The 57,671-nt window shown below is 44.3% G+C and carries 51 protein-coding genes (2 of these 51 only partly in view); 27 read left to right on the top strand and 24 right to left on the bottom strand.

Annotated elements, in window-relative coordinates; genetic code table 11:
• Positions 1-858, bottom strand: partial view of a carbohydrate porin gene (locus OV592_RS13530; RefSeq protein WP_016400674.1) — the 5' portion only. Its footprint begins 474 nt before the window's first position; 858 of the gene's 1,332 nt are visible here — the first part of the coding sequence; its start codon is at positions 856-858; its stop codon lies off the left edge, out of view.
• An 842-nt stretch (positions 859-1,700) separates the two neighbouring features.
• On the opposite strand from OV592_RS13530, the gene OV592_RS13525 reads away from it, so the two are divergent.
• The 7 genes from OV592_RS13525 (at position 1,701) to OV592_RS13495 (ending at position 9,906) form a co-directional block, all read left to right on the top strand.
• A complete protein-coding gene (locus OV592_RS13525) occupies positions 1,701-3,521 on the top strand; it encodes a carbohydrate-binding protein (protein WP_406608949.1) in 1,821 nt (606 codons plus the stop codon).
• Positions 3,522-3,804: 283 nt separating this feature from the next.
• Complete coding sequence (locus OV592_RS13520; RefSeq protein ID WP_406608948.1) at positions 3,805-4,509, top strand: phytanoyl-CoA dioxygenase family protein; 705 nt, start codon at positions 3,805-3,807, stop codon at positions 4,507-4,509.
• Positions 4,510-4,621: 112 nt separating this feature from the next.
• Positions 4,622-5,629 (top strand): LacI family DNA-binding transcriptional regulator, encoded by a 1,008-nt coding sequence (locus OV592_RS13515; RefSeq protein ID WP_016400670.1) that lies wholly within the window; start codon positions 4,622-4,624, stop codon positions 5,627-5,629.
• Between the two features lie 59 nt (positions 5,630-5,688).
• Positions 5,689-6,930: an extracellular solute-binding protein gene (locus tag OV592_RS13510; protein WP_338621650.1), complete on the top strand. Its 1,242-nt coding sequence runs from the start codon at positions 5,689-5,691 to the stop codon at positions 6,928-6,930.
• Positions 6,931-6,999: 69 nt separating this feature from the next.
• Positions 7,000-8,016 carry a carbohydrate ABC transporter permease gene (locus OV592_RS13505; RefSeq protein WP_406608947.1) on the top strand — a complete coding sequence of 339 codons (1,017 nt, stop codon included), beginning with the start codon at positions 7,000-7,002 and terminating at the stop codon, positions 8,014-8,016.
• Positions 8,013-8,912 carry a carbohydrate ABC transporter permease gene (locus OV592_RS13500; protein WP_406608946.1) on the top strand — a complete coding sequence of 300 codons (900 nt, stop codon included), beginning with the start codon at positions 8,013-8,015 and terminating at the stop codon, positions 8,910-8,912. Before OV592_RS13505 ends, OV592_RS13500 begins: the two co-directional genes overlap by 4 nt.
• Positions 8,913-8,919: 7 nt before the next feature.
• A complete protein-coding gene (locus tag OV592_RS13495; protein ID WP_406608945.1) occupies positions 8,920-9,906 on the top strand; it encodes a Gfo/Idh/MocA family protein in 987 nt (328 codons plus the stop codon).
• A 45-nt stretch (positions 9,907-9,951) separates the two neighbouring features.
• On the opposite strand, the gene OV592_RS13490 is transcribed toward OV592_RS13495, so the two are convergent.
• A complete protein-coding gene (locus tag OV592_RS13490) occupies positions 9,952-10,458 on the bottom strand; it encodes a prepilin-type N-terminal cleavage/methylation domain-containing protein (protein ID WP_016400665.1) in 507 nt (168 codons plus the stop codon).
• A 397-nt stretch (positions 10,459-10,855) separates the two neighbouring features.
• Between OV592_RS13490 and tig the strand changes: the two genes are divergently transcribed.
• The 3 genes from tig to clpX all read left to right on the top strand — a co-directional run bounded on the left by tig (position 10,856) and on the right by clpX (position 14,264).
• Entirely contained in the window at positions 10,856-12,157 is a 1,302-nt protein-coding gene (gene tig, locus OV592_RS13485; protein WP_406608944.1) for a trigger factor, read from the top strand.
• Positions 12,158-12,246: 89 nt separating this feature from the next.
• The gene (gene clpP, locus OV592_RS13480) at positions 12,247-12,870 is read left to right on the top strand and encodes an ATP-dependent Clp endopeptidase proteolytic subunit ClpP (RefSeq protein WP_016400663.1); all 624 of its coding nucleotides are present in this window, start codon (positions 12,247-12,249) and stop codon (positions 12,868-12,870) included.
• A 113-nt stretch (positions 12,871-12,983) separates the two neighbouring features.
• Positions 12,984-14,264 carry an ATP-dependent protease ATP-binding subunit ClpX gene (gene clpX / locus OV592_RS13475; protein ID WP_016400662.1) on the top strand — a complete coding sequence of 427 codons (1,281 nt, stop codon included), beginning with the start codon at positions 12,984-12,986 and terminating at the stop codon, positions 14,262-14,264.
• 49 nt (positions 14,265-14,313) lie between these two features.
• Here the strand turns inward: clpX and OV592_RS13470 are convergent, their stop codons facing one another.
• From OV592_RS13470 to OV592_RS13440, 7 genes are read right to left on the bottom strand one after another with little or no spacing between them, the layout of a single operon-like run.
• Positions 14,314-14,919 carry a DUF938 domain-containing protein gene (locus OV592_RS13470; RefSeq protein ID WP_406608943.1) on the bottom strand — a complete coding sequence of 202 codons (606 nt, stop codon included), beginning with the start codon at positions 14,917-14,919 and terminating at the stop codon, positions 14,314-14,316.
• Complete coding sequence (locus OV592_RS13465) at positions 14,909-15,274, bottom strand: Na+/H+ antiporter subunit G (protein ID WP_220718332.1); 366 nt, start codon at positions 15,272-15,274, stop codon at positions 14,909-14,911. Before OV592_RS13465 ends, OV592_RS13470 begins: the two co-directional genes overlap by 11 nt.
• A gap of 9 nt (positions 15,275-15,283) precedes the next feature.
• Positions 15,284-15,553: a K+/H+ antiporter subunit F gene (locus OV592_RS13460; RefSeq protein ID WP_016400659.1), complete on the bottom strand. Its 270-nt coding sequence runs from the start codon at positions 15,551-15,553 to the stop codon at positions 15,284-15,286.
• A complete protein-coding gene (locus OV592_RS13455) occupies positions 15,547-16,050 on the bottom strand; it encodes a Na+/H+ antiporter subunit E (RefSeq protein WP_016400658.1) in 504 nt (167 codons plus the stop codon). Before OV592_RS13455 ends, OV592_RS13460 begins: the two co-directional genes overlap by 7 nt.
• Complete coding sequence (locus tag OV592_RS13450; protein ID WP_406608942.1) at positions 16,047-17,558, bottom strand: monovalent cation/H+ antiporter subunit D; 1,512 nt, start codon at positions 17,556-17,558, stop codon at positions 16,047-16,049. Before OV592_RS13450 ends, OV592_RS13455 begins: the two co-directional genes overlap by 4 nt.
• Positions 17,558-17,911: a Na+/H+ antiporter subunit C gene (locus tag OV592_RS13445; RefSeq protein ID WP_016400656.1), complete on the bottom strand. Its 354-nt coding sequence runs from the start codon at positions 17,909-17,911 to the stop codon at positions 17,558-17,560. Before OV592_RS13445 ends, OV592_RS13450 begins: the two co-directional genes overlap by 1 nt.
• Positions 17,911-20,706, bottom strand: a complete 2,796-nt coding sequence (locus OV592_RS13440) for a monovalent cation/H+ antiporter subunit A (RefSeq protein WP_406608941.1) — start codon at positions 20,704-20,706, stop codon at positions 17,911-17,913. The genes OV592_RS13445 and OV592_RS13440 overlap by 1 nt, the downstream gene beginning before the upstream one ends.
• Before the next feature lie 193 nt (positions 20,707-20,899).
• Here OV592_RS13440 and OV592_RS13435 point away from each other — a divergent pair, with 193 nt between their 5' ends.
• From OV592_RS13435 to OV592_RS13405, 7 genes are all read left to right on the top strand, one after another.
• Positions 20,900-21,316 (top strand): DUF5329 family protein, encoded by a 417-nt coding sequence (locus tag OV592_RS13435; protein WP_406608940.1) that lies wholly within the window; start codon positions 20,900-20,902, stop codon positions 21,314-21,316.
• Entirely contained in the window at positions 21,313-22,218 is a 906-nt protein-coding gene (locus tag OV592_RS13430; RefSeq protein ID WP_406608939.1) for a GyrI-like domain-containing protein, read from the top strand. The genes OV592_RS13435 and OV592_RS13430 overlap by 4 nt, the downstream gene beginning before the upstream one ends.
• Before the next feature lie 179 nt (positions 22,219-22,397).
• Complete coding sequence (locus OV592_RS13425) at positions 22,398-23,525, top strand: S-(hydroxymethyl)glutathione dehydrogenase/class III alcohol dehydrogenase (protein ID WP_406608938.1); 1,128 nt, start codon at positions 22,398-22,400, stop codon at positions 23,523-23,525.
• A 17-nt stretch (positions 23,526-23,542) separates the two neighbouring features.
• A complete protein-coding gene (gene fghA, locus OV592_RS13420) occupies positions 23,543-24,382 on the top strand; it encodes an S-formylglutathione hydrolase (RefSeq protein WP_406611435.1) in 840 nt (279 codons plus the stop codon).
• Positions 24,383-24,877: 495 nt separating this feature from the next.
• Positions 24,878-26,041, top strand: a complete 1,164-nt coding sequence (locus OV592_RS13415; RefSeq protein ID WP_406608937.1) for a glycoside hydrolase family 5 protein — start codon at positions 24,878-24,880, stop codon at positions 26,039-26,041.
• Between the two features lie 177 nt (positions 26,042-26,218).
• Complete coding sequence (locus OV592_RS13410; RefSeq protein WP_406608936.1) at positions 26,219-30,277, top strand: AsmA family protein; 4,059 nt, start codon at positions 26,219-26,221, stop codon at positions 30,275-30,277.
• A gap of 180 nt (positions 30,278-30,457) precedes the next feature.
• Positions 30,458-31,282, top strand: a complete 825-nt coding sequence (locus OV592_RS13405) for a substrate-binding periplasmic protein (protein WP_406608935.1) — start codon at positions 30,458-30,460, stop codon at positions 31,280-31,282.
• A 14-nt stretch (positions 31,283-31,296) separates the two neighbouring features.
• On the opposite strand, the gene OV592_RS13400 is transcribed toward OV592_RS13405, so the two are convergent.
• Positions 31,297-31,536: a hypothetical protein gene (locus tag OV592_RS13400; RefSeq protein ID WP_016400646.1), complete on the bottom strand. Its 240-nt coding sequence runs from the start codon at positions 31,534-31,536 to the stop codon at positions 31,297-31,299.
• A gap of 156 nt (positions 31,537-31,692) precedes the next feature.
• Here OV592_RS13400 and OV592_RS13395 point away from each other — a divergent pair, with 156 nt between their 5' ends.
• From OV592_RS13395 to OV592_RS13385, 3 genes are all read left to right on the top strand, one after another.
• Entirely contained in the window at positions 31,693-32,886 is a 1,194-nt protein-coding gene (locus OV592_RS13395; protein ID WP_406608934.1) for an MFS transporter, read from the top strand.
• Positions 32,887-32,906: 20 nt separating this feature from the next.
• Positions 32,907-33,446 carry a phosphoribosyltransferase gene (locus tag OV592_RS13390; RefSeq protein ID WP_406608933.1) on the top strand — a complete coding sequence of 180 codons (540 nt, stop codon included), beginning with the start codon at positions 32,907-32,909 and terminating at the stop codon, positions 33,444-33,446.
• Positions 33,447-33,586: 140 nt separating this feature from the next.
• Complete coding sequence (locus OV592_RS13385) at positions 33,587-33,982, top strand: ACT domain-containing protein (RefSeq protein WP_406608932.1); 396 nt, start codon at positions 33,587-33,589, stop codon at positions 33,980-33,982.
• A gap of 161 nt (positions 33,983-34,143) precedes the next feature.
• On the opposite strand, the gene OV592_RS13380 is transcribed toward OV592_RS13385, so the two are convergent.
• On the bottom strand, positions 34,144-34,497 hold the full coding sequence (locus tag OV592_RS13380; RefSeq protein WP_406608931.1) for a HopJ type III effector protein: 354 nt from the start codon (positions 34,495-34,497) through the stop codon (positions 34,144-34,146).
• An 81-nt stretch (positions 34,498-34,578) separates the two neighbouring features.
• Positions 34,579-35,499 (bottom strand): DMT family transporter, encoded by a 921-nt coding sequence (locus OV592_RS13375; RefSeq protein WP_406608930.1) that lies wholly within the window; start codon positions 35,497-35,499, stop codon positions 34,579-34,581.
• Positions 35,500-35,610: 111 nt separating this feature from the next.
• On the opposite strand from OV592_RS13375, the gene OV592_RS13370 reads away from it, so the two are divergent.
• The gene (locus OV592_RS13370) at positions 35,611-36,525 is read left to right on the top strand and encodes a LysR family transcriptional regulator (protein ID WP_406608929.1); all 915 of its coding nucleotides are present in this window, start codon (positions 35,611-35,613) and stop codon (positions 36,523-36,525) included.
• 46 nt (positions 36,526-36,571) lie between these two features.
• Here OV592_RS13370 and OV592_RS13365 read toward each other — a convergent pair whose 3' ends face one another.
• Together OV592_RS13365 and OV592_RS13360 are read right to left on the bottom strand one after the other, a co-directional pair.
• A complete protein-coding gene (locus OV592_RS13365; RefSeq protein WP_406608928.1) occupies positions 36,572-37,300 on the bottom strand; it encodes a hypothetical protein in 729 nt (242 codons plus the stop codon).
• 81 nt (positions 37,301-37,381) lie between these two features.
• Positions 37,382-37,879 carry a GNAT family N-acetyltransferase gene (locus OV592_RS13360; RefSeq protein WP_338621629.1) on the bottom strand — a complete coding sequence of 166 codons (498 nt, stop codon included), beginning with the start codon at positions 37,877-37,879 and terminating at the stop codon, positions 37,382-37,384.
• Between the two features lie 281 nt (positions 37,880-38,160).
• On the opposite strand from OV592_RS13360, the gene OV592_RS13355 reads away from it, so the two are divergent.
• Entirely contained in the window at positions 38,161-38,766 is a 606-nt protein-coding gene (locus tag OV592_RS13355) for a nitroreductase family protein (protein ID WP_406608927.1), read from the top strand.
• A 71-nt stretch (positions 38,767-38,837) separates the two neighbouring features.
• On the opposite strand, the gene OV592_RS13350 is transcribed toward OV592_RS13355, so the two are convergent.
• The 10 genes from OV592_RS13350 to OV592_RS13305 all read right to left on the bottom strand — a co-directional run bounded on the left by OV592_RS13350 (position 38,838) and on the right by OV592_RS13305 (position 52,526).
• Entirely contained in the window at positions 38,838-40,037 is a 1,200-nt protein-coding gene (locus OV592_RS13350; RefSeq protein ID WP_406608926.1) for a urate hydroxylase PuuD, read from the bottom strand.
• Entirely contained in the window at positions 40,018-41,337 is a 1,320-nt protein-coding gene (gene guaD, locus OV592_RS13345) for a guanine deaminase (RefSeq protein ID WP_406608925.1), read from the bottom strand. The genes OV592_RS13350 and guaD overlap by 20 nt, the downstream gene beginning before the upstream one ends.
• A 1-nt stretch (position 41,338) precedes the next feature.
• Positions 41,339-41,665, bottom strand: a complete 327-nt coding sequence (uraH, locus tag OV592_RS13340; protein WP_406608924.1) for a hydroxyisourate hydrolase — start codon at positions 41,663-41,665, stop codon at positions 41,339-41,341.
• A complete protein-coding gene (uraD, locus tag OV592_RS13335; protein WP_406608923.1) occupies positions 41,662-42,177 on the bottom strand; it encodes a 2-oxo-4-hydroxy-4-carboxy-5-ureidoimidazoline decarboxylase in 516 nt (171 codons plus the stop codon). Before uraD ends, uraH begins: the two co-directional genes overlap by 4 nt.
• Entirely contained in the window at positions 42,170-43,054 is an 885-nt protein-coding gene (xdhC, locus tag OV592_RS13330; protein WP_406608922.1) for a xanthine dehydrogenase accessory protein XdhC, read from the bottom strand. Before xdhC ends, uraD begins: the two co-directional genes overlap by 8 nt.
• Entirely contained in the window at positions 43,047-45,413 is a 2,367-nt protein-coding gene (xdhB, locus tag OV592_RS13325; protein ID WP_406608921.1) for a xanthine dehydrogenase molybdopterin binding subunit, read from the bottom strand. The genes xdhC and xdhB overlap by 8 nt, the downstream gene beginning before the upstream one ends.
• On the bottom strand, positions 45,406-46,821 hold the full coding sequence (gene xdhA / locus OV592_RS13320) for a xanthine dehydrogenase small subunit (RefSeq protein WP_406608920.1): 1,416 nt from the start codon (positions 46,819-46,821) through the stop codon (positions 45,406-45,408). Before xdhA ends, xdhB begins: the two co-directional genes overlap by 8 nt.
• A 67-nt stretch (positions 46,822-46,888) precedes the next feature.
• Positions 46,889-47,842: an isopenicillin N synthase family dioxygenase gene (locus OV592_RS13315; RefSeq protein WP_406608919.1), complete on the bottom strand. Its 954-nt coding sequence runs from the start codon at positions 47,840-47,842 to the stop codon at positions 46,889-46,891.
• A 71-nt stretch (positions 47,843-47,913) separates the two neighbouring features.
• Positions 47,914-48,993: a BMP family ABC transporter substrate-binding protein gene (locus tag OV592_RS13310; RefSeq protein WP_406608918.1), complete on the bottom strand. Its 1,080-nt coding sequence runs from the start codon at positions 48,991-48,993 to the stop codon at positions 47,914-47,916.
• Between the two features lie 290 nt (positions 48,994-49,283).
• Positions 49,284-52,526, bottom strand: coding sequence for an RICIN domain-containing protein (locus OV592_RS13305; RefSeq protein WP_406608917.1), 3,243 nt, complete (start codon positions 52,524-52,526; stop codon positions 49,284-49,286).
• A gap of 659 nt (positions 52,527-53,185) precedes the next feature.
• Here OV592_RS13305 and OV592_RS13300 point away from each other — a divergent pair.
• From OV592_RS13300 to OV592_RS13280, 5 genes are all read left to right on the top strand, one after another.
• On the top strand, positions 53,186-54,574 hold the full coding sequence (locus OV592_RS13300) for a nucleobase:cation symporter-2 family protein (RefSeq protein ID WP_406608916.1): 1,389 nt from the start codon (positions 53,186-53,188) through the stop codon (positions 54,572-54,574).
• A 192-nt stretch (positions 54,575-54,766) separates the two neighbouring features.
• Positions 54,767-55,270, top strand: coding sequence for a hypothetical protein (locus OV592_RS13295; protein WP_406608915.1), 504 nt, complete (start codon positions 54,767-54,769; stop codon positions 55,268-55,270).
• A gap of 95 nt (positions 55,271-55,365) precedes the next feature.
• Positions 55,366-55,716: a putative quinol monooxygenase gene (locus tag OV592_RS13290; protein WP_406608914.1), complete on the top strand. Its 351-nt coding sequence runs from the start codon at positions 55,366-55,368 to the stop codon at positions 55,714-55,716.
• Positions 55,717-56,316: 600 nt separating this feature from the next.
• Positions 56,317-57,030 carry a hypothetical protein gene (locus tag OV592_RS13285; RefSeq protein WP_406608913.1) on the top strand — a complete coding sequence of 238 codons (714 nt, stop codon included), beginning with the start codon at positions 56,317-56,319 and terminating at the stop codon, positions 57,028-57,030.
• A 131-nt stretch (positions 57,031-57,161) separates the two neighbouring features.
• Positions 57,162-57,671 carry the 5' portion of a hypothetical protein gene (locus OV592_RS13280; RefSeq protein WP_406608912.1) on the top strand. Its footprint extends 264 nt past the window's final position, so only the first 510 of its 774 coding nucleotides appear in the window; its start codon is at positions 57,162-57,164; the stop codon falls past the right edge of the window.

The following is a 57,671-nucleotide window of genomic DNA, read 5'->3' as shown; positions in this document are numbered from 1 at the left end:
ATAGCCGTTGTAGTTAGTGAATGACTTACCAAGCATGCTACTAGCACCTAGACCTGAACCGGCTTGAACAGAGATTTTTGAGAAACCATTGCCCAACCAGAAGAAGTCTTTTGGTGTGTATTGAACATGCGCTTCAATACCATTAGTGGCAAACTCAGAAACAGTAATATTGCCATTTCCGTCATCACTGCGAGACACGTTGTCAGCCATGTATTTACCCACTAACTCTACGCGCCAGTTGCCGTAATCAGCACGAGCGTGACCTAAGTGAAGTGGGGCGCTTTCGTCGCTGCCATAGCCGTTGTCATCGGGGCGGTTACTTGCTAAGTAAGCAAAATCCCACTTTCCGCCGCCTAGTTCCATTTGCTGAACACCTAAACCTGTGCCCGACCAATCTGTGTAGAAAAAGTCAGTCATGAAGATGTAGTTATCACGGCCGTAGTAGCGCTGACCACCCCACATTTTGCCAGTGTTTGTTAAGCCTTCAAACTCTACAAATCCCTCTAGTAAGCCAGTAGCTGAACCGTTAATCGAGTAGTTCTGCTGAGCTTCAAATGCATCTTCGCCAGTGTTGTGCTGACCTAAACGCGTTTTGATAGCAATTTTTTGACCGTTGTCTAGGGCCCACGTTTTGTTAAACGCTAGCTCGTAGAAGTCATCACTTTCAATGCCTAAGCGACCTAAGCTTTCTTTAGATGCAGGGTAAAGTGCTTGGTTGCCGCCAGTTGAGCCAGTAAATAGCGCGCCAGAGCGGAAGTATCCGTGGAATTCGAATCCTTCTTCAGCTGCAACAGTTGTGCTAACTGCGCTAGCTGCAAGTGCCATTGAACATGCAACAGATAGTGCTTTAATTTTCATTTTAATTTAACTCCCTAAATATATTTCCGTATGTCTTCATTGGACTTCCTTAAACATCGCTGTTTTACCAAAAGACGATTCGATTATAGGGATCTGAAACCGGTTTTATTTTGAACTTCGTCACAATGATACCGGTTTCAATGGTGTATGGATCACAGTTCTATTTCGATTTTTAAAATTCATAAGCAAAAGTAAATTTTTGTTAACGCTGCGGAGCGTTAGGGCAAAAATAAGCGATTTTGAATGGTAGCGTTAACATGTGATGTGGGGCAGTTTTTAGCTTGCTAATTAGATTATGCGTCACCTTTACAGTGTTCTAATGGATATTTTAATCATTATAATCAGTTGCTTACGGATAATTGTTTATTGTGGGGGGCTTATTCATTATTACGCTAATCCAGATTGCTTGTAACAATCACGAGCAAATGTGATTTTTAAAAGCGTGAATAACAAAATATTAACTTCGTGTTTGGTGCGAGCGCAAATGAATAGTAGAGCGATGATATTTTAGGCCTGGTGGCTAAGCGTTCGGCTTTAGAGGGTTGCTCGAAATGACCTTGTTTGTTTGCTACCTATGGCATTGCCGAGTGGTGCTTAATCTGTGTTTTTAATATAAGTATCTGTTTTATATTTATTAAATTTCCAATGACAATGTGAAATTAGCAACTGGCTTCTCACTTTCTGCCACAAAAGCTCGCTCCTTTATTTATAGTTCGATGATTTTACTTTTAAATAACATTCAAATGAAACCGGTTTCATTTGTGTGTTTGAGTTCACGGTTTTAATTAGTTCGAGTGGTAAAGTAAAAGCGTTATTACGAGAACTTTATGGAAGAGCGACATATGAAGAAAAGGACAACTACCTCGGCAATACTGGGTGTTTCTCTAGCGGCGTTGTTAGGTGGGTGCGGAGCAACCAGTAAGGTTGAGCCTAATCTAGATGTAACATCGTACAAGCGTCATCAGTTTTTGCCTCCGCAGGGTAAAACCTTAATGTTTATTGGCCAAGACATACAAACTATTAATGAGTTTGTTGCTGACACAGGAGTGCAGCCTGCTGCAGTTACCGCTTACGCCTCGGCCGACTTAACCGGTGTGCTTAATGCTTTTCCTGAGTCGCATGGGTCTTTGGATATTCCTGCTTATGCTGAGGATTACCCAAACGCTACATTGGCGATAGGCTTGTGGCTAAAAAACACCTATAAGAAGTTAGCAGAAGGGCACCCACGTAGCGTCAATAATGTAGACCGTTTAGTAAAACATCTAAAGGGTTTGAATAGGCCAATTATGCTCAGAATTGGCTATGAAGTAGATGGTTACTGGAATAACTACCACCCAGAAGAGTTTAAAGCTGCTTGGAAGGTTATCACTGCTGCTATTGCCAAGAATGACGCGCAAAATATTACTACTGTTTGGCAAATTGCTGGCTATTGTGCATCTATGGACAACTCGGTGTTTACCGAAACTCAGAACAGTTTTAAGGGCTTAGATTATGACGCCTGGTACCCAGGCGATGAGCATGTTGATTGGCTGGGGCTTTCATATTTTTCCCAACCTCGTGATTGCCTAAGTGATACAGCTAAAAATGCCGCTGGTGGTTTGCCGAGTGCTTTTGGCTCCTTGAGTGATGTTGACGAGCAAGGCAATAGTTTAGCTTTGGATAACATCATCGCTTACTTAAATGCAAAAGATAAGCCTATCTTTGTTGCTGAAGCTAGCCCCAAATACTATTGGATTGAACGTGGCGAGTACAAACCCGATGCAGATACCACGGTGAATAACTTACAAAAAGTTAGTGGCGAGCAAATTTGGCAAGATTGGTATGAACCGTTCTTTGATTTTCTGGAACGTCATCAGCAATCAATTCGCGCAGTGTCTTACATCAACATGCATTGGGAGTCATTTGCTGGCTGGAGTTGCGACATTACAAACACCCGCGCAGTTAAGCTTGGCTTAACCTGTAAAGATGGCATATGGGGTGATGCCAGAGTGCAAGTTAATCCATACATTGAGCAACAGTTCTTTAATCGCCTAGACAACGGTAAGTATATTTATCGCCAAGAAGACGGCAGCTTTGATCAATTGAGTGGTTGGACTGAAGCCAGTGTTGCAATAACGGCAGCTACAGCCGTTAAATCAGAAATAGCCAAAGTGGTTAAATCAAGCCCATTTCACGATAAACCTGCTGCAATTCCTGGTCGTATTCAAGCACAAGAGTACGATAAAGGAGGCGAGGGTGTAGCTTATAAAGATAGTTCGGGCATAAACCACGGTGCGAACGAATGGGGCATCCGCTTCCGTGAAGATGAACTTGTTGATATTGGCAAAGATCCCGAGACCGAAAGCTTCGTAGTTGGCTGGACAGCCAAAGGTGAGTGGTTGAATTACTCGGTTAGCGTGGCCGAAACAGGCACTTATACCGCTAACTTTAGGCTGGGGCATGGTGGGAAAAAAGCCGGCTCTTTCAAAGTGCTATTAAATGGCGAAACACTCATCGAACAAGTAAACATTCCGGCAACTAAGAGTTGGAAAACCTACCAAGTAGTGAGTCTTGAGGAAATAACGCTAACTCAAGGTGAGCACTTACTTACCATCGAATTTACTGCAAGTGGTGACTATAACACGCCAGGAAACATTGACTGGTTCGAATTTATTCAACAATAGGAGGTGCCTTAGTCGAATCTATTTCATTCCTCTTCCTTGGCTATATTAGCAATTGCATAGCCTTTGTTTGCCCGCATAGACTGCGGGCTTTTTTTGCCTTAATCAGCTTCAAATAAATGTTAATGCTAAGTTAATTATTACTGATCAAGATCTCATTTCTCTTTTAGATTACTTGTTTGTTTTCATAATCAATAATATTCTGAAACCAGTTTCAGGAACCGGTTTCATTTTGTGTTTTTTAATCGGATTCTGGGTTAAGGGAATAAGGTAAACTGGAGAAGAAATGGATCTTAAGGCACTTAGTGATCAGTTCTGGCGAGATGGCTACTTACTTATTGAAGACTTCTTTTCAATGCAGCTAATGGACCAAATGACCAATGCTATTAATGAGCACTATGGTGTAGATCCAGAATTTTGGCACACCAATGAATTTTTAGATCGTGCCAAAACCGAAGTGATTCCTTGGTTTCCGCAAAATGAAGGTTGCTTGTTGTTTAACGAGATTGATCAGCACCCTTACTTCAAAGCACTTTCAAAAGCCGTGTTAGGCGAAGACAGCCAAACACTTTACTGCATGGTGATGTTTTCTAAACAAGGTACGGTAGGGCAGGCTTGGCATCAAGACTGCGACCCCGATGACCCTAAGCGTTTCAATATTAATCGCCTCATCTACACCTCGGACATTCGCCAAGACATAGGTGGTGAAATAGTTGTGGTGCCTCGCTCTCATTTGCGTGGTGAAATTCCGATTGGAGACCCAGAGGGCGAGTTACCAGGGCAATTAGTGCTGCGCCCCAAAAAAGGCAGCCTAATTTTTTTGCATGGCCATACTTGGCATCGAGTACTTCCAATCCATGGTGGAAACCGTATATCGACTAATTATCGCGCAGTTCCTAAAGGCACGCCTTTAGATATTACTGACATTTGTGTCTACCGGAATATGCGTTACCACTTTGGCAGCAACAAAGTGGTAGAAGAGCGACAGTGATAGCGTTAACATTTTTCACGACAAAACCCATAGAAATTGGTTCTGCAATTGCTAGTGACTGAAAATAAAGGTCTTATTAGAGCTAGCTGTGAAACCGCTTACGGAGAGCGTTGTGAATAACAAGAAAGTTACCATTAAAGATGTAGCCGCGAGGGCGAAGGTATCTCGTGCGTCAGTATCACGGGTATTAAACGATTACCCAGGCGTGAAACCAGAGTTACGAGAGCGCGTCAATCAAGCCATGGATGAGTTGGGTTTTGCGCCCAACTATTTCTCTCAAGCCTTGGCAAAAGGGCGTTCGCAAAGTGTTGGTTTAATGGTGCGCTCTTTAGGCGGTTTCTTTTTTGGCAGCATCATGTGTGAGGTAGAAGAAGTTCTCACCAAAGCTGGTTATCAATGCATGGTAACTAGCGGGCATGGCACTTATGAGTCTGAGCGTGCAGCCATGGAATTCATGGTCTCGCGCCAATGTGACGCGATTATTGTGTATTCCGATTGTTTATCGGACGAAGAAATTATCAAGATTAACCAAGCAGGAAGCCCAGTAGTATTGATTTCCCGCTTTATTGAAGAATTGGACAGCCAGTGTATACGCTTCGACGACACCAGTGGAGCTTACCAGGCTACCAAGCACCTGATTGCTAACGGGCATAGTGATATTGCCACCATCACCGGACCTTTAAGCAATCAAGACGCGAGAGATAGATTAACCGGTTACCGTAAGGCTTTAGAGGAATTCGCAATTCCTTATCGTCCTGAGTTGGTATTGGAATCTAACTTTCAAGTCCCTGGCGGAAAGCTAGCAACTGAAAAGTTGTTAGCGGCTAAACATCACTTTAGCGCCGTCTTTTATGGTAACGACGAAATGGCGATTGGCGGAATTCAAGCGCTTAATCATGCCGGGCTGTCGGTACCTGAAGATGTCTCAGTGATTGGTTTTGAGGATGTGCCACTGAATGAATTCCTTAAACCCAAAATGAGCTCAATGAGGATACCTGTTGCAAGTATCGGCAACTTAGCTGCGAAACGCGCATTAAGTTTGATTGCACAGGAAGAACTGGATTTAGCCCTAGAGGTTGATGTTCAACTGATGGAACGCGAATCCGTTAAAACAATCTAGTTGTTCACTCCTACTGTGCAAATTAAGCAGTTTGAGTGACGCCCATAAGGATTTGAATAATGGAACTCAAAAAGCTTAGTTTAGCGCTAGTTATAGCAGGCACAGCCGTGGCGGCACAGGCAGAAACAACCATTCGTTACGATTGTTGGCCAAACCACGATAAAACCGCCGTAGAAAAGATTGACGATTTTTACAAAGCCAACCCAGGCATTAAAGTTGAGGTACTGTCTAACAACTGGGTTGATCACCACAACAAACTGACCACGGCTCTAGCTACCGGCGATGGTGCTGGCGACGTGGTATGTATCGATGTAGAAAAGATTGGCGCCATTGTTAACCAAGGCGGCTTTGCCAACATGAGCAAAGCTTTTAACGCTGATCAGGATGAAAACAAATTTGCTCCATTTGCTTGGGCACAAGGTAAAGGCGCTGATGGCGAGCAATATGCATTGCCGCTAAACGTTGGACCGGGTGTAATGTATTACCGCCGTGAGCACATGCAAGATAAAGGCTTCAACCCAGAGGCAGTAACTAAGGATTGGGATGCATTAATGGCTTGGGGCGAAGAGCTAAAAGCTAAAGGTGTTCCGTTAGTGGGTCATGCTGGCTCTATCGCTCAAGCAATCATCAATACTGAAGTAGAAGCGGGTAATAGTATTTACTTCGATAAAGATGATAACCCAATTGTAACTAACGAACGTTTTGTTAAAGCCTTTACTTACGCCAAAATGGCGCGTGAAAAAGGCCTTGATGCGCGTATTGGTGACTGGAGCTCTGAGTGGTTTGAAGGCTTGAAAAACGCCAATTTCGCGATTCAATTTTCGGGTGCTTGGTTAGCGGGTTTCCTAGAGTCTTGGATTGCGCCTGATACCGGAGGTAAGTGGGGCGTAAGTGGTTTACCTGCGGGTAACTATGGTTCTTGGGGTGGGACATTCCTTGCGATCCCTGAGCAAAGCAAGAATAAAGAAGAAGCCTACAAATTAGTTGAATACTTAACTAAAAACCGCGACATCGTGTTGTACGAATTTAAAACCAATGCTGCTTTCCCTGCATTAAAAAGTTCTTACGACGCGCCAATGTTCCAAGAAGAAATGCCTTTCTTAGGTGGCCAAAAAGCTCGCCTATTGTGGACAGAAATTGCTGAAAACATTAAGCCAATTAAACCTTCTAAAGCCGATAACATCGCACGCGCGATTATTTTAGAGCAAGCGTTACCAGCGGTAGTAGAAGAAGGCAAAGATGTGAAAGAAGCCTTGGCTGATGCCGAGAAGCAAATAAAACGCCGCATGCGTAGTTTGTAAGCTTCACCGTCTCTTTCTAATTACTGGGCGACTGTCGTCGCTCAGTTCACCACAATATGAGTAAGTAACATGAGCAGTTCTCACGCATCCGCACCTCTTTCCGAGGTAGAGAGCGATAAGAAGGCTAAGTCTGCACGCAAACGCTCGTTTGCCAAGTTAGGCCAAGTGTTCGCCCCTTACGGTTTTTTAATGCCGTTCATCATTCTATTCTTGGTTTTTCAGGTTTTTGGTTTCGCCTTTTCTTTGTATTTGTCGTTTCACCAATGGAACCCGGTTGCTGGTTTAGATTCAATGCGCTTTGTCGGCATCGAAAACTACACGTTTTCTTTAGAAGACGAAGACTTTTACCGTTCTTTATATAACACCATTTGGCTGGGATTAGCCTCTGGGATAAGCCAACACTTAGTCGCTATTCCAATGGCTTATTTGCTGGTGAACCTTGGCAGCAAGTTTCGCCACTTTATGACCTCAGCCTTCTTTTTACCGTTTATCACCTCTACCGTTGCGGTGAGCCTGATTTTTGTAAACATGTACTCTGCAAATGTAGGGATTATTAACAAAGCTTTGGTAGCACTAGCTAACGCGCCTGGTTTGGGGTACACCTTTGGCTGGTTAAACGACTTAATGCCTTTGCGCTGGCTAGAAGATCGTTTGTTGATTAAACCTGCCATTGCCTTTTTACAATTTTGGAAATACACCGGTTTTCACTTGGTAATCTATATTTCCGGCATATTGACTATCTCAAAGGAAGTGGAAGAAGCGGCTTTGCTAGATGGTGCAAACTTCCGTCAGCGTTTCTGGTATATCGCCTTGCCACATTTGCGCCCATTTATTTTCTTTGGGGTCACTTTAACCATTATCGGTAGCCTACAAATGTTCGAAGAACCGTTCATTCTAACTAACGGTACCGGTGGCATTGGTAACTCTGGCTTAACGATTTCTATGTTCCTCTATAAGGTCGCTTGGGAATGGCTAGACATGGGTTGGGCATCGGCAATGTCGTGGTTACTGTTCTTAATCATTGCAGCGGTAACGGCGGTGCAGTTCTTATTCTTTGGCCGTAAAGGATTAGGGAGCCATTCATGAATATATTCGCAAATTCCACCCTGCCTCGTCGTCGTAGGCAGCAAACCAAGGGCGGAGAATTAGCCGCCCAAATCTTTGGGGTAGTGGGCACTATTGGTTTTTATGTCTTTTTAGTGTTGTGTGCTTTTTTAAGTATATTCCCGTTTATATGGTCGAGTATTTTATCTACTCGCACCCGAACTGAGATTTTTTCCTCAGAATTAAGTTTGGCGCTAGGCAATGCGTTGTTTGAGAACTATCAGTCTTTGGTTGATACCTTGCCGTTCTGGACTTCAATGCTGAATAGCTTTTATGTCACTGGCTTGGGGACGGTGGTGTCTATCTTGTTTTGCTCTATGGGCGGTTATGCCTTTGCAATCTACAAGTTTAGAGGGAAGAATTTTATATTTGGAACCATGGTAGCCTCCATGATGGTACCGCCTATCTTAGGTTTGATTCCTTACTACATGATTGTGCAGTTTTTGGGATTGTTAAATACTCACGTTGCCTTGTGGTTGCCGTTTACCGCTACCCCTTTTGCTATATTTTTGGTGCGCCAATATGTGGTGAGTTCTATCCCTCGAGAGTTGATAGAGTCCGCGCGAATTGATGGGGCGGGTGAGTGGTCAATTTTTTTTCGCATTGCATTACCGCTGATGAAACCAGTATTGGGAACCGTTGCCATTGTGCAATTTGTTTTCTTCTGGAATAACTTCCTAGGACCTTTGGTTATTTTGTCCAGCCAAGATAAGTATGTGGTAACACTTGCTCTGCGAACCGTTCAAGGTTTGCCAAATACTCCATGGGGCGCGGTGATGTTGGGAACTACCATTTCCATTTTGCCGATTGTGACCTTTTACTTGTTTGCCTCTAGGCAAATGATTTCTGGGCTCACCAGTGGTGCGGTAAAAGGTTAAATCAACAATGCAAAGAAAAACCTTTAACTGGGGCATTATTGCTCCAGGCCGTATTGCTCGGCGTTTTGCCGAGGGCTTAAGCGCCATTGAAGACGCAAAACTGTATGCAGTGGCAAGCTCTAATGAGCAGCGTGGCAAAGCTTTTGCTAAAGATTTTGGCGCTGCTACCAGCTATTTACGTTACGACGAATTACTCGCCGACCCAAAGGTTGATGCAGTATATATCGCCAACCCCCATCGTTTTCATTACGAAACGATTCGGGCTTGTATTTTAGCGGGTAAGCCAGTGTTGTGTGAAAAGCCCTTAACGGTGAATGCCGCGCAAGCTGAACAACTTATGGCGTTGGCCGAACAGCACCAAGTGTTTTTAATGGAAGCTATGTGGAGCCGCTATTTGCCAGTATGGCAGCAGGTAAAGCGTTGGCTAAATCAAAACATGATTGGTGACATTAAGTTGCTACAATCTAGCTTTGCGTTTCCAATCCCAAGAGATGAAAGTGATCGCTTACTTAATGTAGATTTAGCGGGCGGGGTGCTACTTGACTACGGAGTGTATAACGTTGCTTTATCGCAGTTTGTGATGGGCAGACACCCTAGTAAGGTTTTAGCCGATGGCCTGGTTGGCCCTACAGGTGTTGACGAGCGTTGTAGCGTTATCCTTAACTATGGTGGTGCAGCTAGCCAATTCACCTGTTCTTTCCAAAGCTATACCGAAAACAGTTTTTGCATTTATGGTGATAAAGGCAAAATTGTGGTGCCAGCGTATTTTTGGGATAGCAACAAAGTAGAGCTTCATTTATTCGACAAGCGCCCAGAGCTATTAGAGCTGCCGTATTTAGCCAGCGGTTTCGAATATCAAGCAAGTGAAGCGATGAGTTGCATTCGTCAGGGCAAGTTGCAAAGTCAATTAAATACTTGGCAAGACACTCTAGGCACCCAACGAGTAATGGATGAGATTCTGGCTCAAGTAGGCGTTAGTTACCCATTTCTATAGTCGGTCGTTAATGCATTTAGCAAAGACCCCGCTTTAGGGGCTTTTTTAGCAACCATCGTCAACTAGCTCGTACTGCGGAGGTGTGGTGGCGTTGCTGGCTTGGGTATATTGAAAATAGCAGTTGTCGTCAGTGACTTGACCATTACCGTTTCTGTCGTAGCCCAGATAAGTGAACGCGATGCCTTGCTCTTGTAAAACAAAAACATCATCAATGTCGATGCGTTTAGTAATGTCGGTATTATCAAGGTATCGCCATTTTAGTCTTACGTCAGGACTATCGGGGTTAAATACATCAAAAGTGCCATCTCCATCCATGTCTACGTCGATTAAATCATCGCGATTTGGCACCTGTTGCGACACATAACTTGGCATGTAGGATTTAAGGGTGAGGAGGTCGTTGGCGGCTTTTACACTAACGCTGATTTGCTCAATGGTTTTTATTCGGGCATCACTGGATAGATTTAGTAGCTTAGGTGCAGCAGTAACCGCAAGAATACCGATCACGATAATCACTACAACCAGTTCTATTAAGGTAAAGCCTTGGTTTTTCATTAATCCCTAAACATTTTTACCGCATCCGTTTTCGGCGAAGTATAAAAGTTTGCTTATCGCTTGCCTAGCTTTGTAGAGTCATTGGTCTATTTTTGTGCGGGTGCGCTAATTATAAGCGAGCGTTATATCAACAAAGACCTGCTTTTTGAGCGGGAGCTTTGGGCTTAATGTAGTGAAAATCGCCAAACAGGTATGCGTAGCAGCAAATATTTACGCGATATCTGCGATTATCTAGCAATCAGTCTCGACCTTGGCGAAAACCATGGCTATAATGCGGCGTTTTGAAATTATGGGTCCTTAACTAAGGACAGCTAGTTCGCCAATGCGAACCGCTAAATTCCCATTGTTTACGTAAGTAAATTGTCAGCAGGGTGCTGACTATAGCCGAGGTAATAAAATGCAGGTTTCAGTAGAAACAACTCAGGGCTTGGAGCGTCGTGTTACGATTTCGATTGACGCTACGCAAATCGAACAGCAAATTGAGCAAGCGCTTAAGCAAGAATCACGTCGCGCTCGCATCGACGGTTTCCGCCCTGGTAAAGTGCCAGTAAGCGTAATCAAGAAACGTTACGGTGCAGCGATTCGCCACGATGTAACTGGTCAAGCAATGCAGCGTTCATTCTACGAAGCTATCATGCAAGAGAAGCTAAACCCAGCAGGTGCTCCAGCACTTCAGCCTGGTGATACTAAAGATGGCGAGTTCAGCTTTAGCGCTACTTTCGAAATCTTCCCAGAAGTAGAAGTTGCTGGTCTAGACGCAATCGAAGTAGAAAAGAAAACAGCTACTGTTAACGACAAAGACGTTGACAACATGATCGACACGTTGCGCAAGCAGCAAGCTACTTGGAAAGAAACCAAGGGCATGATCAAAAACGAATTCCGCGTAAACCTAGACTTCTTAGGTAAAATCGACGGTGAAGAATTTGAAGGCGGCAAAGCTGAAGGTTTCGACCTAGCTATGGGCGCTGGCCGTATGATTCCTGGTTTTGAAGACGGCATCATGGGTAAGAAAACTGGCGAAGAGTTCATTATTGAAGTTAACTTCCCAGAAGATTACCACGCAGAAAACCTAAAAGGTAAAGCTGCAACTTTTGATATCAAAATCAACAAAGTTGAAAAGCCTGAACTAGCTGAAGTTAACGAAGAGTTCGTTAAATTGTTCGGTGTAGAGTCTGGTGAACTAGACGCACTTAAAGCTGAAATCCGTAAGAACATGGAACGTGAACTTGAGCAAACGCTAAAAGCGGGTGTTAAAGAGCAAGTTTTAGCTGGTCTTATCGAGCAAAACGAAATTGACGTACCAGCTGCTCTAGTTTCTCAAGAAGTTGAGCAACTTCGTAAGCAAGCAATGCAACGTTTTGGCGAAAACGCACAAAACGCGCCAGAGCTTCCAGATGAGCTATTCACTGAGCAAGCGCAGCGTCGCGTTCGCACCGGCCTTCTACTAGGTGAGTTAATCAAAGTTAACGAACTAGAAGCTGATGATGAGAAAGTTAAAGAGCACATTGCTTCTTTCGCTTCTGCTTACGAAGATCCAACTGAAGTTCTTGACTACTACGCGAAAAACGAAGAGTTGATGAACAACGTTCGTAACGTAGTTTTAGAAGAGCAAGCGATTGAATTTGTGCTTGGTAAAGCAAAAGTGACTGAAAAAGAAGTAGCTTTTGATGAAATTATGAACAAGCAAGGTGCAAACTAAGGTCTAATTTGACTTAGCCACCTTTATCTCGCATATAATGGCTCGTATGTACTACATACGAGCCATTTTTTTTAAGGAAGAGCGCATCAATGTCTAAAGAAGTTAATCAGTCTGCATTCGACCCCATGGCGGCTTTGGTGCCAATGGTTATTGAGCAAACCTCTAAAGGGGAACGCTCTTATGATATTTACTCTCGTCTATTAAAAGACCGAGTTATTTTCTTAACTGGTCAAGTGGAAGACCACATGGCCAACCTTGTGGTTGCTCAGTTGTTATTTTTAGAATCTGAGAACCCAGAGAAAGACATCTTCATTTATATTAATTCGCCAGGCGGTTCAATTAGCGCTGGTATGGCGATTTACGACACCATGCAGTTTATTAAGCCTAAAATTAGTACCGTGTGTATGGGTATGGCAGCAAGCATGGGCGCATTTTTATTGGCTGGTGGCGCTAAAGGCAAACGTTATTGTTTACCAAACGCCAAAGTGATGATTCACCAGCCACTAGGCGGTTATCAAGGTCAAGCATCTGACATTGAAATCCACGCCAACGAAATTATTAAAACAAAACGTCGCATGAACGAGTTGTTGGCCGAGCATACTGGCCAAAGTTTTGATACTATCGCTGCAGACACTGATCGCGATAACTATATGACAGCTGAACAGGCTAAAGAATACGGTATCGTCGATGATATCTTTGCGCGTCGTGAATAATTAGTTCCAATTCACGGTCTGTACAGATAGAGCATAGAGAAAATAGCATTCTTCGCGGTTTGATTTACACTGTAGATAAAAGCGTAGAATGCTACATAGTTTGAGGTTAGCGAATGACAGATAAGCGCAAGGGTGATGGAGATAGCAGTAAGCTGTTGTATTGCTCCTTCTGCGGTAAAAGCCAGCATGAAGTGAGAAAGCTGATTGCCGGTCCCTCCGTCTATATTTGTGACGAATGTGTTGAGTTATGTAACGACATCATTCGAGAAGAAATAAAAGAAATATCGCCAAATAAAAAAGAAGGCAACGCCTTACCGGTTCCTAAGGAAATTAGAGAACACCTTGATGACTACGTAATTGGTCAAGATCACGCCAAGAAAGTATTAGCAGTTGCGGTTTATAACCACTACAAGCGCCTTCGTAACGGTGATGTGGCTGATGGTATTGAGCTTGGTAAGAGTAATATCCTTCTTATTGGCCCAACTGGTAGTGGTAAAACGCTACTGGCGGAAACGCTTGCTCGTTTACTCGACGTACCGTTTACCATGGCTGATGCTACCACCTTAACCGAAGCAGGTTATGTGGGCGAAGATGTTGAAAACATCATCCAGAAGTTACTGCAGAAATGTGACTACGACGTTGATAAAGCGCAACGCGGTATTGTTTACATTGATGAAATTGACAAAATTTCTCGTAAATCAGATAACCCGTCAATTACTCGTGATGTTTCTGGTGAAGGTGTACAGCAAGCCTTACTTAAGTTAATCGAAGGTACTGTAGCTTCTGTTCCTCCTCAAGGCGGACGTAAGCATCCTCAGCAAGAGTTTTTACAGGTTGATACCTCTAAAATCTTATTCATCTGTGGTGGTGCATTTGCTGGCTTAGATAAGGTTATCGAGCAACGTGCTTCTACTGGAACGGGTATTGGTTTCGGGGCTGAAGTGAAGGGCGAAGCAGATAAAAACTCGCTAAGCGAAACCTTCTCTAAAGTTGAGCCAGAAGATCTAGTTAAATATGGTCTTATTCCTGAGTTTATTGGTCGTTTGCCTGTAGTGGCTACGCTAACTGAGCTTGATGAAGACGCATTAATCCAGATTTTAAGCGAACCTAAAAATGCCCTTACTAAACAGTACGGTGCTTTGTTCAAGCTTGAAGATGTTGAGCTAGAGTTCCGCGAAGATGCACTTCGTGCTATCGCTCACAAAGCGATGGAGCGTAAAACCGGTGCTCGTGGCTTGCGTTCAATTGTAGAAGCAGTATTGCTTAATACAATGTACGACTTACCATCGATTGATAATATTTCAAAAGTAGTTATCGACCAAACGGTGATTCAAGGTGAGAGTGACCCAATCTTGATTTACACCAATGAAGATAAAGCTGCTAGCGCAGAGTAAACTGTGCGAGTATAAAAAAAGCCAGTCTTATGACTGGCTTTTTTGTTAGTTAGGCTTTTTGCCAAACTAACAATAGGTTGTTAGCTGGCATAGCTATTGTTTCTTTGAGATGTAAATCATGTTTGGCTGCCCAAAACTGCAATTGCTCAATGTCTCGAAGGCCTCCGCAGCCTTGAGCTTGCAGCATCAAATCGAACTCGCGATTACTCTCGCTACTGTATTGGCCAGCTTGCTTAAACGGACCGTAGTGAAACAGTTGTCCTTTAGATGGTAAATTGTCACCGATGTTCGAATACATTAGCTCTACGAGCTCTTTAGGCATTATGTGTGCGGTATTGGCGGTATATACTGTGTCGCAATCACATGGCCATAGATCTGTACCTACTTGATAGTTAAGCGGCGGCGGTTGCTCACTGAGTATCATGTACTCTTGCCAATATTGAATGGCTGGGTCATTGGTTTGTTGGTCTGAGGTCTGCCAACGAAGTTGAGGTAGGGCTTTAGCAAAAAAAGCAGCGTGTTGTCCGGTGCCTGAACCAATCTCAAGTAGGCACCGCGATGATGTTAGCCTTGGGGCAAGCTGCTCTAAGATTGCCTGTTTGTTATTATCGGCGGCGCGGTTAAAAAACGCCGCCGGATGTTGATTACTCGTCATTCGGGTTTTGATGCAAATAAGCTTTGTTGGTTAAGTGTTGCTTATGAGTGTTGTCCTTAAGCTTCACTTTGTAGTGCAAACCGGCTTTAGCTAGCATGTGCGCTGCAATAGGCGCAGTAATTAGCAAAAACATGGTAATCAGTATTTCTTTTAAATTAACCCTGCCTAACTCAAAGCTAAAATAAACCATTGAGGCAATTAAAATGCAGCCGACACCCAATGTGCTCGCCTTGGTAGGGGCGTGCAAGCGGGTGAAAAAATCTGGCAACTTGGCTAAACCAACTGAGCCAATCAACATAACTACTGCGCCAAGTACAAGCAGAATACTTACAACAATTTCTAATAAACTGGTCATCTGCTAATCCTATTCGATGATGTCGCCGCGAAGTAAGTATTTACAAAATGCAGCAGTACTAACAAAGCCTAATAGGGCAATTAGCAATGCACTTTCGTAGTAACTTACCGAGCCTTGGTACAAGCCTAACAATATAATTAAGGCGATGCTGTTGATATACATAGTGTCTACCGCAACAATGCGATCAGGCGCGGTAGGCCCAATAATTAAGCGCCAAGCATTAAGCGCTAAGGCTATACAAATTAAGCCGCTAGCAAAGAGAGTGGCATAAGCTAACATTTGAAAATCTCCTTCAGTGGGGCTTCATAGCGCTGTTTAATTTGTGTAATTAGCGCTTGCTCATCCTCTAGGTGAAGCACGTGTACATACAGCCATTGTTTGTCGTCAGATAACTCGACACTGCAGGTTCCTGGAGTTAACGACACACTGCTTGTAAAAATGGTTAATGGCAAAGGTTCGCTAAAAGAGATGGGCACTGCGACAAACGCAGGGTTAAGTTTTTTGTTACTTTGTAAAACCCTTTTCGCAACATCAAAGTTCGAAACTACGATATCGATAATTAAACGAAAAGTGTAAGAGATTACTTTAAGTGGATTTTTAGCAACCGGTTCTTTTTCACTTAGAGGCGCAACGATCCAAGGGATTACAATGGCGAAGATTGCACCTAGTACCATATGGCCGCGGCTAAACTCATGTAAGATTTGCCACACTAACCACAACAGTAAGCTGTGGTAAGGGGTTGGAAACCAAACAAATTTCTTTTGAGTTTTAATCATTTGGCTACCTCGTTAAGTTGTTGCAAGCTTAGGCCAGCATTGAGTTGCTCTGCGGCAAGCTGAGCGTAATCGGTTAATGGACCACCAAAGACCACCATTAAAGGCAGTAAGCCCACTAAAATAGCGATGGCTAAATATTGAATGGGGTGCCCTTGTAAGGCAGCGGTGTTTTCGCCACTGGTACGCCAAAACAAAGAGGTTCCGGCGCGAGATAAGGCTATTAGCGAAATCAAACCTGCACCTAAAATTAAAGACCATATCCACGCCATTTGATTGGTATCGGTTACCGATTGCAAGATAAGGGCTTTGCCAACAAAACCAGACAACGGTGGCATGCCGATTAGACCAATTGCAAGCAGCGCAAATACAAAGCCTAATTTAGCTGATTGAGGCATCGCTCTTGCTGTTACAAAGCGGTCTTCTGCTTTTCCTCGCTGTTGCTGAATGAGTCCCGCTAGCAAAAACATCGCAGCACAAGCGATGGTACTGTGTACTAAGTAATAAATACCGGCAGTGCTGGCTTGCACGCTATTTAGGCTAATTGTAACCAACAAAGTACCAACCGAAACAATCACCAAGTTACTACACAATACTCTTAGGCTTTGGCTCGCTAATACCGATATCGCGCCAATGGCGATGGTTAATAGGGCAATTGGCCATAACCACGGTAGCGCAATATTGGCCAGCTCACCCGCTTGCTCACCAAACATTACTCCGTGGATCCGCCAAATACTGTAGATACCAACTTTGGTCATAATTGCAAACAGCGCGGCTACAGGGGTACTGGTGCTTGAGTATGCCTTCGGCAACCAAAAGTGCAGCGGTAGCATTGCAGCTTTCAAACCAAATACGGCAAGTAACAGTAATGCACCAGACTTAGTAATTAGCTGCTCACTGTGTGACAGTTGCGGAATTTTGTCAGCCATATCGGCAAAGTTAAGGGTACCCAAGGTGCCGTATAAGGTGCCTAAGGCAAACAAGAATAATGATGAGCCAATTAAGTTTAAAAACACATAATGGATGTTGGCCTGAATTTTTTGTTTACCGCCTCCGTGGATCATCAAGGAGTAGGAAGCAATCAGCAATACCTCAAAAAATACAAACAAGTTGAACGCGTCGCCAGTTAGAAAGGCGCCGTTAATGCCCATTAGTTGGAACATAATTAATGGATGAAAAAATGCTCCATTTTTATCTTCACCGGCACTGGCATACAAAATGACAGTTAGGCCTAATATGGCGCTCAAAGCAATCATTAATGCTGAAAAGGCATCAGCCACTAATACAATACCAAAGGGCGCCGACCAATCACCTAAGGCATACATTTGAATACCTTGATTTTGCACTTTTAAAAGCAAGGCTATTGCCACAACAACCATTAACAAATTGGCTGCAATCGTGAAAATACGTTGTTTGCTTAACGAAGCGCTTAGGCTTGGAAATAGCAACACTACGCCCACAAAAAACGGGATAAGAACAGGGAAAACAACTAAATGATCAAACAAACTCATTAGGCTTTATCCTCCCGCGCTAAACGGTCTATAGGTTCTTCTCCATCAACATGGTCGTTACCCAAATCGGCACGCCCGCGCATGGCCAAAATAACGGCAAAAGCGGTCATCGCAAATCCAATAACAATCGCTGTTAGGACTAAAGCTTGAGGGAGTGGGTCGGCGTAATTATCTCCGCCATTTAGCACCGCTGGAGCGCCAATGGTTAATCCGCCACTGGCAAACAAAAATAAGTTAACAGCGTAAGATAGCAAGGTTAATCCTATAACAAGGGTAAAAGTGTGGCCACGTAGCATCAAAAAGATGCCACACGCCGTCATAAAGCCGACACACACTGAGTAGACTACTTCCATTATCTTTCTCCTACGGTGAGTCGTTCTTTGGTAGTGAGTTTGCCTAGATTAGCCAAAATCAATAAGGTTGCGCCGATTACCGTTAAGTACACGCCTAAATCGAATACCAAGGCGCTGGTAAGCTCAAACTTGCCTATCCAAGGTAGTGAGAAGTAATCAAACCAAGAGGTTAAGAATGGGCGATCAAAGGCCCAGCTACCTAAACCGGTGATTGCTGCGGTGACTAAACCAATAGCAATAAAGTAGTGGTAACTAACACTCACCCGCTTGCTCATCCAATCTACGCCGTGAGCCAAATACTGCTGAATTAGCGCAATTGAGGTAATTAGGCCTGCAATAAAGCCACCACCTGGTAAGTTGTGCCCGCGCATGAAAATGTAAGCCGATACCAATAGGAATAAGGGCAGTAAGCTTTGTGATACTACAGACAGCAGAATTGGGTATTTGTCTTTAGCCCATAAGCGGCCATCGTGATCTTTAGTACGCATCGATAAACGCATTCTTGCAATCAGCTTATAAATACCTAGTGCCGCAATACCCAAAACGGTAATTTCGCCAAAGGTATCAAAACCACGGAAATCAACCAAAATTACGTTAACCACGTTGGTACCGCCGCCACCAGTTTTAGCATTAGCAATAAAGAAGTCTGAAATGCTATCGAGCGGGTGAGTCAGTAAGGCAAAACAGATACTGCCAACAATACAACCAATTGCCGAAGCCACCGCTAAGTCACGAACAAAGTGGCTGGGGCGGCTTTTGCTGGTAGGAGTATGTTGAGGGAAAAAGTACAAAGCTAACAACAGTAAGATTACCGTTACTACTTCTACAGATAGCTGTGTTAAGGCTAAATCTGGCGCCGAGAAGTAGGCGAAGGTAATCGAAACCACCAAACCCACTAGCGATAACATCAGCAGCGCTATCATTCGGTAGTGGCTCCAGATAATGGTAGCGAGAGAGCCCGCAATTAGCAGTATCGCAGCAATCACTACTGCGCCATTAAGCGGCGTGTTTGGCAAACTTCCTTGAGTTGTCTCTAAATCCAGTAGCGGTGGTGCCGTTAGGGCTAGTGCAAAAAAGCACAGCCAAAATGCGTAGCGCTGTAACGATCCAGACTCTAAATAACCATTCACTTTTTGCGCCCATATTACGCAGCGTTGAATGGCGCCTTCAAATATCATTTTTGCGTCCAGCGCAGGGAACAAGCCTTCAAACCTAAACAATGGTTTGCGGTTTAAATAAATGGCTAATCCGCCAGCAATAGCCAGACCGCTCATCAATAATGGAATGTTAAAGCCGTGCCAAAGAGCTAAACTAAATTCGGGTAAGGGGTGGTTCAATACTGCCAGCGAGGCACTGTCTAACAGCGGGCCAATGGTGAAATTAGGGAAGATTCCAACAATCAAACATAAAGCTACCAAGATTTCGACGGGCACCCGCATGTAACGTGGCGGCTCGTGCGGTGTTTTGGTTAAACCTTTTGGTTCCCCATTGAAAAATACATCGTGAATAAAGCGTAATGAATAGGCTACTGCAAACGCTCCGCCAATGGTGGCGAGAACAGGAATAAGCCAAGACAATGAGCCTAAAATGCTTTGGTCGAGAGTTTCGGCAAAAAACATTTCTTTGGAAAGAAAGCCATTTAGTAGTGGTACACCCGCCATCGAGGCTGAGGCCACCATCGCCAGCGTAGCGGTGATTGGCATGTACTTCCATAAACCGTTAAGTTTGCGCATATCACGCGAACCAGACTCATGGTCGATAATGCCAGCTGCCATAAATAGTGAAGCTTTAAAAATGGCGTGGTTAATAATATGAAACACTGCAGCAATTGCCGCCAGTTGGGTATTTAAGCCAAGCAGCAATACAATTAAACCCAAGTGACTAATGGTTGAATAAGCCAGTAAGCCTTTTAAGTCGTGCTTAAATAGCGCAGTGTAAGCACCCAGTAACAACGTAAACAAGCCAGTAAGAGAAACCACCGCAAACCAGGTTTCGGTTCCTGCTAGCACTGGGTAAAAACGTGCTAATAGGAAGATACCCGCTTTAACCATGGTAGCAGAGTGTAAATAAGCACTTACCGGTGTAGGGGCTGCCATGGCATGTGGTAGCCAAAAGTGGAACGGAAACTGTGCCGATTTAGTGAAAGCGCCTAATAGAAACAAAGCCAAAATGGCAAAGTAATAAGGGTGTTGCTGCACTAATTCGCCGCTGTTTAACACAACATCCAGTTCGTAGCTACCGACAACTTGACCCAGTAACACAATGCCACCTAACAGGGCTAAGCCGCCAGCGCCAGTAATGGTAAGCGCCATGCGAGCGCCTTTTCTTGCGTCACTGCTATGAGACCAAAAACTAATGAGCAGGAAGGAGCTTATACTGGTTAACTCCCAGAAAAACCAAAGCTGCAACATGTTATTCGACATCACAATGCCTAGCATTGCTGTCATAAACATAATTAGGTAGCAATAAAAACGGCCCATGTGGTCTTTTTCGCTCAAGTAGTAGCGAGCATACAAAATGACCAATAAACCTATGCCCAAAATCAGTAAGCTGAACAGCACTGACAAGCCATCAAGGCGAAAAGAGAGGTTAAGCTCTAGCTGTGGGATCCAAGCGATACTTTGGGTGAAAAATTGGCCCCTCAATACCGCAGGCATGTCGAACAAAATCAAGGCCAGCGCAAGCGCAGGTAGCAAGGCGGTGGCCAGTGCACAAGTACTTCGGCTGAATTTGTTGGTTAGCAAAGGAACAATAATTCCTAGCATGGGTAAAAACGGTACCCAGAAATAGTGCATTTAACGCAGCTCCGTCAGCTAATTGTTTGGTATTTATGAAAAATCATAGTCATTATTCGAATGAATATCCACGCTTAGTTTACACTACTTAGCTAAAGTTACTCAGCGATTAACAACAGTTATTTTGTTTCTTGAGCTTAAGGGAAATGAGTCATAGACTAGGCGCAAACCCCTACAATAAAAGGTGTTTTTAATGGTGCTATTTAAACGCGGTGTTAGTTTACTGTTGTTAAGTTTGTGCATGTTTAGTCAGTTTACTCTTGCTGAAACAGTAAGCGACTCAAATTGGGTGCTACAGAAGCAACGAATTGAAGCCCTTTTACAAGCCATTGAACAAGCCGATCTCACTTTTGTTCGCAATGGATCTGAACACAATCCTCAGCAAGCAGGCGAACATCTAAGAATGAAGCTAAAGCGCGCGCAAAACAGTTGGTTTGCGCCAGATAAAGAGAGCTGGACCGCCGAAATGTTCATCGACAATCTTGCTAGCAAGTCGTCCTTGAGCGGTAAACCTTATCAAATTCGTTTTGCCAATGGCGAGCAAGTGGACTCATCCATCTGGCTTTATCAACAGCTCGCCCTATATGATCAGCAGCAGGGAGCACAATGAGTAAAACTAATTATCACCGTAAGTTTGTACCGGTGATTCGTTACTTAGAAAAAAACTACGATAAGAACCTTAATTTGAATGAAGTGGCGGAGATGGCGCATTTATCTCCTTACTATTTTCACCGTGTGTTTAAGGCGGTAACGGGAGAGACTCCCGCCGATTTTATTCGCCGCTTAAAACTTGAGAAAGCCGCCACCCAGCTATTTTTTCATAAAGAAGCGGTCACTAAGGTGGCTTTAGATTTTGGTTTTTCTAGCTCGCAAGCCTTAGCTAAGGCTTTTCGTGGTTATTTCGCACTAAGCCCTAGCGAAGTAAAAAATTGTGAAAGCATGGAGCATTACACTCAATTGCTAAGAGACAGCAAGATTGGACACCTGTTACGCAACAATGGACACGCTTTAGCAAACGGCACGCAATATGATGACACTTCAAATCAAACAAGGAGTGAAATCATGAAAACTGAACATTTTGAAGAAAAGAATTTGGCTTACATTCGGGTAACCGGGCCCTATGGCGAAGGTTACGATGTTGCCAGCCAGCGCCTTTATGGCTGGGCGGGACCAATGGGTTTAGCTGAGGGTGAGAGTATTTTTATTTATCACGATAACCCAGAGTTAACCCCAGCCGATAAATGCCGTACCGACGTCTGCTTGGCTATACCTGCAGGGGTTACTCCACCTGCAGGCATCGAGTTGCAAACCTTACCTGCTGGGAGTTATGCCAACTTGCGTAAATTGGTAACGGATAAATCGCAATATGCGCTCTACTGGCAGCAGCTGATGACCCAAGTGGTAGACGCAGAGTTAACGGTTGATAACCGCCCATGTTTCGAGCTTTACCATAGCTACGATTTAAAGACTCACCATGCCGATGTAAGTTTTTGCACCTCAATTAAGTTGTAAGTAGTTCAAGCAACTAAAGTTGCTTGCCGTGTTTTTGAGTTCATTTTGTTTTGCAGCCCATTCGGGCTGCTTTTTTTGTTCCCTAAAATAAAAAATGCTTATAAAGCTCAAGGCTATAGGCTCTGCTATGCTCTGGTAACTGCATGTTTAAATTGCTTATCTATCAGTGAAGGAATGTTATGGATACCAGTAACTTTATTAAATCTCGAGCCGCTATTGCTTGGGCACCCAATCAGCCGCTTTCTATCGAAACCGTAGATGTTATGCCACCGAAGAAAGGAGAAGTGCTGGTTAAGATCATTGCTACAGGGGTATGTCATACCGATGCTTACACCTTATCGGGCGCCGATTCAGAGGGGGTATTCCCTTGTATTCTTGGCCATGAAGGTGGCGGCATCGTTGAGCAAGTGGGTGAGGGGGTTAACTCGGTTAAAGTGGGTGATCACGTGATTCCGCTTTATACCCCAGAATGTGGCGAGTGTAAGTTTTGCCTGTCGGGCAAAACCAATCTTTGCCAAAAAATTCGCTCAACTCAAGGGCAAGGGTTAATGCCAGACGGCACTACCCGCTTTTATAAAGACGGTAAACCCATCTTTCATTACATGGGCTGTTCTACCTTTAGTGAATACACCGTGCTGCCAGAAATATCACTGGCCAAAATAAACCCAAGTGCCGACTTAAAAGAAGTCTGTTTGCTGGGCTGTGGCGTTACCACCGGCATGGGCGCGGTGACAAAAACAGCTAAGGTGCAAGCTGGTGATACGGTGGCAATATTTGGTTTAGGCGGCATTGGCTTGTCTGCAGTGATTGGCGCAGAAATGGCTAAGGCTTCACGTATTCTAGCCATTGATATTAATGAATCTAAGTTTGACTTGGCCAAACAGCTTGGCGCTACTGACTGCATAAACCCACAAACCATCGATAAACCTATTCAAGATTACATCGTAGAACTTACCGATGGTGGCGTGGATTTTTCGTTTGAATGTATTGGTAACGTAAACGTAATGCGCTCTGCCTTAGAATGTTGCCATAAAGGTTGGGGTGAATCGGTCATTATTGGAGTGGCTGGTGCGGGCGAGGAGATAAGCACTAGGCCGTTTCAATTAGTTACCGGCAGGGTTTGGCGCGGTTCGGCATTTGGAGGAGTAAAAGGGCGCAGTGAGTTACCAGAATATGTAGAACGTTACATGGCAGGCGAGTTTAAACTTAGTGACTTTATTACGCATACCATGGCTTTAGACAAAATTAATGAGGCATTTGATTTAATGCATCAAGGTAAGAGTATTCGCAGCGTAATTCACTATTAAGGTAGCGTGTAATGACGATTAAACTACTTGCCAGCAACAAAGTGTTTGGTGGTGTCCATCAGCGTTATTCTCATCAATCAGAATCCACGCAATGTGAAATGACTTTTGCTGTTTATATGCCGCCGCAAGCTGCTGAGGATACGCCGGTACCCTTGTTGTACTGGCTGTCTGGTTTAACCTGTAGCGATGAAAATTTCATGCAAAAAGCCGGAGCCTTTAAAGTGGCTGCCGAGCTAGGTATGGCGATTGTGGCCCCTGATACCAGCCCACGAGGTGAAGGCGTAGCTGATGACCCAGAAGGTGCTTATGATTTAGGCTTAGGTGCTGGCTTTTATGTTAATGCCAGCCAAGCGCCTTGGGCTAAACACTATCAAATGTATAGCTATATTTGTGAAGAGTTACCGGCATTGTTAGAGCAGCATTTTCCCATTACTCAACAGCGAGCTATTGCCGGGCACTCGATGGGCGGGCATGGCGCTTTGTCTATAGCCTTTAAAAATCCCCAGCGTTATTCGTCGGTTTCAGCATTTAGCCCAATTTGTCAGCCTACAAATTGCCCTTGGGGACAAAAGGCTTTTGCGGCTTATTTAGGTAATGACCAACTGCGTTGGCAGGAGCACGACAGTAGTTTGTTGATTAAACAATTAAAACCCGAGCAGCAATTGCCACTGCTGATTGACCAAGGCCGCGATGACAATTTTCTTGCTGAGCAGCTCAAGCCCGAAACCCTTGTTGATGCCGCCAAACAACTTGATTACGCAATAAACTTTAGAATGCAGCAAGGCTACGACCATAGCTATTTCTTCATCGCTAGCTTTATCGAAGATCATCTGCGCTTCCACTTTAAGTATTTTTAGTTAACTAGGGTCTGTTGATCTTTGCTGATGGTTTTTGCAGCAATTTATTCGCCATTTAGGCAAGGCAGTGAGTGTGCAGTTAAGTGGGCTTAATAATCACTCGATAACGCTGAATAAATGGCTAAGAAATGCTGCCCGAAGGGTTCGGATAAGCGAACTTTACTCTTTGTTAAGCACTTCTTGCTTAGCCCACTAGGCTTCTAAGTGCTCGTCGCGATTAAAGCCCGCTTATCTCGAACAAAATTTCAACACCAAAGATCAACAGACCCTAGCTACTATCTTTTATGCTAAACCCGCAACTAACGCTGCGGGTTTGTTGTTTTTTCACATTCTTTGATGTTTTGTTTGAAACAAATTTGGGCATATTTTCATTGATGCTTTATTAATGTGAGAACCTACAAATTCTGATTACTGAACAAAGCTTTAGCCTAGGTCCGCTCGGGCTAATCAGTTAGCCTGCTGAGTAGTAATAGGTAGTTGTTTAGAAGGTAAAGCATGGAAGTGATTAAGAAATGTCTTCAAGGTGGTGTGTTGCTCAGTAGTTGTATTCTACTTGCGGCATGTGGCGGCGGTAGCTCAGTGGGCGCGCCAAGCGATGCAGAAGTTGAACTGGATAGTGCCTACTATACCGACCTGTATGGTTGGAATGCCAGCGGCGGACTTAGCCAAACCCAACTTGGCCGAGGACTTAACTTAGGTAACTACTTAGAAGCGCCTAATGAAGGAGAGTGGACGGGTGGAAGACTGCTGGTTCAAGAAGATCTACAAATTATTGCTGATGCTGGTTTTAAAACAGTGCGCATCCCGGTGCGTTGGTCAAATCATGCTGGTGAAACAACACCTTATCAAATAGATGCAAGCTTCATGGCTCGGGTTAAGCAAGTGGTAGACTGGAGCTTGGCTGAGGATCTGCAAGTCGTGCTTAACGTTCATCACTATGAAGAAATGATGAACGACGGCGAGAACATGCAAGAAAACCATATTCGTCGCTTAGTGGGTATCTGGCAACAAATTAGTGAAGAATTCCCGTTAAGTGAGTACGGTCAAGAGCAAGTGGTATTTGAGCTACTTAATGAGCCAAATGGCACCATTGGCTACGACGATTGGAATGACATCATTGCTCGCCTAACGCAGTTGATTTGGACCACCATGGCCGATCAGCAAAACAATGGTAGTGAGCAGCGTACTATTATGATTGGTACCGCCAATTGGGGACATCCCGATGGCTTAACCCAATTGCAATTACCTAGCAGTGTTAATTCAGACAACACCATTATTACCGTTCACTATTACGAACCGTTCCACTTTACTCACCAAGGCGCCGATTGGGTATCGGGTTCTAATGAGTGGATTGGCACACCATGGTTAGGTACTGCTTCAGACCAGCAACCTTTGATTGATTTGTTCGATAGGGTAACGGCTTGGAATGAACAAGCTGGGCGAGGCTTTGAGATCTTCATGGGAGAATATGGCGTGTATTCACTGCATTCTGATCCCGACCATCAACGTGCCTGGACAGCGTTTATTTCTCGCGAGGCAGAAAAGCGCAATATAAGCTGGGCCTACTGGGAGTATGCCTCTGGCTTTGGTGCTTACGATCCTGAAGCTGGTGCGTGGCGACCAGCGCTAATTGAAGGATTAATACCTACCTCGCTTTAAAAAATACCCTCTGGCGCTAGTCAGTCTTGGCTAGCGCTAAATATTTCTCTTCTAACTATTATCTTATTGCTAATCAAACACTATAGTTTGTTAGTAGGTTTACAATATCAACATTAAATTCAAGCTATTAGCCGGCGTGCTAGTGGCTTTTTCTGTTATTTAAACGTGACTGTCGTGATGAAAATGAAGCCCTGGCTAAAACGAAGCTTAATAGGTTTAACAGTGTTGTTGCTTATTGTCCTGCTACCTATTGCAGCCTTAATTGTGGGTGTGAAGGTAGAGATTGGTGATAGCCGTCAATTAGTTACCAAGCTACTTAGCGAGCAACTGCAGCGAGATGTTCGTATTAACGGAAATATCCAACTAGAGCTGTCTTTTCGTCCAGCGATTAGCGTTGAAGATATTCATATTGCCAATCCTAGCGGCTTTGGTGAACAAAGCTTTGCTCAAGTGCGCAAAACCAGTGCTCAGGTTCAAGTATTGCCATTACTAAGGCAGCATCTAGAGATCGAGCAAGTACTGCTAGATGGTTTTTATTTAGAGTTAATAAGAACCGAGGAAGGCGAAAACAATTGGCAATTTGCTAGTTCTGCAGCTTCGCCAAGCAATACAGCCTCTCAGCCAGAGCTTAGCAAATCAGAGAGTAACAATGATTTCACTTGGCAAGGTATTAACTATAGCTTTGAAATCAAAGAGCAAATTTTGATTAGTGATGCCAGAATTAGCTATACAGACCAAGCTGCTGAAGCAGTGCTAAGCTGGCAGCTCGAAGAGCTAAAACTAACTTCCTTGGATAGCGAGACCTTGGCGATGACAGCCAAAGGCAGCATGCTAGATGAGCGTTACTCCTTAGATTCAACCTGGCAGTTAGAGCCCTTATTGCAGGGGCGAGCTGGCGACGTGCAACTGAATATGCAGGTGGCAGATGCTAGTTTGGGCCTATCGGGCCAGTTGGCGCCGCAAAAAGAAATAAACAGCTATTTGGAGCTGAAACTTGATTGGCAAAATGCCGATTCGATTTCCCGATTGCTAGGCGAAAGTTTATCGCATATTGCACCCATTAAACTGGCGACCCGTTTTGATGGTAAACCTGGTAGCTATAGTTTATCGCCAATATCGGCCACTTTGGGGAGTAGCCAATTTTCTGGTGAGTTAGCGCTTACCGGGCACCAGCCAGTGGCTATTAATGGCAACTTAGATATAAACCAAATTGATTTAGGCGTTTGGCTTCCCAACGTTGAGCCTAATCAGTCTTCAGAAGAACCTTTAGTTGATACTCCCACTCAGCCGAAGCCAAATAAGTCCGCTGTCGCGCAAGTTCAAGAAGCAGAAACACAAGCTGAAGCTTTACCGTTGTTGCAGATTATTCGCTACTGGTTAAATCAAGCCGATGCAGATTTGTCGTTAAGCATTGGTGAGATAATCGGGCTACCGCAAGAAATATCATCCATTAGCCTAGGTTTAAAAGTAGAAGGTGAACAGTTAAAAGCACCGCTGCGCGCAGTAGTCGACGACATTCGTTTTCGCGGTAACTTAAAAGCAAATGTGCAGGACGAGCGCTTAACAACGTCAATGCGTTTGGTCGCGCAAAAATCTCCGCTAGATAAACTAGCCAGCCGCATTCCAATGTTGGCGGGAAGTACTGGAAGCATTGGCCGTTCGGTATTACGCATTAATGCTGCGGGTAGTGATGTTGCTGAGCTACTAGAAAGTAGCCAGTTTAACTACAAAATTGAAGACAGCCGTATGACCTTACCCGCTGGCACCAGTTTTGATATTGCCAGTGCCAATATGAGTGCCGGATTAGCGAGTGAAGTAGCCGTTAATCTTGATGGTGTGTTGCTAGATATTCCGGTTAGCGCGGTAATTCATACCAGCCCTCTAAGAGCCATGCTCAATCAACAAGCGTGGCAAGTGCGCATGCAGCTAGACTCGCCCGCAATAGAGCTAAACCTAAATGGAGAGCTACCTAGTGGCGTGTGGCAGCAGGGAGCAAGTCTGCAGTTAAATGCAGATTCGCCACGTATTGGTTTGCTCGCGCCATGGCTAGGCGTAGACAAAGAAGCGCAGGGGATTTTTAAGCTCGATCTTGCATTGCAGGCAGCAAAAGGGCGCTCATCACTTAATATTAATCAGCTTCAATTAGCCGACAGCCAAGGCAAGTTACAAGCAAGTTGGGATAAAAGTAAAACTGAGCAAGGTTTAGTGAGCATTAGTTCCGATTGGCAACGCATTAACATAGCCCAGCTAATGGCCTTTATGCCCAGCGAATCTGCACAGCCAGAATTAAAAGAAGATAAAGCTGCTAGCCAACCGGCTAGTGAAAAAAAGGCAATAGATATTAGTGTGCCTATCTTGCCGCAAGGTGTGGCTATTCATGATGCAGATCTTAATATTTCGGTAGCGCAACTACTGTTAGGTGAACATCAATTTAATCGAATAGCACTGCAAGCTTCTGCGCGTGATGGCTGGTTGCAGCAAGCGCCATTTAGTGGCGAGTTTGCTCAAAGTAAAATAGCGGGGAACGCAGTATTAGATTTACGCGGTTCACCACTAAAACTAGATTTTACTATTGCTAGTGAGCAGCCAAATATCCCTCAATTGCTTAAACAACTCAATATTGCAGAACAAGCTAATTTAGCTTTGGAACGTGCAGAACTAGATTTGTCTTTAAAGGGCGACAATATAGCCCAGCTATTAGCTAGCACCACGCTCTCGGCTAAGCTGATTGGCGGCTATTGGGACTTAATTGACCCCAATACTCAAGCGAGCGCAAGAGTAGAGCTTAATCAAGGTAGCTTAACTGCTAGCCCGCAGCAGCCCTTGGCTTTGGCCCTAACAGGTCACTTAAAGCAGCTTCCGTTAAGTGTAGAGCTAAGCACTCTCAGTTTGGCCGAGTTTAGCCAACAACCTCGTGAGCTACCAATTCAGCTTAATTTAGATATAAACCAGGTTAATTTAGAGGCAGAGGCGACACTTCCACGTCCCGTTTCAAGCAATAACTTAAGCCTTGCTATGCGCTTAAAAAGCCCTAGTTTAAGTCAGTTAGACAGCTTGCATGGTATTCAACTGCCACCGTTTGGCCCGATAGAACTTGCCGGTGAATTGCAGATAAACGAGCAAGGCTACGCTATTAATAACATGCTATTAGCGGTAGCAAATAGCGAGCTCACAGGCTTGGCTAACTTAAGTACCGTAAACGCTAAACCCCAACTCGATATTGCGATTAGTGCCAATAATATTCAGTTAGATGATTTTAAAACGGGAGATTGGCAAGGGCTTGAGCAACGCACTGATTTACCAGCTGAACAAACGCAAAGTAATGCTGAGGAGAAAAATCAAGTTGATTCAAACGAAGTCGCTCAGCCTTTGTTGAGTCAAGCTGTGTTCCAGCGTTTAAACGCCAATTTTTCTTTAGATGTTGAGCGGGTTAAATCTGGCGAAGATTGGTTAGGCGAGGGCAAATTGCATTGGCAGTTACACGATGGCAGCTTACGTTTAGCGCCTCTATGGTTGGCCCTGCCAGGCGGTGAAATTAACCTTAGTGGCGAGTTAAGCGCTTTAGACAAAGGTTTTTATAGTCAGCTTAAGGCGGATATCGATAATTTTGATTATGGCTTGTTAGCAAGGCGGATAAAACCCGATACCGAAATGCGAGGCAGTTTTAGCCTACATCTAGATGTAAACAGTGAGTTTGAACAGCTTGAGCAATGGTTAGAGAGTGCCAACGGTAAGGTAGGCTTTGCGGTTTGGCCTAAAGAATTTGAAGCCGGAATTATGGACTTATGGGCGGTAAGTCTTGCTAGTGCTGTAGTTCCCGAGTTAGATGATTCTGACAAATCGGTACTTAATTGTGTGGTGGCCGCATTTGATAGTAACGATGGTGAATTGGTGCAAAATGTCTTGTTGGCAGACACTTCCCGCATGAGAGTGCTAGGTGAAACCGAAGTGGACTTTAAGCAACAACAAGTAAAAATGGTGTTGCGACCAAAAGCGAAACGCGCGCAAATCTTTGGTTTGTCTACACCGGTACAAGTGACTGGAAGTTTTGAAGATTTCAAAATAGGCATCGCAAGTGGTGGTTTAATTGGCACCACCATTCGCTTTGTAACCAGCCCGGTTGTTTCACCATTGCGCTGGATAGTGGAAGCGCCGCTGGATGCAGATGGCAGTGAGCTTTGCCGTCAAGCTTGGCAGCAAGCGAAACAGGTAAATACCGATAAGCAAGCGGATTAGTTTGGCAGGCTCACCACATCCTTAGCTAGTTTATAAAGCGGATGCTGACAATGAGCCTTCAGCTAAATTGGAGTCTGGTCACTAAATACAAATTTTTCAGTTGCTTAGCACTAAGCAAGCTTGCTAACTAAGTACTTAGCGCTAACCTTAAATACAGGTTGTATTTAAGGAAGCTACGCAATGTCCGCGTTTACCAAAACCTTATTCTTGATTGTCGCACTCAGCAGCTCTCAGTGGGTGTCAGCCTCCGAGCTAACTATTTGTAATCGAATAGTGGTAACCGGTAATGCCGAATACCCTCCCATATTATGGCGAGACCAAAATCACCCCGGCAAGCTTACTGGCTTAGCCATAGAACTACTTGAGTTGGCTTTAATGGACACCGAGATTAGTGTTGACGCTCGGGATCGAGGCGTATGGGCAAGAGCATTGCAAGAAGCCAAACATGGTGAAATAGACATGTTAGCGGGCGCCTTTCTAACCAATGAGCGACAAGAATACATGGACTACATTGTGCCGCAGTTTACTGACGTTCCCAGTGTTGTTTGGACCAAAAAAGGTAACGAATTTAATTATCAAAAATGGGAAGATTTGTTAGACCGCCGCGGAGGCACCTTAGTAAATAACAGCTTTGGTCAAGACTTTGATGCTTACGCCAAAAAGAACCTGAAAATACTTAGCAGTGCATCGGCTGAGCGCTCTTTTGCCATGTTGTTGGCCGACCGTTTCGATTATGTTCTGTATGAGTTATACCAGGGTTTAACCATTTTGGAGTCGGCGGGCTTAAAATCAAAGGTTGTTGCTTTAGATAACCCAATCTCAATTGAAGGTTTGTATTTCACTTTTTCAAAAAAATCAGGTTGTAATAGCGAAGCATTAAGGCGCCATTTAAGTGAACGGGTCACTCAGCTCACTAAGTTTAATACCTTCGAACGTTTATTCGACAAACACATGCAAGCGTGGTTATTGCAGCAATCTAATTTTGGCGTGGTGAAGCGAGATTAAGTTCTTAGTTGGGCTTAGTGACTAAGCGTACCACCTTCGCTTGTGACTTTCTCCGCACTGACTGCGGTGTTGGCTTCTTGCCAACCGCGGGTTTCGTTTATAAGCTGTTCAACCATCTCAGCATTACCAACAACAACCCCTTCTTCTAAGACCACCAAGCTATTGTTCCGCTCTTCAATCTGAAAATTAGTGCGGATGATTTCGTTGTCACGATATCCGGCAGAATTGAAAAAACGAATTTTGTAAGTATTCATGCCTTCACCTCTATTTGAAGAGCAAAGAATTGCCTTTCATCATTAACTGAGAGTTTTGTTGTATTTTATGAGAGAAAATCGCTATTAAGCAATCGTAGTGAAGAGTATTGTTCAGTTACTTTGATGTTCATCTGTCTTACCTAGTGAGTAATTGAAATGCTATTGCTGTTAGCGATTATATACCTAGCGTTTATTAGCCTTGGTTTGCCCGACTCACTATTGGGCTCATCGTGGCCAATCATGCGGGGCGACCTAAACGCCAGCCTCGAATTTGCCGGCGTAATTTCTATTGTGGTTAGTGCAGGAACAGTGGTGTCGAGTCTATTGTCTACTCGGCTAACTCATTACTTTGGCACAGGTAAAGTGGTAGCTGTAAGCGTACTCATGACTGCGATTGCTTTATTTGGCTTTAGCTTAACTTACAACGTTTGGTTACTGGTGCTTTTGGCTGTGCCTTTAGGTTTAGGTGCGGGCGCAGTGGATGCCGCTTTAAATAACTTTGTCGCGATAAACTACAAAGCAAAACATATGAATTACTTGCATTCTTTTTGGGGTGTTGGTGCCACTGCTGGTCCTTTGATTATGGCGCTTTATCTGAGTCAGCAACAAGGTTGGCGCGACGGTTACGCCAGTATTTCTTATATTCAGTTTGCCTTAGTTGCTGTATTGCTGTTGGCTTTGCCGCTGTGGCGACGCGCAACCAGCGAGAATTTAGCAGTAAGCGGTGAGCAGCATACACCGCTAAGCAATGCTTTAGCCTTTAAAATGAAAGGCGTTAAGCTGCAATTGCTTACTTTTTTTTGTTATTGCTCCTTAGAAGCGGGGACTGGCTTGTGGGCTGCTAGTTACTTAATTAGTCAGCAGCAGGTAAGTGCCGCTAATGCTGCTTTTTGGACCGCTATGTACTTTTTGGGGATAACACTGGGGCGCTTTATATGTGGATTTGTTTCTGAGCGAATTGCAGAAGGTAAGCTAGTTCGTGGTGGAGTATTAACTATTTTTGTAGGTGTTGTGTTCTTGCTTATACCAGGTTGGTCAATGCTGGCTAAAATAGGCTTAATGTTTATCGGCTTTGGTTGTGCGCCTATCTATCCAAATACTATTCATCTAACGCCACAAAGGTTTGGCAAGCAAGCATCGCAGACTATTATTGGTTTATCGATGGCCTGCGCTTATGTTGGTACTACCTTAATGCCTCCGTTTATTGGCTTATTGGCAGCATCTAGTTCTTTTGTGGTCTTGCCAATCGCATTGCTAGTGTTTAGTGGTTTAATGATGTTTAGCACCGAGCGACTGAAACTCTGGCCGCAGTCGCAGCCAACAAAAAGCGATCGGCCAGCCATCACTTAGTTTAAGTACAAAGGGGTTTTATGGGAAACAAACACATCGGCGAGCTGGTATTAAGCCAGCAACAAATTAGCCAAGGAGTAAGCACGGTAGCTAAGCAACTCAATCACTTGTATGCAGGTAAAACGGTTGTGCTGATTACGGTAGTTCCGGGGGGGATTTTATTTACCGCTGATCTGGTGCGCCAGTTAAGCTTTGAAGTTGAAATGGATTACATCTCTTGCCCACATACACCTGGCGACCGGCAGAACAACTCCACCATTGTTTATCATCAAAATATCGAAATTAACAATAAGCCAGTGATTGTAATTGATGATGCCATAGAGTCTGGCGGAACGATGCAGCGGCTTATTGCCCATCTAAGTGCTCAGTTCTCACCCTCATCTTTGTCTATTGCTAGTTTGCTGGTAAAACCCGGCAGAGTAGATATTCCAGTAAAACAACATTTTGCTTATTTAATGGACAGCGACGATATGCTGGTGGGTTATGGTTTACCTTGGAACAATTTAAACCGTAACCTTCCTTATATTTCTAAACTAAAAGTGGTAGATGATAAGCAATAATTCTAACTACCCAAAGGAGTTAAAGATTTAGGGTAAGCTAACAGATAGCTTGCTATGTTCGTGGGGAGTGGGGAAACCACTAAGTATTTTGCCCATGGTTTTATACAATAAAGGTGCATTCACAAAAGGATTTTGCCAGCATGTCAGGAATTACAGATTTAGATGAGCTCTTAAGGTCTATGCGTCCTAAGTTGATAGATGCAGAATTTGTATTTTGCACGGTTCCTGGAGGTATTAGCGAATACTTGGAACTAGAACCTGTAGCCACTTTTATAGAATCTGAAGGTTTAACACTTGTTGTTAAAAAGGCAGCGGCTAAAGCAGCGGGCTTGGAGTATGAGGGCTCATTCAGCCAGATTACCTTAACAGTGCACTCTAGCTTAGAGGCTGTTGGGCTAACCGCAGCGGTTGCCAACAAGCTCGCATCAAAAGGTATTAGTGCGAACGTAATTGCTGCCTATTATCACGATCATGTATTTGTGCAAACCGACAAAGCAAAAGCAGCAATGCAGGCCTTACAAGAGTTTAGTGTTTAGTATTGCTAAGTGCGTTTTAAAGCTGGCGGTCGTTGCAGAGTAGTGCTACTTTTTGAGGGGGCTCTGAGAAGCGGTGGAGATGATACTAGCGAAATTAAAAAACCGCATTAAGCGGCTTTTTACGTTTTAAGCTTTAAGGCTTAAGGCTTAAGGCTTAAGGCTTAAGGCTTAAGGCTTAAGGCAGGTTGGCTGAAGCTAATGCCATCCCAACCGTTTTTAATAAACTGGCGAATATTTTGGTGGTCGTCACTGTATGGCGTAGACAATACATCTTGGTAGTATTGGCCAAACAAGGCTAGGGTTTGTTGTTTACTTAATCCGTTTAATTGACCAAAAGCAAATACTTTGCATGAACCTGAATTTTCACCTTCGGCATTATGTTGCTTGCCGTTGCTAAATGCACTTGGCGTGAACTCGTAGTTTGCATCAATAATTTTCATACTATCTTCAAAGCGAATTTGATCGGGATCTTTAGTAAGAACTTCAACAAAGTTAGCGATATCTGCCTGTGCCATGAGTTACGTCCTGTAGTATTGGTTTATTCGCGCTTACCTTATTTGAGAATATTGCCTCGGGTCAAGAAAAAATCATCTGTTTCAACTATTGTCATTTTGAATAATTAGCATTGCAAAAAGCACCAGTATTGCGCCAGGCAATAATCGCCATGATAGTTGCTCAAATCCCATACTTACCGTAAGCACTAAAACCAATAGAGGCGTTAAGTAACTGTAGGCTGCCACTTTGGTGGGGCCAAGGCGCACCGTACCTATTTGCAGCAAGAAGAAGGTAGTTAGGGTGGTGAACAAGGCTAAATAGCCAATGCCAGCATAAGCTTTTAGAGGGACTGCTAACCAATTAATTTCATTTAAGCTGGTGAGTGAAAGCAGCAACAAAAACAGGCTGCCAAATGCTAAGACCCAAAATGTCATTAGCTCTTGTGGCTCGCCTTGGTAAAGCTTTTTCATTAAGGGGTTATAAATGCTTAAAGCAACACAGCCGAGCAAAAACAGCAAGTCTCCTTGATTTAGCGTTAATGCAAATAGCGCATTAACATCACCGCGAAACACAATCCACAAAGCGCCCAAAGTACCCATTGTTAAACCCACTGCTCTTTGTAGTTTTATGGCTTGGCCTAGGATAAAAAAGCTAGTAAGGGCGGTAATGGCAGGCAACGTTGTATATAAAGCACCGGTGTTTAACGCGCTGGTGTGGCGTAGCGCTTCAAACATACACCAAAAAAATATCACCAAGGGTACGCTCAGCAATGCATATCCCATTAAGGCTTTACCAGAAGGTAACGTTAATCCGTTTCTGTACAACACATAGGGGGCAAATAACAAAGCCGCAGTGAGGAAGCGCAAAAACATCATCACTACTGGAGGTAATGCGTGGGTAATCGCAGCGCCGACTGGGAAAGAGCTAGCGACTAGCGTAACCATTAGCAGCATCAAGCCATGAGTTGTCAAATGGCTGTTATTTAAGCTTGGCTTAGTTTGAGTGTAGCTTGGGTTTAGCATGGCAAATACCGCGTTATTCAGTCATGCCGCCAGTGTAATAATATTTATATTGACTGATAATCCCTCTATTTTGATAATAACTGTTGAGATTTAGTTGACAGTGGTGAGCTCATGGACGGATTTGCAGCAATTCCTGTATTTGTAGCAGTAGTTGAACATGGTGGGTTTTCGCCTGCAGCGCGTAGTTTGGGGATCTCTAAGTCGGCAGTCAGTAAGCGGATTAATCTACTCGAACAGCAACTTGGGGTTAAATTGCTGCACCGTACTACCCGTAAACTGAGTTTAACCGAAGCGGGTAAGCATTATTTTGAGCATGCGGCAAAAGCTAATAATGCTGCAAAAGATGCCCAAGATGCGGTTGCCCAATTGCAGGGGGAGCCACAAGGTTTGCTGCGCATTAACACGCCTATGTCTTTTGGCCGTTTACATATCGCACCGCTGATAACCAAGTTTTTACAGCGTTATCCCAAAATTACTATTGATATGGTGATGGAGGACAAAGTTGTCGACTTGGTCGCCGAAGGTTTTGACGTAGCAATACGAGCCGGAAACTTGCCCGATTCATCATTAATTGTTCGTAAACTTGCTCCGCTAAAAAGCGTGTTATGCGCCTCTCCAGACTATTTAAAGCCTCATGGTATACCGCAAACTATTGAACAATTAGCCTCCCACAATTGCCTTCAGTTTAGCTATTCTCGAGATGTAAAAGAATGGACATTTATGCGTGATGGGCAATCACAATCAATAGACGTAAAAGGCAATTATCGAGTGAATAATAGTGAAGCTTTGCGCGAAGCCATGTTGCAAGGATTAGGCATTGGGCGCTTACCCACTTTTGTGGCTGGGCCAGATATTGTAGCGGGGCGTTTAATTAAGCTGTTAGACCAATACCAAATGCCAAACCAAAGCATTTACGCAGTGTTTTCAGAGCGTCAATTTTTGCCTGCCAAGGTGAGAGCTTTTGTCGATTTTGCCATAGAGCACTTAGCCGCTGAACAGCCATATTGGGAGCTTAACCCCAGCTAGCGGCTAAGTGTATTGCTATCGTTTTATGTGAATACTGAGCTAATTACTATTCGCCGTTACTAGCCCCAGCTATCGCTTTTTCTAACCAAGATTGTGCATGTTTAATTGGGCCTTGTATGCCTTTTAGTGGGGCGTCGGGGCGGTCGGCTCTAACTTTTGGATGGTTGTTGAGTTTAAGTAAAACTTGCTGAGCATAAGCTAAGGTTTGTTGATCCGGCATTGGTGCTACACCATCGCGAATACAGGCAATTAGCGTACGATGTAAGCCGCTGGTCAAGGTCCAAATTGTGTTTAGCCTAAACCCTCCAAGCTGGCTGTCACTCGCGAGTTCATCTAAAAAACGGATCAGCTCTGGCAACAGTGATACAGGTCTTTTCTCCCTAATGCTTACAGCAGCAATGTAAAGCTCTTTTGCTGAAGCATTTAAGCGAAGGTAATCTGCTAGGGAATCAGTTTCTGATAAATTGCGTGCTTCGGCGATGATTGCTTGTCTAGCTTCAGCTAATTGGCTAACCGGGGCATGAGGGTCAAAATTTTGCAGAATATCGTCGAACTGGCGCCTATCATTTTCGATCTCTGCTTCTAGTTCTACAATCTTTTCCTTACCTTTCTCCACTTCTTGTTTTAGGCTTTGTAGCTCTAGTTCAAATTCGCCAAACTTGAGCTTAGTGATCCGCTTACGAAGCTCTGGTTGAGTCGCAATGTAAATCACTGCCGCTAGTACCATAAGCTCCCAAAGAGAGGTATTACTTAAAATATTGCTAATGATGCTCATGCTAAAACCTAGTTATTTGTAAGGCTCTCTAGATCTTAGACCAAGCTGGATAAATACTGGTGTTTTCAGTGATTGTGCGGTTTATTCACTTCGCCATTTAGGATTAATAATCGCCCAGCGTTCGTGGTCTTTCCATCCTTTACCACCAATGTTTAAGTAGTTTTTTGATAGACCTTCTTTCACGAACCCTGCTTTTGCTACTAATGCTATTGAAGCTTTATTGGCTGGCTGGATATTGGCTTCTAAGCGATGCAGGTTGAGTTCTTCGAAGGCTTCTTTTAATACTAAGCGGATGCCTGCTCGCATATAGCCTTGGGCTTGGTGAGGATGAAAGACTTCGTAACTAAGGTAAGCTGATTGAAAATGGCCGCGAATGATAGCCGAGATATTAAAAGTACCTACTATTTCACCCGTTGCTTGCAGGCAAACAAAGTAGCGGTGTTCTTCTTCTAAGTAAGCACGCACATTTTTTGGCGGATAGCTCCAAGGGCGGTGAAATATCTCACTGTTTTGATAGCACTCGCTTAGCTCTTCTAAATCGCTGCGCTCGGGTTTTCTTATATACAGTTCTTGGCTCACACCTTATACCTTAGCTTGCTAAAACGTCGCTAGAAACTTAAGTATTTTAGCGAATTATTTTTGCTAAAGGCTAATCAATATTCCAGTTATTGCTCACAATTTTTGTTGAATATATAGGACGCTAAAAGCACTTTTCTAAGACAATTGTATAGTTTTTCTCAACAGTATCTTTTGCAAAAGCGGGATTATCATTTAAACCGTGTGGAATTAAGCTGGTGGCAACTTAAGTCAACGCCTTAAGTTTTACCAAATTTTTTACCTATAAAGCTTAAGGAATAACCATGGAACTATTTACAGCCATTGAGCAACGTCGTGCGGTTAAGCATTTTGATTCCGACGAACAAATGAGTGAGCGAGATTTCCAGAAAATGATGGAAGCTGTGTTGTTATCGCCCACCTCTTACAACATTCAGCATTGGCGATTTGTAAGAGTCAGCAATGCCGAGGTGCGAGAGCAAGTTGGTGAAGCTGCTTGGGGCCAACCCCAAGTGACAGAGGCTTCGGAGCTATTGGTGTTATGTGCTGACACTCAAGCTTGGGCTAAGCAACCAGAGCGCTATTGGCAAAATGTAGACGCTAAAGCGCAGGGTGTTTTGGTAGATATGCTAGCTAGTTTTTATCACGGCAAAGATCAGTTGCAACGTGATGAAGCGATGCGCTCGTGCGGCATGGCAGCCCAAACCTTAATGCTAGCAGCGAAAGGCTTGGGTTACGATACTTGCCCAATGATAGGTTTTGATGCTGGCCAATTGGCTGAGGTTATTAAGCTGCCCCAAGATCATGTGATTGGTATGATCATCGCTATTGGCAAAGCGGCTAAACCGGCAGGTGTACGCGGGGGACAATTAGCGATGCACCAGGTGTTGATGCAAAACCATTTTGCTTAAATTTAAAGTTAGAGATAAACCCAGACTGTATTTGTAACAACTTGGGTCTACAGGTTCAGTTGAGAGCAGCCTTAGTTACTTAAATGCTGATTAAGTAGTTGCCGTTCGCTATCAGTCATTTGGGTTTTGTTTAAAAACGGCATGTCTTGACTAACAAATGAGCGTTCTACAATCCGTGCTTTCCAGCGCTCTACATCTTGCCAAGTATCTAAATTTACCCCGCCTGGTGCTGCGGTGAAAGTGTCGTCTGTAGGCATGCGGCTGTGACAAGTGGTACAGCGCTGCCGAATAATTGCCATTACTTGGCCCTGCTCGGCGTTTAGCTCATTGTTGTTTTGATCTTGAACCTGCGCAGGGCGATTAGCGTTACTCCAGCTTAAAAACACCGCCAGTAACAGCAAACCTGCAGTGCCGCTGACAATAATGCTGGGCTTTTGAACGCCCTGGTGTTTTAGGTTGAAGTAATGGCGGATCCAAGCGCTTAAGCCGATCAGCGCACAGAGGATTAACCAACTATGACTGTGCTGATAAATCATTGGATAGTGGTTACTAATCATCAAGAAAATGACTGGCAAGGTGAGGTAATTATTATGCACCGAGCGCTTTTTAGCTTCTAGACCGGGCGCAGGGTCAACGGGCTCGCCAGCGCTAACTTGCGCCACCATTTGTCGCTGTCCTGGGATGATCTTGATCCACACATTAGCCACCATAATGGTGCCAATTAATGCGCCCATATGGATAAAGGCACCACGGCCGCTAAATACTTGAGTAAAACCAAAACAAAACAGTGCACCTATAACGATTAAACAAAGGCTTAAGGGCAAAGGTTTGTTAGCAATGGGTGAGCGTAGTAAACCTTCATAAATGGCAAAACCAAGCGCAATGCCGCCAACTCCCAAACCAATGGCTTGATAGCTGGTTAAAGCCATCACTTGTGGGTCAATTAGATAGGCATCGGCGCGAAGGTAGTACATCCAAAACAGCAGCAATGTGCCACTAAGCCAAGTGCTATAGGCTTCCCATTTAAACCAATGGAGTTTTTCTGGCATTTTTTCTGGGCCTACTTGGTACTTGGCTACTTCGTAAAAACCGCCGCCATGCACCGCCCACAAATCGCCTTTAATGCCTTTTTGCTTTTTCCATTCTGGCGGCGTTTTTAAGTTGTTATCTAACCAAACAAAATAAAAGCTAGCGCCTATCCATGCAATGCCTGCAATGACATGAAACCATTTAATAAAGAGGGCTAACCATTCATACAGCTGTGGCCACATAGTGTTGTCCTTTTTTGTAAACTTGCTTACCTGCTACATAGGTGGCGTTTATAACGCGGTCATCACCTAGGGTATTAATGGCAAATAATTTCTCACTTAAGCTGCTGGCTTTATTTAAGCGCTGGCTAAGCATCGGAGTGGGGTGCATATCTAGTTCAATAAAATCGGCTTCGCTGCCTGCATTTAAATTGCCCACTTGCCTTTCAATACCCATTGCCACTGCTGCGCCTTGAGTACATAAATACAACGAATCGAAAGGGCTTAAGCTGGCTTGTTGCAGCTGGCAAACTTTGTAGGCATCGGCTTGGTTAGCAAACATACTTAAACTGGTGCCACCGCCTACATCACTAGCAAGCGCTACGGCCACGCCATTGGCTTGGGCGCGTTGGTAGTTAAATAAACCGCTACCTAAAAACAAGTTAGATGAGGGGCAAAAGTTGATGGTTGCGCCTGAGCTTGCCAAGGCTAAATACTCACGGTCGGTAAGATGAATGCCATGGCCAAATAGCGAACGTTCGCGTACCAAGTCATGCGCTTCGTACACTGCCAGGTAGTCAGAGTAATCGGGGAATAGCTCGTTAATCCACTGTACTTCGGTGGGGTTTTCTGACAAATGAGTTTGAATAAAGCTATCTGGGTGTTCCTTGGCTAACTGACCCGCTTTAGCTAATTGCGCTTCGCTACTGGTAGGCGCAAAACGCGGTGTGATTGCGTAGAGTTGCCGGCCATTTTTGTGCCATTGCTCCAGCAGTTGCTTGCTCTCTCGATAGCCAGATTCAGCACTATCTTGCAGGGCGGTGGGGCAGTTTCTGTCCATTAATACCTTGCCGCAAATCATTCGTGCATTGTAGCTTTCTGCCGCCTCAAAAAAGCTGCTTACCGATTGCGGGTGAACGGTTGCATACACACTGGCGGTGGTGGTGCCGTGGGCAAACAGTTGTTGCAAAAAAAACTCGGCTTGGGCACGAGCATAGGCGGACTCAACAAATTGTTGCTCAGCGGGAAAGGTGTAAGTGTTTAACCAATCCAATAATTGTTTGCCATAGCTGGCAATAATCTCTACCTGAGGGTAGTGCACATGGCTGTCGATAAGCCCCGGAATAATAAGGCCATGATGCTGAATAACAGCCGCTTGTACTTCGGGGTTGTTGCGTAAGTAATCTTGCGCATCCCCAAGGTGTTGAACAAGACCATCCTCAACAACCAACATGCCATCATGGAGATATTGGTAGTTATCGCTCGGTGCAATAGTGGCCTTTGGAAAGTGTAAAATACTCCCGCGGTGTAACTGTCGCGTCATCTTAGCTGCCTCGATAAGTGGAATAGCTAAAGGTGCTTAACAGCAGCGGGATGTGGTAATGGGCTTGTTGCTCATCACTAATAAACACCACATCGGCTAAAGGAAAAAAGCATTGCTGGAAGTGCTCTAGGCAGTATTCTTCGGTAATAAAGCGTAGGCAGTAGCAATCACTGGGTAAGTCTAATTGTTCAAACTTATAACGCCCGTCTTGGTCGGTTAAGCCTTTCGCTAAGCTTTGGCTTTCACCAAAGCGATAAATTTCTACCGCAATACCTGCTGCGGGCTGGCCACAAGTGGTATCGAGTACATGACAGCTTAAGGTGCTCAAAATAAATTCTCCATTCTACGCAGGCTAATGCGTTGTTGTTGTTCGGCTGCATTGCGTAATTCTTGCTCGCGGCTATTCCCGTAGCGCTGCTCCAATATGTGCAGCATTTCCTCGGCGGATTTACCGCTAGCAAATACGATGAAAATGAAGCCATAACGGCTTAAATAACGCTGATTAAGTTCGAGTAAAGCACTAAGAGTGGCTTGTTGAGCATGGTTAACTTGTGCTTGCTCTGCTTCGCTTAAGTGCTTGGCTTGGTTGTATTTTTTTTGAAGACTGGTTAAATCACCAATCATTGGATGACCCGCAAAAGCCTCCAACCAATCGTTCTCTGTTAGCTGAGTAAAGGCTTGTTTCGCCATAGACATAAACTGCTCAACCGACTGAAAGGGGCGCAATGCTGCCATGGTGCTTTGCCATGTTTTACTACTGCAAATACTGGCCATTTCGCTAACGAATTGACTGTGCGGAAGATTGTTTAGCAGCTTAAGATGTTTTTTGTCGTCACTCATTGAGCTGTTCTCCCGCAAGTTGTTTTCGCAGGGTGTTGCTAGATTCCCATTGCTGTTTTTGCTGGTCCTTGTCACTGGTTTTAGCGTGTTTTTCTAGCAGCGTGATCAGCTGGGCACTAATCGATACCGCGACTTGCATGGGTAACTTCCCACTCACGTCGGCTAGGCCAATAGGGCAGGAGAGTTGATCACACTGTGCCGGATTTTCAAGTTGTTCGGCTAAGCGATACCTAAATCGTTGGGCTTTAGTTTGAGAGCCAATCACGCCTACAAAGGCTAAATCTCCTCGGCGCAGCGCAGCTAAGCTGAGAGCGAAATCTAAGCTATGGTCTTGGCTTAGAATGACAACATAAGAGTTGGCTTTTAGCTCTGCTACGCTATTTTCTGGCTGCGCGTGATAGTGGGTGTTCACACCAAATTGGCTAATTGAATCTAGCCATTGCTGGCGATTATCAATGACTTGCACTTGTACTGGCAGTTTCGCCAGTATTTCACATAAACAATGGCTTACATGTCCCGCCCCATAAATGGTGATAAGTGGCTGATCAACCAGGAAGTATTCGAACAATACTTGTACTGCGCCCCCACAACATTGGGCTAGATCCGCAGCTAAGGAAAAGCGTTCGATATGATTAGATTTTGTTCCTTTTTCTAGTTGCTCGCGTGCATGCTTGATCACCGAGAACTCTAAATTTCCACCGCCTAAGGTATCGAATTGTTGTTGCTGACTTATCACCATTTTAGCGCCTGTTGCTCGCGGCACAGAACCAGCCTCGGCCACAATGGTCGCAATACAAAATGGCTGCTGTTGCTGCTTAAGATAGCTGCAGGCATCTAACCAGTTATTGGGTAAAAAGCGAGTTTGCCAATCACTCATCTTGCGCCTCCATAAACTCATATTGTTTTTGGCAAGCCATTAAAATTCGCTCGCTGGTGGCAGGAGAATCTAACTGTGCTGGCAGCTTATGTTGGCTGATTGACGTCACTGCATCGTAAATGGCACACCAAGCGCTAATGGCTAACATAAAAGGTGGCTCGCCCACTGCTTTAGAGCGGTAGATGCTGTGCTCAGGGTTGGCTTGGTCGAACAAGGTAATGTTCATTTGTTCGGGGTAGTCGCCAATGGTGGGGATTTTGTAGTTTGCCGGGCTATTACTCAGCAATTTGCCTTTTTTGTCCCATACCAGCTCTTCGTTAGTAAGCCAGCCTAGGCCCTGAATAAAAGCGCCTTCTATTTGGCCAATGTCGATGGCCGGATTAAGGCTGGTGCCTACATCATGCAGAATATCTACGCGGTCTACGCTCATTTCTCCAGTTAGCGTATCAATGCTCACTTCGCTAACGGAGGCGCCCAGTGCAAAGTAGAAAAATGGTCGCCCCTGCGCTTGTTCGCGGTCGTACCAAATTTTTGGTGTTTTATAAAAACCCGTTGCCGAGAGTGATACTCGCTGCATGTAAGCTTGTTGCACTAACTCCGCCCAGCTAATGGTTTGCTCGGCGAGTTTAACTTGACCTTGGTTTATGGTGATTTGTTCTGCTGTAAGCTGGTAATGTTGCTGGGCAAATTCAAGCAGACGTTGTTTGATTTCTGTCGCCGCATTATGCGCAGCCATCCCGTTTAAATCACTGCCTGAAGAAGCCGCGGTGGGTGAGGTATTAGGCACTTTGTCGGTGCGGGTAGACGTAATAAGCACATAGCTAAATGGAATGCCCAAAGTTTGCGCCACAATCTGCTGAACCTTGGTATGCAGGCCTTGGCCCATTTCGGTGCCGCCATGATTCAACTGAACACTGCCGTCGGTATACACATGTAGCAGTGCGCCTGCTTGGTTAAGGTGTTTAGCGGTAAATGAAATACCAAATTTTACAGGGCTTAAGGCAAGGCCTTTTTTGATCAGCGAGTTAGAGTTGTTCCATTGATCTATTTGCTGACGACGCGCGCGGTAATCTGCGTTCACTTCTAACTGTTTAATTAAGTTAAGCTGGTCTTGATGTTGCTCTACTGGCATGCCGTAGTGGGTGGTGGCATGTCCATCTCGATAGAGGTTTTTGTAACGGACATCTAAGGCATCTTGGCCGGTAGCAATTGCGATGTCTTGCATAGCCTGTTCAATTAACATCATGCCTTGCGGGCCACCAAAGCCGCGGAAGGCAGTATGTGAAACGGTATCGGTTTTTAATCGATGACCTACGACTTCGGCTTCACCTAAGGTGTAGGCGTTGTCGCTATGAAACATCGCTCTATCCACAATCGCGTCGGATAAATCAGGCGAGTGGCCACACAAGCCATTCACCTCTAATTTAGCACTTTCAATGATTCCCTCGGCGCTTAAACCTAGTTGGTATCGGTTATAAAAAGGATGGCGTTTGCCGGTTACAGCCATATCTATACTGCGTGGTAGGCGTATTTTCACCGGTTTATTGCAATGCCAGGCAGCAAGGCTAGCTAAGCACGCCCATTGAGCGGCTTGGGTTTCTTTACCGCCAAAGCCGCCGCCCATGCGGCGCATGTCTACGGTAACTTGGTGAAACGCAATACCTAATACTTCTGCTACTAGTTTTTGTACTTCGCTAGGGTGCTGTGAAGAGGTGTAAAGCATAACGCCGCCATCTTCGGTTGGCTGTGCGAGGCTTACTTGTCCCTCTAAATAAAAGTGTTCTTGCCCGCCAATATGTTGTTCACCACTTAGTTGCAGTTCACTGCGGTCTAGCTGAGCATCGGCTATTTGCTTGCCCATGTAATGGCTTGGGCGCACGGTTGCATTGGGCTGGCTTAAATCGCTAATATCTTGCTCACTTAGCGCTAGCGTATCGGCGCTTTGGTATTGTATTAGCTCTTGATTAGCTTGGTGGGCAATTTGCCATGCGAGCTGGTGGCTATGGGCAAGAACTAGGGCCACAGGCTGCTTAAAGTAGCTAATCTCGTTTTCGCTTAACAGCGGATCGCCTTTAAATATCGGGCCAATATCTTGGTGTCCAGGGATATCCTGGCAGCGAATTACCGCAACTACATCGGGGTGTTGTTGCAGCGAATCTAAGTGCTGAGCAAGTACTTTACCTTTGGCTACTTGGCTAGTGATGACAGCAGCATGCAAGCAATCACTTGGCAGGTTATAGTCATCGATGAACTGCGCTTCGCCAGCGACTTGTTTAGCTGCACTCTCATGGGGAATCGATTTACCCACTACTTGGCTTGGCGCAGTTTGCTCGAGGTGCTGAGTCGTTAATTTACGCATAGGCGGCTAACCTCGTGGGTAATTGTTGGCTATAGAGGTAGAAGCGTTTTAATAGATTCTGTACTAGCAATACCCTGTAAGCTGCGCTCGCTCGCACATCATCAATGGGTTTTACATATTGCGGCACTAGGGCTTGTAACTGCTTGAGTTTGTTGTTGTTGAAGACTTCACCCAATATGCAGTCTTCTAGCTGGCTTAAGCGCACCGACTTAGCCGCCACGCCACCTGCTGAGATCACGCAGTGGCTTACTCTGGCTTGGTCATCACACTCCATGGCTACTGCCAATACCACGGTGGCGATGTCATCTTCATAACGTTTACTCACCTTGTAGATTTGATGCTTAAGTGTTGGAGACAAATCTGGCAGGTGAATGGCGCTAATCCATTGTTGTGGTTTTAAGCGCGTTTCGCGGTAGCCTGTGATGTAGTCTTCCGGTGCGTAAAGCTCGGTAGTGGCGCCATCATCTACTTCAATTTTGCCGTTTAGGCTAATTAGCAATGGAGCTATGTCACCAATGGGTGAGGCATTGCCTAAACTGCCACCTAAGGTGGCGCGGTGACGAATGGTAATACTGCCCAAGCGAGCAAAAATTTCGTCGGTAGTGGGGTAGTGCTGTGCCATAAATGCATGAACTTTATCTAAGCTTACCGCTGCTCCTATGCGCCAGCCATTGTTGGTGCGCTCGATGCCTGTGAGCTCAGGAAGGGCGGTTAAGTCGATAATTTCATCAATGCGTTGATACTGTTGAGTAACTTCCAATGCTAAATCGGTACCGCCGCCTATCCATTTGGCGTGAGGGTGCTTTGCGCGAATGCTGGCTAGCTCACTGCGACTAGTGGGTTGCCAGTAGTGTTCACTTTCTAGCTTGTCACATTGCCCCATCCAGTGCTGCACGGCGGACTCATTTTCTTGGATATGATCCTTGGCCGCTGGCGCTGCAGCTACTTGCTTGGCGGCTTCGATAAGTGGCCCATAGCCAGTGCAACGACACAAGTTGCCAGCTAAAAATTCTTCGGGATGCTCTGGTTTAGTTGTTTGACGAGATAAGGCATATAAAGACATCACAAAACCAGGCGTACAAAAGCCGCATTGGCTGCCATGTTTATCTACTATGGCCTGTTGAACGGGATGCAGCTCTTGGCCTTGCTTTAGGTATTCAACGGTAATGACTTGTTTACCGTGCAAAGAATGTAAGGGCGTAATGCAGCTGTTTATTTGTTTGTAACTAAGTTGTTGTTGCTGATCTTGGCTCACCATTACTACGGTGCATGCACCACAATCGCCACTGGCACAACCTTCTTTACTGCCCACTAAACCTTGTCGCTCGCGTAAAAAGCTAAGCAGCATGGTATCTGCCGCTTGCTGGCTTAAGGTGATGGCTTGGTCGTTAATCATAAGTTGTAACATGATTGCTCCGGAAAATTCGCAGTTATCAAGCTGACTATTTGGTCAGCTTTTTAGCTAAATTTTTTTATTATTGCTGGTCGTTTCTATAAGCGTAAGTATCGGCAAAGCGCGATAGTATCCATTCACCAGCCGTTATTTCGGGATACTGACTTTGTTCCCCAGGTGCTAAACAGCTCGCGAGAGTATTCACCGGAGTATCAAAGTCTGGCTCTACAAAAAATGGCATTGAAAAGCGAGTGGTTTGCTGTTTTGGACTAAGCACTCTATGCGGCGTCGATTTGTATCGGCCGTTAGTCCAACGTTGCATTAAGTCGCCAATATTCACCACAAAACTATTCTCCACCGGTGGCGCATCTAACCATTGTTGATTGCGGTCTTGTACCTGTAGGCCGCCGGTTTGATCCTGATACAGCAAGGTAATGCAGCCATAGTCTGTGTGTGCGCCAGCGCCGTTATCATTTTGTTGCTGAGGTGGATAATGAATTAAGCGCAGCACACTAATCGGGCAGCTAAAATGCTTGCTAAAGAAGTCTTCGCTTTGGCCCAAGGCTAAAGCCATGGCTTTAAGTATTTTGAGGCCAACTTGCAAAGTGAGTTCGTAATGCTGCTGCAAAAGTTGGATGAAGCCGTCAAGATTTGGGTACTGGTTTGGCCCGTACAACTGCGGGTAACGCGCAACTTGTGGATGATAAGGGCTAAGATCTAAAGCCATATCAAAGGTCTCTTTGCAGTCTTTAGGGCCGCTTGGGTCAAGTTGCTCTGCACTTACTTGCCCCCAACCTCTATGGTTGGCAGAGTGCTGAATATTGATCTTTTGTTTTTCTAGTTCACTAAGAGCAAAGAACTTCGCAGCCATGGTTTGCATAGCAGCAAATTGCTCGCTAGGAATGCCATGACCGGTCACATAAAAAAAGCCCTTGTCACGACAGGCAGAATCAATGGCTTGAATGGTTTCTTGCCAGTGCTGACTATCGCTATGATTTAGCGTAGAAATATCAATAATAGGTAGGGCTAAGTTCATCTTACTCTCGCTGTAAAGGTCCAGCTAAACTGGGCACTCATTAAGAACATCGGTTTATTTGGGATTTAGGTTTACTTAGGAATCGTTGCGTCGATGCCTTCTACGTACCACATCACACCCGCTAGCTCTTGGTCGTTAAGCGTTTTACCCGCTGGGATCACCTCTTTACCACTGTTGTCTTTCATTGGACCGGTAAATGGATGAAATTCGCCTGATTTAATCTTGGCTTCAGTTTCGCTAATGGCGGTTTTTACGTCGTCGGGTAGGGCTGGGTTAACCGAAACAATTTGCAAAATGTTTTCTGCAAAACCACCCCAGTAATCTTCTGGCTTCCATGAGTTAGAAAGAACTTCCTCAACGGTGCGAATGTAATGCGGTGCCCAAACATCACGTACCGAGAACATATGTGCAGTAGGGGCAAATTGGCTCATGTCTGAAGCTTGACCAATGCCCATTACGCCGCGCTTTTCGGCGGCAATAAGTGGTGCAGGGCTGTCGGTGTGCTGCAGAATAATGTCTACGCCTTGGTCCATAAGGGCGTTGGCGGCGTCTGCTTCTTTACCTGGATCGTACCAAGTATTTACCCACACAATTTTAATTTGCACGTCTGGGTTTACGCTTTTTGCGCCTAAGTACACCGAGTTAATGTCACGGATCACTTCCGGAATGGGGAACGAGGCAATGTAACCAATCACATTGGTTTTGGTAGTCATGCCAGCGGCTACGCCTGATACATAACGGCCCTCGTAGGTACGCAATACATAAGTAGATACGTTTTTGCTGCGTTTGTAGCCGGTAGCGTGTTCAAAGGTGACTTTAGGAAAGCGTTTTGCGGCCTTGATTGTTGGGTTCATAAAGCCAAAAGACGTAGTAAAGATAACGTCGTGACCTGATTTGGCCAACTGGGTAATCACGCGCTCTGCATCTGCGCCTTCAGGAACGTTTTCTACAAAGGTGGTACTAACTTTTCCGCCGAAGTGCTGCTCCATCTCAATTCGACCTTGGTCGTGTTCATAACTCCAACCGTGGTCTCCTACAGGGCCAACATATACAAAGCCTACTTTTAGTGGCTCGTCGGCAGCCATGCTAACTGGTGCTATTAAGGTGGTTACAGCAAAGGCTGCAGCACTTATCCATTTATTTAGTTTCATTTAGAACTCCGTTTCTTGGAATGGCGGTTAGTTAAAAAATTGAAGTAGCAAAAAGCTGGCCACTTGGTCATGTTTTTTGATTTAAGTCAATAAATCCCAATTTCACAAGCTTTGTTGAGTTTAGTTGAAGGAATTGTTAATGCGACGGTTTTAAATGAATGATTGTTTGTGGTGCAGCAATCGCTAGCTACGCACCAATGTTAGGCGATTTTGCGTGGTAAATAATTAGGGGTAGGCGAGGTGTAAAAAGAAAAAAGAGCCGCGCAAAGCGGCTCTTAGACCTTACTGATTTATTCTATAAATCGGAGAAGTTGGTTAGCTTGGTTACCACAATTCCATTGCTGAATGCTGGCTTGGTTAGTGCTAGCGGCATTTTTTACATCAATACATTTTGCGGAAGGTTTAGCACGCAGCTCAAACCAACCATCTTGTTGTTCAACTAACTGCCAAACTTGGTTTGGGTTGTTGTTATCACAAGAATACTGCTGCAATTTCCCACCATTGGCTGTGGTGCCACTGGCTAGGTCGACACATTTGTTGCTCACCTTAGCCTTAATTGTGTACCAGTTGTCTCCTAGAGGCGTAAACAAAAAACGTTGGTTGTCGTTTTGAGTATTACAGGTCCATTGGTGATATTGACTACCGTTAGTGGTTTTGCCACCTGCTACGTCCATACATTTGGCGCTGTGTTTAAATTGCAGGTTAGTCCAAGTGCTAGGTGCAGTAAGTGCGTCACTTATAACGCTTACATTGTTTACTTGGTTAGTGGCTAAGTTACTGTGCCAATCGGTCCCTAATGGGCGGATACTGTTTTTGACGGTATAGGTGTTGGCGGCCTGTGCTACCTCATCAAGTTCAACGGTAAGTTGTACGCTGCCTTCACCTGCTTCTACTTGCTCGGTAGCTTGGGCCAACCATTGATTATTCAGCCATAGCTCAACCACTACGTCACGCTGTTGAGTCGCGCTGTAGTCAACAGTAAATTGATAGCTTTGAGCCTGCAGCAACTCGGTAGAAGGCATCACTAGCTTGGTAGCGTCTTCACTAGGAAGGTCGCTAACAATTTCAATATTGCTAATCTGCTCGAAATCGAGATTGTCTTGCCACGAAGTACCGCTTGGGCGAATAGAGCCTTTAAGCTTGTAGCCTTGGCTACCTGCGGCCGGTGCGGTGCTAAGGTCAATAGTGACTGAGGTAGTGCCCGAACCCGGAGGCACGCTAGTTTTGCCAGAGGCTAACCAGTTTTGTTCATCCCATAACTCTACAACCAAGTCACGTTGTTGCATGGCCGAGTAATCAAGCTTAATGGTGTATTGCATCGCGCTAGTGAGTTCTTGGTAGCTTTCTACAAACACGATTTGGTCGTAGTTTGCGCCGCTGTCACTTTCAATCACAATATCGTTGATTTGGGTTTGTTTGATAATGCTAGCAACATCGCCACCTTGAGGGCGAATATTGGCCTTTATGATGTAGCCCGTTTCGCCAGATACCGTTTCATTTGCCAAGGTAACATCTATGGTTTTAGTGCCCTCTCCAGCAGCTACGTTAACAGTTGTGCCCGCTAGGTAACTTTGGTCTTTCCAAATGGATACGGTTAAGTCACGGCTTTGGCTGGCGCTGTAATCTAGTGTAACGGCATAGTTTTTACCTGGTGCTAGGCTGTCGATGGTGTTGGCAAAGCTTACTGCATCTTGGGTTCCGGCAGCGTTACTTTGGTTGTTCACCTCTAAGACTACCGAGCTTACCCGACCATCTGAATCGGGGAAGGTTATGCTAACAACGTTATTTTTACTCAGTAAATTGTTGGGTACTGGGATATGCAAGGCGCCAAAAAAGTCATCGCGTGAGCTTTGATCGCCACCTTTCCAGTTATTCGGAACCGTTAGCGCAGTGCCGTTTATTTTCACGACTGGCTTCTTCGATTTGTTGTGTTTACGACCAATACTCACTTTTAGGTTTGAGGTACCTTGGCCGGCACTAACGTTGTTAATCGCAAAGTTAAGCGCTTTATTGGCAGAAATGCTTTGTAAATTAGTGGTGCTGTAATAGCTGTTTACATGTAGCGTGTTGTCTAGGTCGATGTTTTGATTAAAGCTGTATTGCAAAACAACCGTTTCGCCAGCAATTAAGCTCAAGCTACTTGGAGCATTTACATTGCTGTTGTCTTGATAAACTGGAGCAGCATTTGGGTAAATTTTTAACGATTTCTTAGCTACCTTATTAATGCTACCTAAGCTGCTTACAAAATCTAAACTAACTTGCTCGGTATTCTCAGACAAACTATTAAGCGCAACGTACGCTTTGTTGCCGTCTACAAACGCTTGTACTTGAACATCTGGATTGGAACTTTGGCTTTTAACTCGAACCCCTTTTACATCTGACCATAGTTGGTAGAAGTGAATACGTGGGGTCCAGAAGAAGCGGGTAGGTTTGCCGTTAACAATACTGCTTGGGTCGGGGCGAGTAATTACTGCGCCGTATGGTTCCCAGTTGTTTGCGGCATTGTAATGCCAGCTAGCTTTACCGGTAATAAAAGGAATAGAAGTTAGTAAGCGGTCTTGGCGGTCTAACAGCTGGAATAACATGTTGTTGATAGAACGAACCGATTGCACGCTAGCAATGTCGCTGTAGGTGTCGCCGTAACCTTTTTCAATGCCACCATATTCGGTAATGGCCAGCGGTTTAACCTGTGCCCATTTGTGGTAGCTGTAGCTTTCAACTAAATCTAAAATCGCGTCCAAGTTGCTACCAGAGCGTTGGCTATTTGCGCCAGTTACGTTTACGCCATCGTATAAATGTACCGAAAAGGCATCCATGTATGGGCCTGCGCTATCCATGAACATTTTCATGCGGGTATCAAAGTGTCTAAAATCCCACAATTCCATCGACGGCCAAGCACCGGCATAACCGATCACTTTGGTATCAATGTTTTCTTGGTCAAACTTTTTACCAATTTGCTTGAACAGCTCAGTAATTTTAGATCGTGCTAGATCGGCATCGATCCCAAATTCACCGGCATGTACAAAGGGCTCGTTAATTGGCTCATAAAAAATCGGGCGAGTGCTGTCATCGAAGTAGTGTTTAAAGTAGTTGGCTGCCCACTCGGCGGCTTTTACAGGGTCTTGATTGGCTGCAAATGCGTTTCGCGGATGGTCGGTAACAATGTAGCGATTCGAGAAATAAGCATAGTTGTTGTGGTTTTTGGTGCTACTAATGTTTTTGGCGCCATTGGTTTTAGCGGTGGCTTCGTTAGGGTAGGAGTCATGCCCTTTATGGGCCGAAAACGGGCTCCAAAAGCCGCGGCCAAAGCCTGCGTTTAGATCGTTAGTTAAGTATTCAAGCTCATCATTGGTAACTTGGTTTTCTGAGTGGGTGGTATGTAGGTTAAAGTATTTTTCGCGATCTAACTGAGATTCGCCGCCAATAAACTTTTGGGTGTTTAAGTCGATGCTTACGCTAGTGGCTGCGTAGGCGCTACTAGTCAACAGACTAAAGCATGCACCAACCAGCGCCGAGACTGTGGATAATTGCATTTATTTCTCCATGATAGTGTTTTAAAAACATGTGGCATGGGTGTTAGTTAAATGCTTTGCTGACGCCTTAGCTTAGTTAGCTAATTATTGGCGGCAACAAATCTAGTTTGCGCAATGTAACACTCATATCATCCTGATATTGCTAAGCTTTGTCCCTTCACTTTATTACTTGCTTGTTTATTAAGGGGCACTTAAACCAAAACTGGTTGGGCAAGATACTAGAGCAGCATCAATTGACATTTAAATTAAGAATTAGATTTATCATTAAGCTGTGAGCCTTATCACGTTAATATCTCGGATTAGCGCGAGCCTGTCGCTAATAAAAGACAGTTATCTCACTGTTATTTAAGGATTTTGGTTCGTACTGCCGGTCAAGGGTAAAACGCTAAATCGGCGCATTCTATGTGCTGCTAGGCATTGATAGTTGCTGGTGCACGTATTGGTGAGTGCGCACCAATTGAACGCGTAATGATATCAATGTTGCTAGCTCGTTGAGCGATGGTTTATTGGCAATATTCCCCTTCTAAGTGATTGAATAAATGATACTTGTTGTAGGGTGGTTGTTGCAAAAAGGTAAATTGGCAAGTTCCTTGCGTTATTAATCTGACCTAGTGGTCAGATATCTGCTTGTGATATAGCGAAATAACAGGGAGTAAAGCATGAGTGCAAATACGGAAAAAGCGATACCAAAGGAGTTGTTGTACCAACTAGAGGAGAGACCAGCGGTAGCAGAAGCGTTTTTTGCTGGGCTACAACATGTATTGGCATGTTTTGTTGGCGTGATAACCCCAACCTTGATTATTGGGGGCGTTTTAGGCTTAGGCTCGCACATTCCCTATCTGATTAGCATGGCGCTCATTGTATCTGGCGTTGGAACCTTCATTCAGGCAAAAAGGTTAGGCCCTATTGGCGCAGGCATGATTTGTGTGCAAGGTACCAGCTTCGCTTTCTTAGGCTCGATATTGGCGGCAGGCTTTATCGCTAAAAGCCAAGGCGGCGGTCCCGAAGAGATATTGTCGCTAATATTTGGCGTTTGCTTTTTGGGCGCTTTTATCGAGATTTTCTTATCGCAAATGCTGGTTAAAATGAAGAAAATCATCACGCCATTGGTGACCGGAATAGTGATTACCATCATTGGTATTTCGCTGATTAAAGTAGGCATGACCGATTTGGCGGGGGGCTTTAAAGCTGCCGATTTTGGTAGCTTACAAAACCTAGGCTTGGGCTTCACTGTGTTGGCAATTATTATTGCTTTAAACCGTTCGGCAAACCCTTGGCTGCGTCTCTCATCAATTGTTATTGGTCTGTTCGCTGGTATGTTAATTGCGCTATTTATGGGGAAAGTAGATTTTTCTTCGCTAGGCTCACAACCTTGGGTGAGTATTCCTATTCCGTTTAAATATGGTTTTAGTTTTGACTGGGTGGCCTTTCTTCCTATTGCGCTTATCTACTTTATTACGGCAATAGAATCGGCTGGCGATATTACCGCTAACTGCGCTATCTCGCAGCAAGAGATTAAGGGAGACAGCTACTTAAAACGGGTGCGTGGCGGAGTGCTAGCCGACGGCGTTAACTCCTTAATTGCCGCTGTTTTTAATACTTTTCCAAACACTACCTTTAGTCAAAATAATGGAGTGATTCAACTAACCGGCGTAGCCAGTCGGTATATAGGTTATTACATTGCACTAATACTAGTGGTACTGGGACTATTCCCCATATTAGGCGCTGTTTTACAGCAAATTCCTAAACCAGTGCTAGGCGGAGCCACCTTGGTAATGTTTGGCACAGTGGCGGCTGCGGGGATTAAAATTATTGCTAGCGAAACACTGAATCGCCGCAAACTACTTATTATGGCAGTGTCTTTTGGCGTAGGTTTAGGCGTGACAATGGTACCCGACCTATTGCAACACGCGCCTAAATTGGTTCAAAACATCTTTGGCTCAGCAGTTACCTCCGGTGGTTTAGTCGCTATCTTGCTTAGTTTGTTATTACCTGAGCAGCCATCTTCAGTTGCGGCTCAACTCAAACCGAGTACGCAACAATCATAGAATTAATGAGCCTTAGAGTTTACTTGTATAATTAACTTAGCTTTGGCAGAATGCGGGCAGGTGCTAAGGGGCGCCTGCCCGCCAAGAGGAACTCACCCTTAAGCACATGCTTAGTTACACATCATTACGACACTGTATGTCATTCTGAATATTGTTTTGCGGGGAACAACTTAAGTATTTAGGAGCATAGAGATGTTATCTGCCGTTGAAGAACTTAAAATTCGCAGTAAAATTTTGCTTAAACAGCGCCATACTGCCGATTCCCCATTAGCAAGTTTAGCTAAAGACAAATCACCACAACTAAAACATGCCTTGTTGTATGTAGCGCGAGAAGCGGGCTTTAAAGACTGGCAACACGCCCAAAGTGTATTGTCGTGTCAGCACAAGCAAACCATGCAACAAGATAGCGGCAAGTTTTGGTACTCGCCTGCTTGTATGGCTTTGCTTAATCATTGGTGCGCCAATTATCCAGAGGCTCTGGCTCTGCAAGCCAAGCAGGGAGGGGTAATTCTTCCCTATAAAAGCCAATATGTAGTGGCCAAGGCAAGTTATATTGAGGCCTTGGGTTTATCGCCTAATGATCCACTTTGGGAACCACTGGAGTATAACTGGTGTGAAGGCTCGTCTGCGCTGCGCCAAGAGTTAGCTTACAAGCGCTTGTTGGCAATGCAAACACAGCGATATAAAGCTTGTTAATAGCCAATTAGTTGCAGCGTTTGCCCGCACAAAGGCTTATTATTGATATTTTTAAGAATGGCGAGCTCAGCTCGCCGCTTTATTAAGGAAGCCTAATGTCTAAAAAGATCTATTGTATTGCCATGTTTAAACCTAAAGTTGGTAAGCAAAACGAGCTGTTTAAAGTATTGCAAGCGTTAGAGCCAAACACCTTGCGCGAAGATGGCTGTATTCAATACACGGTTACACGCCAAATTGACAACCCTTTTGCTCAGGGCACTGGTTATCCCATCGCCTTTCAAGAGATTTGGGCGGATAAAGAAAGCTTTGAAGCACACTGTCAGCGCAAAGATATTAGTGAGTTTTTTCAAACCCATTGTGTTGCAGAAACAGGCTTAGTAGAAGATTCAAATGTTTGTGTATACAGCGACGAAGCAGAAGATTTTGACGCACCAGTATTTGCTTAGTCTTAAGTAGATAAGAGCGCCAATAGGGCGCTCTTATTGCTTAACGATAGGTTTCCTCATTAGCGAGAAGTGAAGCTATAAGCTAACTCGTGTTTGCACGTTTATGTGTTAGCTATAGAGTTAAAGCTTTCGCCTGCGGCGACGTCATTAAGCTTCAACGAGCAAAGCTTAGTTAAGCAAAAAGAAAACTCGCCCTGCATCTTCTTAGATCCTTCGTTGCGCATCCACAAAGGAGTTGAAGTAACTCGCTACGCTCAAACAGACTTCAACTCTGATCCCTTGTTCATTTGCGCTACTCGGCGAAGATGATGGGATTGAAAAGCACAGTCTTGGGAGTCAAATGTAAGGAGTGGTTTTGCCCCATTGCATGTTACGGCACACTCAAAATTACTCTTAACAAACTTATGCACCCTTAGTATTTCTACTTTTGTGGACAAAGCACTGCGCTCATACACATATAAATGACGATTCCTTCTTTCCACATAGGCTTGCATTCTTTCGTGCTGATATTTTTGTTATTTTTCGAGCTAGGTGGCTGATGTAGCTTAGGAAAGGTGATAATCTTGATTTTATCAAATGTATGATAAGAGGAAAATTTCCTTGTTTAAACAAGGAAATTTTCCTCTTAATAAGTTGCTATATTTCTTCGAGGGTATCATGGATACTAAAGCTGCTATTTTTACATGTATAGGTGCTATTGTTGCTTCCGCTATTACAGCGGGAGTGATGTATTACAATAATGAGCGAACTCTCCAAACAAAAATACAAGAAGCAGAGAAGCAACGAGTTGAGGTGAGAAAGCAAGCAGTTGAAAATAAAAAACTAGCTAAAATAGTCATCTCAAATACTTACGTTCCAAGAATTAATACAAATATTGACTCAGTGTTTTATACAGAAATTTCAAATGAATCAGAAAACTCTTCAAATAACACTTTAATTACAGTTAATTTCGGTGGTACTGAAATTAGAGCATGTGAAACGCTTCCACTAAATCACGTTAAAAGTGAATCTATTAAAAATGGTAGTGTATTGATCTTAGATAACCTTAAATTGCTATCAAATGAGAAACTCTATATTTATTGTCAAACGTCATCGCCAATGTTCGAGTCAGTCACAGTCTCAGGCGAGAATTTAGCGTACAGAGTTTCTAAAAACTTTGAATCCATGAAAGTTAGGCCAACGGTAAAGTCGGGTAACTCATATGCAACGTTTTTCAAGGTTATTGGTTGTTTTGTTGCATTAATCTTTATTGGGTATTTTACGCTAGCTGGCATATCTATCTTCAATAAAAAGTTAAAACCATATTTAGATTAGCGCACACGAAATATAACAATCGCATCAACACAGACGGTAAAAAGTTGGCTCCGCTCGAGCCTCGCGTATTTTAGCCAACATTACCCAGCCAGTGCAGAAGGCGTTAGGTGCTCAAGAGGTTAGTTTAAAGAATGAGTTTCAAAATTAATAGAATTAGCAATAATAGCCTTGGAACTCATTACGGCATTTTTCAAAATGATGAGTTAATCCATCATGAATTTAGTCGCGCAGCTGCAGAAAAGGTGCTGGGAAAACTACAGACTGGAAAGACACTTGAAGAGGCGCTTAAATTTGAGCTAATACCCAAATCTGAACGAGTAATAGCTCAACTTGTAAAACCTCAAGTTTCATTGGTTAAGCAACATAAGTCTCTTTTCTCTAAAGCGGTAATTACTGAGAAAAAATTCGAAGACGATCCTGTTTTATACCGTCAAATTGCGAACTTTAAGGTAAATGAAATTGTTCAGGTGACAAATCGAAAGGGACAACGGTCAACAATACATATTACTAGTATAGTAAAATTGAGTTGGCAGCAACTTCAATTGTTAGTCTCCGGAGGTAGTACTAAATTCGAGAAACAGTATTTACTTTACAAAGAGTATAGTACAAAACATCAACCACATAGCGTCTTGAAAGGGATG

It is taken from the genome of Agarivorans sp. JK6, from assembly GCF_045277145.1.
Classification (GTDB): domain Bacteria; phylum Pseudomonadota; class Gammaproteobacteria; order Enterobacterales; family Celerinatantimonadaceae; genus Agarivorans; species Agarivorans albus.
Note: the sequence above shows the minus strand (reverse complement) of the source record. Positions and strands in the feature narration are given on the sequence as shown.

Bases quoted from the DNA above. Each gene is read 5' to 3' on its own strand.
- OV592_RS13470 (WP_406608943.1), bottom strand. From the start codon at position 14,919: ATGACGAGTAATCAACATCCGGCGGCGTTTTTTAACCGCGCCGCCGAT.
- OV592_RS13375 (WP_406608930.1), bottom strand. From the start codon at position 35,499: ATGCTAAACCCAAGCTACACTCAAACTAAGCCAAGCTTAAATAACAGC.
- xdhC (WP_406608922.1), bottom strand. From the start codon at position 43,054: ATGAGTGATTGGCAAACTCGCTTTTTACCCAATAACTGGTTAGATGCC.
- OV592_RS13445 (WP_016400656.1), bottom strand. From the start codon at position 17,911: ATGGAAGTAGTCTACTCAGTGTGTGTCGGCTTTATGACGGCGTGTGGC.
- clpX (WP_016400662.1), top strand. From the start codon at position 12,984: ATGACAGATAAGCGCAAGGGTGATGGAGATAGCAGTAAGCTGTTGTAT.
- OV592_RS13380 (WP_406608931.1), bottom strand. From the start codon at position 34,497: ATGGCACAGGCAGATATCGCTAACTTTGTTGAAGTTCTTACTAAAGAT.
- OV592_RS13290 (WP_406608914.1), top strand. From the start codon at position 55,366: ATGTCTAAAAAGATCTATTGTATTGCCATGTTTAAACCTAAAGTTGGT.
- OV592_RS13450 (WP_406608942.1), bottom strand. From the start codon at position 17,558: ATGAGTTTGTTTGATCATTTAGTTGTTTTCCCTGTTCTTATCCCGTTT.
- OV592_RS13430 (WP_406608939.1), top strand. From the start codon at position 21,313: ATGAGTAAAACTAATTATCACCGTAAGTTTGTACCGGTGATTCGTTAC.
- OV592_RS13435 (WP_406608940.1), top strand. From the start codon at position 20,900: ATGGTGCTATTTAAACGCGGTGTTAGTTTACTGTTGTTAAGTTTGTGC.
- OV592_RS13460 (WP_016400659.1), bottom strand. From the start codon at position 15,553: ATGTTAGCTTATGCCACTCTCTTTGCTAGCGGCTTAATTTGTATAGCC.
- uraD (WP_406608923.1), bottom strand. From the start codon at position 42,177: ATGAGTGACGACAAAAAACATCTTAAGCTGCTAAACAATCTTCCGCAC.
- OV592_RS13400 (WP_016400646.1), bottom strand. From the start codon at position 31,536: ATGAATACTTACAAAATTCGTTTTTTCAATTCTGCCGGATATCGTGAC.
- OV592_RS13305 (WP_406608917.1), bottom strand. From the start codon at position 52,526: ATGCAATTATCCACAGTCTCGGCGCTGGTTGGTGCATGCTTTAGTCTG.
- OV592_RS13405 (WP_406608935.1), top strand. From the start codon at position 30,458: ATGTCCGCGTTTACCAAAACCTTATTCTTGATTGTCGCACTCAGCAGC.
- OV592_RS13300 (WP_406608916.1), top strand. From the start codon at position 53,186: ATGAGTGCAAATACGGAAAAAGCGATACCAAAGGAGTTGTTGTACCAA.
- OV592_RS13385 (WP_406608932.1), top strand. From the start codon at position 33,587: ATGTCAGGAATTACAGATTTAGATGAGCTCTTAAGGTCTATGCGTCCT.
- OV592_RS13410 (WP_406608936.1), top strand. From the start codon at position 26,219: ATGAAAATGAAGCCCTGGCTAAAACGAAGCTTAATAGGTTTAACAGTG.
- OV592_RS13310 (WP_406608918.1), bottom strand. From the start codon at position 48,993: ATGAAACTAAATAAATGGATAAGTGCTGCAGCCTTTGCTGTAACCACC.
- OV592_RS13355 (WP_406608927.1), top strand. From the start codon at position 38,161: ATGGAACTATTTACAGCCATTGAGCAACGTCGTGCGGTTAAGCATTTT.
- OV592_RS13315 (WP_406608919.1), bottom strand. From the start codon at position 47,842: ATGAACTTAGCCCTACCTATTATTGATATTTCTACGCTAAATCATAGC.
- OV592_RS13525 (WP_406608949.1), top strand. From the start codon at position 1,701: ATGAAGAAAAGGACAACTACCTCGGCAATACTGGGTGTTTCTCTAGCG.
- OV592_RS13505 (WP_406608947.1), top strand. From the start codon at position 7,000: ATGAGCAGTTCTCACGCATCCGCACCTCTTTCCGAGGTAGAGAGCGAT.
- clpP (WP_016400663.1), top strand. From the start codon at position 12,247: ATGTCTAAAGAAGTTAATCAGTCTGCATTCGACCCCATGGCGGCTTTG.
- OV592_RS13415 (WP_406608937.1), top strand. From the start codon at position 24,878: ATGGAAGTGATTAAGAAATGTCTTCAAGGTGGTGTGTTGCTCAGTAGT.
- OV592_RS13520 (WP_406608948.1), top strand. From the start codon at position 3,805: ATGGATCTTAAGGCACTTAGTGATCAGTTCTGGCGAGATGGCTACTTA.
- OV592_RS13490 (WP_016400665.1), bottom strand. From the start codon at position 10,458: ATGAAAAACCAAGGCTTTACCTTAATAGAACTGGTTGTAGTGATTATC.
- OV592_RS13295 (WP_406608915.1), top strand. From the start codon at position 54,767: ATGTTATCTGCCGTTGAAGAACTTAAAATTCGCAGTAAAATTTTGCTT.
- OV592_RS13425 (WP_406608938.1), top strand. From the start codon at position 22,398: ATGGATACCAGTAACTTTATTAAATCTCGAGCCGCTATTGCTTGGGCA.
- OV592_RS13465 (WP_220718332.1), bottom strand. From the start codon at position 15,274: ATGACCAGTTTATTAGAAATTGTTGTAAGTATTCTGCTTGTACTTGGC.
- OV592_RS13390 (WP_406608933.1), top strand. From the start codon at position 32,907: ATGGGAAACAAACACATCGGCGAGCTGGTATTAAGCCAGCAACAAATT.
- OV592_RS13365 (WP_406608928.1), bottom strand. From the start codon at position 37,300: ATGAGCATCATTAGCAATATTTTAAGTAATACCTCTCTTTGGGAGCTT.
- OV592_RS13495 (WP_406608945.1), top strand. From the start codon at position 8,920: ATGCAAAGAAAAACCTTTAACTGGGGCATTATTGCTCCAGGCCGTATT.
- OV592_RS13350 (WP_406608926.1), bottom strand. From the start codon at position 40,037: ATGTGGCCACAGCTGTATGAATGGTTAGCCCTCTTTATTAAATGGTTT.
- OV592_RS13370 (WP_406608929.1), top strand. From the start codon at position 35,611: ATGGACGGATTTGCAGCAATTCCTGTATTTGTAGCAGTAGTTGAACAT.
- OV592_RS13440 (WP_406608941.1), bottom strand. From the start codon at position 20,706: ATGCACTATTTCTGGGTACCGTTTTTACCCATGCTAGGAATTATTGTT.
- xdhB (WP_406608921.1), bottom strand. From the start codon at position 45,413: ATGCGTAAATTAACGACTCAGCACCTCGAGCAAACTGCGCCAAGCCAA.
- guaD (WP_406608925.1), bottom strand. From the start codon at position 41,337: ATGACGCGACAGTTACACCGCGGGAGTATTTTACACTTTCCAAAGGCC.
- OV592_RS13455 (WP_016400658.1), bottom strand. From the start codon at position 16,050: ATGATTAAAACTCAAAAGAAATTTGTTTGGTTTCCAACCCCTTACCAC.
- OV592_RS13500 (WP_406608946.1), top strand. From the start codon at position 8,013: ATGAATATATTCGCAAATTCCACCCTGCCTCGTCGTCGTAGGCAGCAA.
- xdhA (WP_406608920.1), bottom strand. From the start codon at position 46,821: ATGTTACAACTTATGATTAACGACCAAGCCATCACCTTAAGCCAGCAA.
- OV592_RS13395 (WP_406608934.1), top strand. From the start codon at position 31,693: ATGCTATTGCTGTTAGCGATTATATACCTAGCGTTTATTAGCCTTGGT.
- OV592_RS13510 (WP_338621650.1), top strand. From the start codon at position 5,689: ATGGAACTCAAAAAGCTTAGTTTAGCGCTAGTTATAGCAGGCACAGCC.
- tig (WP_406608944.1), top strand. From the start codon at position 10,856: ATGCAGGTTTCAGTAGAAACAACTCAGGGCTTGGAGCGTCGTGTTACG.